A 56442-nucleotide genomic window follows, 5' to 3' on the forward strand; every position below is an offset into this window, starting at 1 on the left:
ATCGGTGATATCGCGCCGGCGCACCGGCTGGCCGTTGATGTAATAGGTGGACGTGCCATCGCGCGTCAGCGTGCGCTTGACCGCGATTTCGGCGTACTGCCCCCATTGGCCCGACGCCTTGCCCTCGTTGTTGTCGAACACCAGCTCGACGGAAGCGCGGCCGGCCGGCTTGCGATGGGTGGAACCGTTGAAAATCACGTCCTGCATCGATTCGCCGCGCAGCTCGGAAGCCTTCGACTCACCCAGGACCCAGCGCACCGCGTCGATAATATTGGACTTGCCGCAACCGTTAGGACCAACCACGCCGACCAGCTGCCCGGGTACCTGGAAATTGGTGGGATCGACGAACGACTTAAATCCCGACAATTTAATGGAAGATAGACGCACGTTTTATCTGTACTTCGCCCGCTGGGACGTGTTAAAAAAGTGGCTAATCATACCATTTTCCCTGTATAGCAAGAACAAAATGAAGACCAGAACCGCCATCCTGTTTGTATGCATGGGTAACATTTGTCGCTCCCCGACCGCAGAGGGTGTATTCCGGGCCCGCGCCCAGGCTGCCGGACTCGATTTGCACATCGATTCGGCAGGCACCCACGCATACCATATTGGCAACCCGCCAGACCCGCGCTCGACCCGGCATGCCGCTGCCCGGGGCTATGACCTGAGCGCACAACGCGCCCGCAAGGTGGCCGCTCAGGACTTCGAGCGCTTCGATTACGTGCTGGCCATGGACCACGACAACCTGGAGATGCTGCAGCGCGCCTGCCCTGCACAATATCGCCACAAGGTCAGGCTGTTCATGGAGTTCGCCTCGCGCTCCGGCTCGGACGTGGTGCCCGATCCGTATTACGGGGGCGCGAATGGCTTCGATACGGTGCTGGATTACATCGAGGACGCATCGGACGGCCTACTGGCCGCCCTGCGCAAAACCTAGGCAGAAGTGCCGTTGGCCGGCAAATCGTGGTGATCGTCGTTGACGGCGGCGACACCGCCCATTGCCACCGACAGAGCTGCAGCCACCACGCCTTCGGTACGGATCAGGCGCACAGTGCCCTTGCGGAACTGCTCCGCCATTGCCTCGCCCGTGATCGAGAACGCCTCCTGGCGGCCCGTGGTGGAGAAGATGTAAAGCGTCTTGAGTGGACTGATCCAGGCCAGCTTGACCTTGCGCTGGCTGCCATCTTCCTGGTCGAATTCAAGCCACATGCCGCGCGTCAGGCTATCCACCTCGATCGCCGCATCGTCGTCCGGAGGCGGCGCCTCTTCCGCTTTTACTTCGGCTACAGCCTGCAGCTGCATGCGGCGCTCGGCATCCTTCTTCGCCACTTCCATTGCAAGTTCAACCTGGCGCTCGGGCGACATTTCAATCGGCGCACGAACGATCGAGGCATGGCACTCAGCCAGTTCGGCGAAGAATTGCAGGCGATCCGCATCCTGCCACTTGATCACGTCCAGCCATTTGTTCAGGGTGGACAGCAAGGTAGGCAGCTTGGCAATCAGGGTCTTGCGCTCTTCCTGGGTGATCTTCGGACGCACGCTCCAGATCAGGTCATCCATGGTCTGGGTAGCGTTGTTGACCGCGCCCGGCTTTTCGCCTTCGACGCTATAGGCAATGGTCAACACGGACACCCACTTGTTCTCCAGGAAGGCCTCGACGATCGCCACCACTTCGCCAGTGCCGATGCGCAGTGCCACGGCATCCTTGGCCGACTTGGCGGCCACCGACATCTTTTCCTGCTTCAGCGCCTTGGCGATCGGCTCCGCCATGGCGGCTGCAGCTGCCGCCTCCTCAGCCTTGATGGAGGCTTCCAGTTCATTGACCGCCTCGGTGAAGACGGTCATTTCCTCCTCGTGGTCCTCGCTTACCTTCTCCACGCTGCGCTGCATGGCCTTGTAGAGAGGATCGTCCGGGTCCTTGCGATTCTCCCAGCCCATGCGCGACAGCAGGTCGATCATGCGGCGTGCAGGATGCGCTTCCTGGAAGAAGAAATTCTTGTCAACCAGCGCCGCCTTCAGCACCGGGATCTGCAGGAAGCGGATCAGGTTGCGAATCTCGGGCGAAATGCTTTCGTCGCGGAACACCGTCTCGAACACTGCCGACAGCAGGTCGATCGTGCCTTCGTCGGCGCGAGTCAGGCTGCCGGCAGGCGCCTGCTCTTTAATCTGCGGCAGCAAGAACACATTGCTCATCGAGCCGCCACCAGTAACAAAGCCGGGGGCCGGCATCGCGCCGCCGCCGGCCTGCACGGGCCCCATAGCGAATCCTGGAGCCAGGCCCGCCGGCATGCCCGGCGCCGGCATCGCACTGCTATCGGCGCTGGCAAACACGGCGCCCTGCGGCACGCCGCGCTGCAACTGCGCCAGGAAATTCATCAGCGGCTCTTTGGCGCTGATCAGCGATGCGCGCTGGGCCGCTTCGTTATTGGCCCCGCCGTGGAAGCCCTGGGCCGGCCCCTGAACCCAGCCTCCCGCAGGCACTGCCACGCCACCCGGCACGCCCGGCACGGCGACGCCGCCCAGCATTCCGCCTGGGACGGCCGCTCCCGCACCCGCAACTGCTGGGCCGCTCGCCAGCGGCATGCCCGGCAGGCCACCACCGGGTACAACACCGCCGGCAGGAATCATCATGCCGCCCACGGCCGGCACGCCAGGGACGCCGGCCATCATTGGCGCGGCACCAGTTGCAACGCCCGGCGCCATGCCAACGCCACCAGGCATTGCCATGCCAGGCGCCGCGCCGGCCACATAGCCTGGCGCAGGCATTGGCTGCCCCGGCGCTGCCATTGGCGCTGCTGTCCCGGCACTTGCTGGCGCGGCAGCTGCCAGCGCCTCCGCTGTATGCGCAGGCGTACCATACAGCCCCGGCGTCACGCTCAGAGTGGGCAGGGACAGGTCGAGGTCGCCCAGTTGGTCAAATCCGGTCGGCGCTGCCTTGCCGCCCGGCGCATCGCCCGCACCAGAGAAGAATTGGCGCAATTGCTCCGCCAGCGCGGCCTGCTGGTTTTTCTTGCGAGATGACGCTTGCGACGCATCGTGCGAGTCAGCGCGGCGTGACTTGTGTTTTTCGACCGAGCCCGGCCCCACGCCCTTGCGCTCGAGCGCTGAACTCAGCTCCTGCAGCATGGCGCCAAAATCGAAGAACTCTTCCGGACGCAGGAATGGCTTCATCAGCTCATTCGCCTCCTCATCCTTGATGAAATCGATCCACGCCTGCTGGAAGGCGCCGAGGAAGACTTCCGGCCGGAAGGGGTTCTGGTTAATGCGCAGGATATCGCGGTCCAACAGGAAGGCCAGGCGCACATTCAGGGTGGCGAGGCCATCGGAATACTTGGCTTCAAACGGCTTGCTGAAGCTGCCCAAGGTCACCTTGGTATCCATTTCCTCCATGGACACCAGGGACAGGGACTCAGCCACCTTGCGCACCGGCGCCTTCTGCCCTGGCGCCAGTTGCGCGATTTCCAGCCGCAGGTCGTTTTCCAGTTGCCTGGCGAAGATGCCGAGGAAGGCGTAGTGATCGGTGCGCAGCCGGTTGCCGGCGCGCAAGCGCGCTTGCAGTGTCTTGACGTCGACTGCCTCGCCCGCGTCCACCAGGCTGCCCGCCCATTGGGTGGACAACTCATTGAACTGATCACTGATGTGCTTGTTGACCAGGCTAATCAGGTTTTCCAGCAAGGCATGCCGCGGCGTGACCGCTTTTTGGGGCGCCGAAGATGTGTGGTTTTCTGGAAGCATGGTCTGGCCTGACTTTGGTGGTTATTCACATTGTCGCAGATTCTTTCCACATGGCAATAGGCAAATCAAAAGAATCTGCAAATATTTTCGGCGATGTGGTCAAACGGTTGGGTTTGCACCACAATGGTGCAAGGTCATGTCCTACACGCCGGTCAGTTGTATTCCGATTCACCTTTACTATTGCAGAAAGCATGATGAAGTTCCGATCCTTCAGAAAGGAACTGTCATGAAATCCAGGCAAAAATCCAGCAAGCAGAGTTCGAGCTCGGGCACACGCCAAAGCGCCGACCAGGGTTCACGTTCGGGAGCCCAGCCGGCCAGCCAGCAGTCCGATACCGGCCGTCAGAGCAAGACGGACAAGAAGACACCTGCCAGCCGTAGCGGCAATCGCTAGATGACGGGCGCGGCATAGGGGGCCTGGGAGTTCGCTTCCAGGCCCTGTCGTTTCAGATATTGCGCTTCAGATGTTCGTTACGCGCTTGCCCTTGGGCGGCTTGAAGTCGGCCACGTCGTTGACGAGACCGACCTTGGCAGCTTCCTGGGCAGTCAGGTGCAGGTCTGAATAGGCGTGGATATTCCAATGTTCGTCGGTCAGACGGACATGTTTGCGCAAGATCGATTCGGTGCGGGCGTCGTCCGCCTGCAAGCCTTCCACAATGATGCGCAGCGCATCTGGCCGCGCTCCGTGCGGCGCACTTGCATGCGACTTGTGCACCATGAAACGCGCGGTTTCGCTGGCAAAGCGTTCGTCGCCGGACAGGAACAGGATGACGGCAATGGAAGCCACCGCTCCGCCGTTATACGTGACGATCTTGATCGGCAAGTTGCGCAGGTAATTGTGCAGGCACAAGCCGTCGCTCACGTAGCCGCCGTTGGACTGGATCAGGATGTGGGCGGTTTCGATCCCATCCTCTGTCATGTCCGCCACCGCATCGAACATGCGGTGCACCATATCGCTGTTCACGTCGCCGGACAGGGTGAACCAGGCCTCGGTATCGCGTTTTTGCTTTTCTTCGCTCATGGTCGCTCCACTCTGTAAATGGATGTCCGGTCATTCTAACGCAGACCGCCATCCAGGCGTGCCCTCCTCAGTCATTAGCCAGCACATCCTCCAGGCATCGCGCCACCAGCAGCTTCGCCGAGCAGCGTGACAACTCGGGCTCAACTACCGCCTTGATCCGCTCCCGCAAAGGGCTCGACAGTAGCCCGAAGCGCTGCTCCAGCAACTCCAGCAACATTTGCCGTCGCCCCATCAATTGCCCTTGCTCCAAACCTTGCTCCAAACCTTGCTCCAGTCCTCGCGCCCGTCCTTGCGCCTCACCACGCTCGACAGCGTCCCTCACCATGGAATTAACGTACGGCATATTCAACCTCCTTTCCAGCTCACCTAACGCCGCCTCATAGCGAGCTTTCTGCGGCTCAGGCAAGTACATTCTTTCGGCGGCGGATCGAAGTCGAGCAATTTGATTGTTGTAAATTCAATCGACTGACGCGTTCCCCAAGCCTCACAAACGAAGGAATTCGGGCACCAACCCTGGCCTTGCGTCACGGCTTACTTTGCCCAATGCCTGGTCGTGAAACTGCGGGTTCACGGCCCAGTCGATTGCCGCCTCCAGCCAGGGGCAGAAGATGGCAAGAATTTCCCTGTAATAGCGTTCAACCGCGGCTTTCCAGGGATTGCCATAGTCGTCGTTTGGCGTTTTCATGACCATTGGACCAACGGCCCAGCGGCAAGTTCCCCAGGGCCGCAAGATTGACTTTATTGCCCTCCTGTCATATAGTCGCAAGTCTTGATCGGGAGAGACCAGCTGCCGCTGGCGCCGAAGGGGCATTACCCAGAAACTCTCAGGCAAAAGGACCGAACAAGGGCCCCATGGGCTAAAACTCTGGAGAGCGGCCCGCCATGGCGCAGGGCCCACCGAAGGGGCGTGCGGGATTACCTTCCCGTTATCTCTCAGGTACCAAGGACAGAGGGGTAGGCGTATTCATGTTTACGTTTATTAACCCCTATTCTCTGCCCCGAGGTATCAATGACGCTCAAAGCAACCCCACTCAACAACGCTCATCGTGCCCTCGGCGCCCGCATGGTCGACTTTGGCGGCTGGGACATGCCGGTCAACTACGGCTCCCAGATTGAAGAGCACCATGCCGTGCGCACCGACGTCGGCATGTTCGACGTGGCGCACATGTGCGTGGTTGACATCAAGGGCGCCAACGTACGTTCCTTCCTGCGCGGACTGGTCGCCAACAACGTCGACAAGCTGCAGGTATCGGGCAAGGCCCTGTACTCCTGCATGCTGACCCCGGAAGGCACCGTCATCGACGACCTGATCATCTACTTCATCAACGAAGAGTGGTTCCGCCTGGTGGTCAACGCCGGTACCGCGGAAAAAGACATCGCGTGGATGAACAAGCAGAACGAAGCCACCAATGCCGGCCTGACCATCACCCAACGCCGCGACGGCGCCAACGCCATGGCCCTGATCGCCGTGCAAGGCCCGAACGCCCGCGCAAAAGTGTGGGAAGTGATCCCGCAAGCCAAGGAAGCCACCGCTGAAATGAAGCCATTCAACGTGGCGCTGGTGCCAGGCACCGCCTTTGGCGAAGCCATGGTGGCCCGCACCGGCTACACCGGTGAAGATGGCTTCGAAATCGGCGTCGCCGCGGAACAAGCTGAAAACCTGTGGAATGCCCTGAACGCAGCAGGCGTGAAGCCAGCCGGCCTGGGCGCGCGCGACACCCTGCGCCTGGAAGCCGGCATGAACCTGTACGGCCAGGACATGGACGAAACCGTGAACCCGCTGGACGCCGGCCTGGCATGGACCATCGACCTGGTCTCCGAGCGCGACTTCATCGGCAAGGCAGCCCTGCAAGCGAAAGGCCAGAACGCACAATTCGTCGGCCTGATCCTGCGCGAAAAAGGCGGCGTGCTGCGCGCCCACCAGAAAGTCATCGCCTCCAACGGCGACACTGGCGAAATCACCTCCGGCACCTTCTCCCCTACCATGCAGCAGGCCATCGCGCTGGCGCGCGTGCCGATGGGCGTGAACGTGGGCGACACCGTGCACGTGGAAATCCGCGACAAGAAGCTGGCCGCCACCGTGGTGAAGCTGCCTTTCGTCCGTAACGGTAAAATCCTGGTTGCTTGAGCCAGAATTCAGCAGAAACAAACAATAACCTTAGCCTTGGAGCCAACATGAGCAACATTCCAGCAGACCTGAAGTACACCGAGTCCCACGAGTGGGTACGCGCTGAAGCGGACGGCACCGTGACCGTCGGCATCACCGAATTCGCGCAAGACGCCTTGGGCGACATCGTGTTCGTCGAGCTGCCAAAAGTAGGCGCCACCTTCACCGCCGGCGACGACGCCGCCGTGGTGGAATCGGTAAAAGCCGCCTCCGACATCTACGCGCCGGTTTCGGGCGAAGTGGTTGCCGTGAACGACGCCGTAGTCGGCGCGCCTGAATCGATCAACGCCGACGCCTACGCGAACTGGCTGTTCAAGATCAAGCCAAGCGACGCCAACGCCATCAACGGCCTGCTGGACGCCGCTGCTTACGGCAACGTAGCGCACTAATTACCGCATTACCGGGCCCGCTGCGTGCGGGCCTTTTCACATTCTGGCCAAGAGATTTCCCACCATGACCCGCACCAGCCTGACCCAACTTGAAGCCCGCGATGCCTTCATCGCCCGCCACATCGGCCCGGAAGCCGCAGAACAGCAGCAAATGCTGGACGTGCTCGGCTACGCAACCCGCGCCGCCCTGATCGATGCCATCGTCCCGCCGGGCATCCGCAACACGAATGACCTGCCGCTGGGCCAGTTCTTCCAGCCGCTGCCGGAGAACGAAGCACTGGCCAAGCTGAAAGGCATCGCTTCCAAGAACAAGGTGCTGAAATCCCTGATCGGCCAGGGTTACTACAACGCCCACACCCCGGGCGTTATCCTGCGTAACATCTTCGAAAACCCAGCCTGGTACACCGCTTACACCCCGTACCAGCCGGAGATCTCCCAGGGCCGCCTGGAAGCGATCCTGAACTTCCAGCAGGTGCTGATCGACCTGACCGGCATGGCCATCGCCAACTCGTCCATGCTGGACGAAGGCACCGCCGCTGCCGAAGCCATGACCCTGATCCAGCGCGTCGGCAAGTCCAAGTCGAACACCTTCTACGTCGCCAACGACGTGCTGCCGCAGACCCTGGAAGTGGTGCAGACCCGCGCCGAGCCGCTGGGCATCACCGTCAAGACCTTCGACCCGTCCGAGCTGGCCGGCGTGACCGACGCCTTCGGCGTCCTGCTGCAATACCCGGGCGTGAACGGCGTTGTGCGCGACTACCGCGCTGCCGTTGAAACTGTCAAAGCTTCCGGCGCCATGGTGATCGTTGCCGCCGACCTGCTGGCCTTGACCATGCTGACCCCTCCGGGCGAATGGGGCGCCGACGTTGTGGTCGGTAACTCGCAGCGCTTCGGCGTGCCGCTAGGCTTCGGCGGCCCGCACGCCGGCTACATGGCCACCCGCGACGAATACAAACGCTCCATGCCAGGCCGCCTGGTTGGCGTGACCGTCGACCAGAACGGCAACAAGGCTTACCGCCTGGCCCTGCAGACCCGCGAACAACACATCCGCCGCGAAAAAGCGACCTCCAATATCTGTACCGCACAGGTGCTGCTGGCCGTGATGGCTTCGATGTACGCCGTCTACCACGGCCCGAAAGGCCTGAAGCAGATCGCCGAGCGCACCCACCGCTACACCGGCATCCTGGCCGCCAACCTGAAGTCCCTGGGCTACTCGGTCAACGACACCTTCTTCGACACCCTGACCGTCGCCACCGACAAAGCCAACGAACTGCACGCAGCCGCTGTTGCCGCCGGCATCAACCTGCGCAAGGTCGACGCCAAGCACGTTGGCGTGTCGCTGGACGAAACCTGCGACCGCGACACCCTGGCAGCGCTGTGGAACGTGTTCAGCGACGGCAAGGCTGCGCCGGACTTCGACGCAGTTGAAGCATCGGTCGGCGCCAGCTTCCCTGAAGCGCTGGCACGTACCTCCGCTTACCTGGAGCACCCAACCTTCAACCGCTACCACAGCGAAACCGAAATGCTGCGCTACCTGCGCTCCCTGGCCGACAAGGACCTGGCGCTGGACCGCACTATGATCCCGCTGGGCTCCTGCACCATGAAGCTGAACGCCACCAGCGAAATGATCCCGGTGACCTGGCCTGAGTTCTCGTCGATCCACCCGTTCGCACCGAACGACCAGACCGTCGGCTACCGCGAAATGATCGCCCAGCTGGAAGAAATGCTGTGCGCCGTGACCGGCTACGCCGCTGTCTCGCTGCAGCCTAACGCCGGCTCGCAGGGCGAATACGCCGGCCTGCTGGTGATCAAGAAGTACCACGAATCGCGCGGCGAAGGCCACCGCAACATCTGCCTGATTCCATCGTCGGCACACGGCACCAACCCTGCTTCCGCCGCCATGGTGGGCATGCAGGTTGTGGTGACCGCCTGCGACGACAAGGGCAACGTTGACCTGGTGGACCTGAAAGCCAAGGCCGAGCAGCACTCCAAGAACCTGGCCTGCGTGATGGTGACCTACCCATCCACCCACGGCGTATTCGAAGACGGCATCACCGAACTGTGCGAAATCATCCACTCGCACGGCGGCCAGGTTTACGTGGACGGCGCCAACATGAATGCACTGGTTGGCGTGGCCGGCCCAGGCGCGTTCGGCGGCGACGTATCGCACCTGAACCTGCACAAGACCTTCTGCATCCCTCACGGCGGTGGCGGCCCAGGCGTCGGCCCGATCGGCGTTGGCGCACACCTGGCCAAGTTCCTGCCGAACCAGCGCTCCAACGGCTACGTGCGCAGCGAAGACGGCATCGGCTCGATTTCGGCCGCACCGTTCGGCTCCGCATCGATCCTGCCGATCTCCTGGATGTACATCGCCATGATGGGCGGCGAAGGCCTGACCGCAGCCACCGAAACCGCGATCCTGAACGCCAACTACGTCGCACGCCGCCTGGCGCCGCACTTCCCCGTGCTGTACTCGGGTCACGACGGCCTGGTGGCGCACGAGTGCATCCTGGACCTGCGTCCATTGACCGACGCCACCGGCATCAGCAACGAAGACGTGGCCAAGCGCCTGATGGACTTCGGCTTCCACGCACCGACCATGAGTTTCCCGGTTCCGGGCACGCTGATGATCGAGCCGACCGAATCCGAGTCCAAGGTTGAACTGGACCGCTTCATCGACGCCATGATCGCCATCCGCGCCGAAATCGCCAAGGTGGAATCGGGCGAATTCGACAAGCTAGATAATCCGCTGAAGTTTGCCCCGCACACCGCTGAAGTGCTGCTGGCAGACAAGTGGGACCGCAAGTACAGCCGCGAAGTGGCCGCCTACCCTGTGCCGTCGCTGCGCAAGCAGAAGTACTGGCCGCCGGTTGGCCGCGCCGACAACGTATACGGCGACCGCAACCTGTTCTGCGCCTGCATTCCAGTCAGCGATTACGCATAAGCGCGCTTGCCGGAAACCGGTGAATCCGGGTCAGACCCAAGGGTCTGACCCTGGTTTACCGGTCTTGAAGGAAACTGAATGAAGCAATCTACCAAAGCAGCCCTGATTTCCGGCCTCGGCTTCCCCGGCCTTGGCCAAATGCTGGTACTGAAGCGCACAGTGCGCGGCCTGGCTTTCATGCTGCCGGCGCTGGCGGTCTTCGGCTGGCTGATGTACGGCGTCTGGAAAGCCACCGCGGTCCTGATGGACCAGGCCCTGAGCGGCACCCTGCCGCCCGACCCGATCCTCATCGCCCAGCGCCTGACCAAGGCCAGCATCATGCCCGGCACCTCCATCGCAGGCTGGATCCTGCTGGCCTGCTGGGTCGCCAGCATCGTCGACGCGCTGCTGACGCGCGACAAGCCTTAAGCCACGCTGCGCGCCACCCGGACAGCGCGCTGCACATCCTGTGCTTCGTCATCCCACACCGCCGCCTGGGTAATTTCCTCCGCCCCCACCTGGGCGCCATCGGCGTTAAAGCGCAGCCATGCCAACGCTCCGCCTGGCGTCACGCCGATCGCATGCACGCCGCCGTGATTCGGCGCCGCCATCAGCGCCGCCATCACCAGCGTCGTTGCGATGGGCACAGGCATGCCCCAATGCCCGCCCTGCTTCCGGCACACCAGCCACAAGCCGCCCGCACCGTCGCCATAAGCGAGGTGCTCGCCCACCGGGCTCGACTCGCTCCACACCACGCATGCTCCGCCGATATTGGCGACCGGTTGCGGCACGGACTGCCCGCCGCGATAGACGACGATGCTCTCGCCAGCCACAAACACGTCAGGCACGTTCGGCACGTTGGACGGCGCCAGGTGCAGGCTGGACGCTCGGCGCGGCAGGCCCTGGTAGTCGATCGCGATCCCCCAGGAGGCCGCGCGGGAAAAGCTGTTGAAACGCAGGGTGCGGCCGCAAGGCGTATCACTCAGGCGCCAGGCACCCGGCACCCTGTAGCTGCCGATTGCCGACGCCAGCGAATCAACGCCCTCCTGTTCTTCCCAGGCACTCAACGGGCCTTCCATCGCTGCGTTGAAATACCATGTCTTCGCCGCAGTCACCAGCACCATCGGCACGGCGCCCGACTGCAGCAGGCCAAAGGAGATACGCGTGACATCATCCTGCACTTCCGGCACATGGCGCGGCGCCAGGCCGCGCATGGCCTCCACCCATGCTGCCTCGTCGAGGTGATTGGGAATGCCGACTGCCACATGCAAGGTCGGCCCGCCGCCGCTGGCCCATGGAGCAACCGCAAGCGCCAGCGCAATGGTGCCATCCGGCGCCTGCTGGACGTCGAGTGCCTGCACCTTGCCGGGCTGGTTCAAAGGCAGCATGCCGCTCAGGTCCGTCTGCGACCAACGGCCGAACGGCGTGCGGCGGAACATATATAGCGAACGATTGGCGCCAACCGTAAATACCAGCGGCAAGCCTGATGCGTCACGCACCACGAACAGGGGCGAACGGGCCAGGGCCGGTGCTGCGCAAGGGCTTGAACGGTAGCCCGTTTCATACAGCGGCAACAGTTCCTGCCGCACCAGCGCAGGCAGTTCGCGGCCAGCCGTCACCTGGCTGCGCCAATAAGGCATGTCGGCCGGCTGCGACGTGTCGTAGCGGTCGAACACCGCGTTGTAGGCGCGCAGCAGGCGCTCTTTCACGTCCAGTTCCGCCAGTTCAGGGCGCGCCAGCAAATGCAGCGCCAGCTCCGCGCGGCCGCGCACAGCCTCGCCCTGGCAGCTATACAGGGTAGTCCACGACAGCGCCTCGCTCGCCATCGGTTCACGTTGCAGCACAATGCGCGCCACGCGCGCTGCGGCATAACTCAAGGCGCCCGACGCACTGGCGCCGCCCCACTTCCGTACCTGCGCCACCGGCACAGATGTCATCAGCACAGACATGCTTCACTCCCCCAGTTCAATTTCTATGTCACCAGACTCATTGATGCGCAAGTCACGGCACCCCAGCTTGCGCCCTGGGGCCAGCCCCTCGGCAACGGCGGCGAACATGTCGCCGGTAGCCGTTGCCAGGAAACCGGCAATATCCTGTTGAACCGAGGCCAGGCTGGCAGCGTTGCCTTCCCACCACAGGTTGATGCGCTGCACATTCAGCAGGTGCGGCAGCGGGTCGGACACCACGTAAATTCCGGTAGTCCCAGCGTCGGTGGCCGGCACACTCTTGCGTGCGAGCGACGCCACGCCCACCCGGCCGTTTTCGACCTGCCACTGCAGTCGCAGCGACCATTGCAGCGTCGCGCGCGCCCAGGCCTTGCCCATATAGCTTCGTTGGCGCGACAGCGGCAGTTCCTGCTTCACGCTGTCCCACTCATAACGGCCCAGCACACTGCTGATGTCGATGGTCGGACGCGGCACGCCATCTGGCCCGGCCTGGCGGCCCATGGTTACCATGCATTGCAGGTCCTGCTCCGACTCGCGGTCGTGCAAGGTACGGTTGGCTTCCTGCCAGTTCAGCAGAACGTGGTCGCGATAGGTCCAGCCACTGCTGTTGCGGATAAAGCGCGCGCGCTCGCCATTGCAGAGCGTCGCCTCGACGCCCGACTTTTCGTTCTGGCATTCCTGCGGATTGACCTGGGCCACGCCATCGCGCGACGCCACATAGTCGGGCAGCGAATCCAGGCGGCGTTGCAGCTTCTCCACCACCATTGGGTAGATGTACTGGCGCAGGAAGCTCTCGCGCCCGATCACAGCGCGGCGCATTGCTGTCTTATTGAGCACCGCCGGAGCCAGGCTGCGCAGCCAGTTTCCAACCGCAGTGATAAAGAATTCCTTCAAGGGGCCGTTGTCACACGGCAAATGGGATTTATCCACGTCACATAAAGCCGCCTGGAGCACCAGGCCGCCATATTCGTTGACCGCGGCCGTGAACTCAAGGCGCCAGCCGGCGACCGGCTGACGCAGGATGTCGCGCCGGCCGTAAGCGTTGTAAAAGCGCAAATTCCCTGACGCAAGCGTCAATGTCAGTTGGGCAGTAGTTGGTGCCGCGGAGTCATAACGGATCTCGACAGGACGCAACTCGGCACGATCCTCGCCTTCGCCGCCGAGGGCCAGGCTGCCCACTTCCATGCTCCCGTAACGGATGTCATTAGGAAACTCTCCGGCCGCCCGCATGGCGTCGATCGTACTCTCCAGCAACTTTCCGGAAGTAAACCAGCTGGCGGACAGCTGTTGCACCGAAGTCGTGGTGTCGGAACCGATTTCGAAAAATACCGCTTTAGTTGTGACCATTTTTGCTTTTAAGAATGTTAAGATTTGGCCGTTTGGCAATGACTACACTGTAAGAAAAAAAGTCTTCCCTCGCCTTCCGGCAACCTTCCGGAGGCCGGAAGAAAACCTTCCGGACCGGAAGAAATGCTCCGGAAGGTTTCTAAGTCATTGATTTATAAGAGACAGATAAAAAGAAGGTTCAACAGGCCATGGAGTTTCAATTCGGCGACTGGTTGGTCAGTCCAGAAGCCAATGTCGTCACCAACGGGGAAGCGAAAACGCAGCTCGAGCCGCGCGTAATGGCGGTTCTGCGCTATCTTTGCCGCCACCCCGGGGCGGTAATTCCAGCGGAAGAGATCCTGCAGGCTTGTTGGGGAAGCAACGAGTTGGGCGACAATCCGGTCCACAAAGCCATCACCCAGCTGCGCCGCGCCTTCGGTGATTCGAGCAGCGAACCGCGGTATATCGAGACCATCCGCAAGCGCGGCTATCGCGCAATTGCCCCGGTCTTGCCCCTGGCCGCGCCACCCGCGACCACGTGGGAGGGTGGATCGCCGTTCAGGGGTCTGGAAGCATTCCAGGAAAATCACGCCGCCATCTTCTTCGGTCGCGTGCAAGCGACTGCCCAGCTGCGCGAACTGGTCTTGACCCAAGCTGCCCATGGCTGCCCAATGGGGTTGGTGCTCGGCCCTTCCGGGTCCGGCAAGACTTCCCTGGTCCGTGCTGGCCTGCTGCCACAATTAATGGCAGGCGCCATTCGATCAGATGAACCGATCGGCCTATCCAGCACGGTCTACCTCGACTGCGCCGACCTCGGCAGCGGCACCTTGTTCCAGGCCTTGGCCTGCGTCCTGATCGATGCCGAGATCAACGGTGAGCCACTATTCCCCGGTGCCAGCGCTGACGGCCTCGGCAGTCGCTTGGCTTCCGAGCCTGAGGCCGTCGCAGCAGAACTGCGCGAACGCGCCTGTCAGCGCACGGCCGTTGGCGTGTTTGTCGACCGCCTCGAGGCCATTTTCCGTGCGCAACCAGGCGAAGCTGACCGCTTTATGGAAGTGATTGAATCGTTAGCGAAATCAAATTGTCTGCTGTTGCTAATGGCTTGCCGCAATGACTTCTATCCGGAAGTGATGGCCCAGCCAGTACTGCTTGCGTTGAAATCGCGCGGAGGCCACTTTGACGTTTTGCCGCCTGAAGGTGCCGACATCGCGCAGATCGTCCGCCAACCCGCCCTGGCGGCGAATCTGACCTTTGAAAAAGACCTGTCGACAGGGGCGAGCCTTGATGACGTGCTTTGTGATGCCGCGCGCGGCAACCCCGATACGCTCCCTTTGCTCCAATACTGTTTGAATGAGCTATATCGTCAAAGAAGCGAAGAAGCACAACTAAGGTTTGCAGTCTACCAAGAATTAGGAGGGATCGATGGGGCCGTTGGCGTACGTGCGGAGCAAGTTGTTGGCCGCCTTTCAGAAGCGCAACTCGATGCACTGCCACGCGTTTTATCGTTGTTGGTAAGTATCGGCGAAGATCAAACTACTGTCACCTCACGCCGTAGCCCACTTTCCATGCTTCGGACTGAGGATGAGCGCGAATTGGTACGGGTTATGGTTGAGGCCCGACTTTTTGTCAGCGAATTGGCTGGCCAAGTTCCGAGCTTTGGCGTTGCCCATGAAGCGCTTCTGCGGCGCTGGCCACGTGTATCTATGTGGATCGATGGACATCGCCAGGCATTGCAGTTGCGCACTCGCTTGCGCGGCCAGGCGGAGCGCTGGCTGCAAGGGGGCCACCGGACCGATCTGCTAATTCCACAAGGGATTCAAACACACCAGGCGGCAGAATTGCTGCGCTTGCCGGACTTCGCCCTCGCACCACTTGAGCTTGAATTTATCCGGCAATCGATCTCGCGCGCGAAGATCCGCGAGCGCATCAACGTCACAGTGCTTACTGTCATTGCATTACTGGCTATCCTCTCCGCAGTCCTGGGTGTTAGTGCTCGAAATTCACAACGCGAGTCGGAAGAGCATCGAATTGAAGCCGAAGGGCTAATGGGCTACATGCTGGGTGAATTTGTCGAAAAAGTTCGGCCGCTAGGGCGACTTGAACTCTTAGATGACGTTAGCGGTCGGGCACTTCAGTATTTGACCACAACCAAACATTCAGCGGCAACATCTGAATCTGTAGTTCAAAGAGTCAAGGCCTTGCAAGTTATCGCTGAAGTTAATCTAGCTCGGGCCAATCCGGCAAAAGCGAAAGAAGCTTTGCTGACAGCACGGGAGCTCTTGCATTCGCGGGGAATGGCTGGGAGCGACGACAAATTGCACCTTAAGAATATCGGTGCCAATGCCTACTGGCTCGGCTTGGTGCACCTCAGGCAGCGGGAATTTGAGGCTGCAGAACGTTATTTCCATGAATACAAAGCTGCCAGCGAAAAATGGCAGGCAATCGCGCCGGAAGACTTGGATGCTATCACTGAACTAGCCTATAGCCATAGCAACCTAGGTACTGTCGCGCTGCGACAAGGCAATCTCGAGCGTGCCTCCTTATTTTTCACCACGTCGGTCCGACTTAAAGAGAAGGCGCTAGTCAACCACAGAACCGCGGAGCTTTCGGCAGGCCTCGCCAACAGTATTGTTGGGCTTGCTGCGGTGAAGGTTCGCCTTGGCCACCTTTCGGAAGCTTATGACTTGTACAAACAATCAGAACAATTGCTTCAGGAGCTCCTCCTCCAAACCCCTAATAACGCCACGTGGCAATTTAGGTTGAGCAATACACTGCGCTATCAGGGCGAACTAAATATTGCTATGGGGCAATCAGCTATTGGCACAGACAAGTACCGTCAAGCAAATGTCATTCTTACTCGACTCGTTGAACAAGACTCGAGTAACCAAGATTGGTTCTACACGTTAGCGGAAAACCAATTCCGCATAATTCGTGAAGAGTCGGCATCGAAAGATTTGGCTTCAACAATAACTAGACTCGACATCCTGCTTAAGGGTATCGCCAGCACCCGTACTGCTGCACCACAGTTGTCGGTCGCAGGCGCGCTTAAGGGTCGCATCGACAATATGAAGGGCGAGGTATTTTTGGCTGCTAAACAACCACATGCAGCGAAAGAGCGCTTTGACGCAGCGGCCCTTGAATTAGGAGGTTTGCTCGACAAGAACAAGTCCGATCCTTTGCTGCTTGAAAACTATACTCTCGCGTTGCTCGGACGTGCACGGGCTCGGGGCTGGAACTCTCCAGACTCGCAGGAGGATTGTGCTCGAGCCCTGAATGTTCTAAAGACGTCGAACGGCGACCTCCGCGATTTCCATTTCATTATTCCAACTGCACTGGCAAATCGTTGCCTCGGAAATAGCGCCAAACTCGCAGAGGAAAAAGGAAAATTAAGCCAAATAGCGTATCGTGACGAGCGCTACCTTCGTATGATTTCGTCACAATAATGATAGAAAAGAGGACTCCCATGTCAAAACTTCAAAACGCGCCTGAAACTTCACCAGTAATTCAAGTTCAAGTAACTGCAATTCCATCCATTGATCCAGCTACAAAGAAGGTGAAGTACGACACCACCTTTACACCAGAATCGATCAAGGTGACTAAACCTGACACTATCCTTAGTTACGAGTTGGTAGCACCAACGCCTGCTGGAGTGCAATTCAAATCAGTGAAGGTAAAAGGCAAAAAGCCTGAACAGATCAGCGCGCCTACCATCAGCCAAAGCGGAAAAGTGATGGTAATGACTGACGCTAACTCATTTAAGGAAGTATTAAATCTCACAATCCGCTTCAAGGATTCTGACGCCCTTGAATTTGATGTCGATCCTGAGGTAGAAAACGATCCAGGACATGACATGTCGGATGCGCCAATCGCCATGGTGATGTTAGAGCCGGAAGAAGGCAACGACCCCGGGCACTGAGACTGCCCGAGCGCAAACATTTCAGCGGGACTATGATCTAGAAAGTCCCGCCGCATCTGCGCATTTTTCCCGACCACGATGGCCCCATTGAGGAGATCACTCGCCAGCATCGCCGGCAAGATGATCCACCTACCGCAACAACAACTGTGTAGAAACAAATTGGGGATAACTCGCCATGATTCCACCTGTCACTTTTTTGCCAACTATCAGCGATCTTGCCGATGGTGTCCTTGAAATGTATGTCGACGGTGAGTCTCCAGGTAACCAATCCAACATCTAAGCCAGCGTGCATGGATCGGCCATCGACAACAATTCGGAAGGCAAAGGGTCAGCGCATATTGTCCAAAGCACCACGAACACTGCCAGTCCGGGGCGCCGCATCGCTTGCGTTTTTGGCTGCACAGCGTCGAATTACAGCCCAATAGGATGGGGCCAAGCAGTCATTGTCTTCAAAGTAGCCGCGCTCACGTAACAGTTTGTGCAACGCTGGCAGTTTATAGCCAGGCACAGTTGCAGCCATGTGGTGTTCAACGTGGTAATTGACGAAGTTGGGGGCGACCAGCAAACGCGCGAGCGGGCCGGCCAACGTGGTCGCTGTGTTGCGGCGCGGGTCTCGGTCCATATGATCGGGCACGCCGCCATGCTCGCCCATCACGCGCAAGCGCAGCAACAGCGGAAAGACGAAGAGCTGGCCAAGCCACCAGCATGCGTAAACCTCTGGCACACCCAATGCCCACAGCACGGCGATGATCAGCCCATGCATAACGAATACCGGATACAGCGCACCGCGATCGCTCGGCTGGAATTGGTAGACGATCCCCTTCACGCCGTTCACGCCGGAGATGTCGCGCAATAGTTTTCGGAGCAGGCTGGCGCGCGTAGCGGGGTAACCGGCGACAAAAGCAAGGTCCGGATCAGCGCCCGTGCCTGCAGCACGATGGTGTTCCAAATGCCCGCGACGATATGCCGCATAAGGCACGTTTGGCAGGGCGCCGAAAACCCACTTTCCCATCCATTGGTTCACTTTGCGAGAAGTGAAGAAATTCAGATGCGCGGCATCGTGCGTAAGAATCGCGAAGCCGAGCGCTCGGCCGGCGAGCAGCACACTAGCGATTATCCAGGCGATCGGGTGATGCCAAGCGGCGGGTAGCGCGAATCCGGCTGCGACCAGCGCCACGTTGACAAGCATGACGTAGGAAGCTCGCCAGTTGTCGGCAGTAGTGAAGGCCCGAAGCTCTTGCTTATCGATGTAGGAGAGGATGTTCATGTGGCCATCCTAGCGCTGCACGCAGCAGATCATGGTACATTATTCGTCATGCACCGCACTTTTTCCGCCACACCGACAAGCATCTACATCGACCACAACTGCTGGGCTGGCGGCGTCATGCTAATTCGCGAGTTGCTCGCGGTCGCAGGGACGTTGAACGCGCGTCAGGTCGATTTGCATGCCGCCGCGATGTTCGATGTGGCTCTCGTCGGTCCTACCTTGCAGCCAGTCCGTTCCTTCACGGGGCCGCCACTGCTACCGGAGCGCAGCTTGCGCAATGCCAAAATAGCCGGCGTTCTGGTGCTGCCCTCCTTCTACGGCGACGTGCCAACCAGCCCTTCCCTACTGCGCTGGATCGTCAGGCACTACGAAGCAGGCGGCTGCGTCCTCGCTTCGGCCAGTGGCGTGCGATTGCTGGCGGCAACTGGCTTGCTCGATGGGCGTGATGCCACGTGCAACCTGGCGGACCGGCGCCTGATCGCTGCCTCGCGGCCGGCGGTGCGCCTGACGCCGCAATCGCCGCTCGTGGTCGACGGCAGACTGATTACAGCGGCCAGCATCACGCCAACCATCGACGCTTGCGCCCACTTGGTAAAGCGTTTCCATGGCGAGAAAGCTGCGCTGAAGTTTGCCCGCTATGCCAACTCGGCGCGCCAGTTGGCAGATGTCGGCCTGGCTAGCGGGCACCATGAACACGGCGATGTCCGCATCCAGGCCGCGCAACGGTATATTGAACAACATAGCTGCGCTGGCATCACACCCGACGACGTGGCGCGCCATATCGCCATGAGCCAGCGCAACCTGGCGCGGCGTTTCGGCGCGGCGCTCGGCGTCACGCCGGTGCAGTACATTCTTCGATGCCGAATCGAGCAGGCCAAGCGCCTGTTGGCAAAACCAAGCGCTGGTTTGCGACGCGTTGCGATTGAAACCGGTTTCAGCGACGAGGCCGTTTTCCGCCGCGCGTTCAAGCAGGTGACGGGCCAGGCGCCCAGTGCCTGGCGAACGTTGCTCGGCAATTAACGGATGTTGTTTATCAGTGCTGATGGTGCCCGTTGCACTGTACATTCCCGCAGGGCAATGCCACCATGTGAACACACCTAGAAAACAAACCATCGGGATGAGAATCACAGCACTGCAAGGCCTGCGCACCAGGCCGCTGGCAGTCTTGCTGCTCGCGGCGGCAAACGCATGCGCGCAAGATGCCGACTTGACCACCTTGCCGCTTGAGCAATTGATGTCGATGGAGGTCTTTAGCGCCTCCCGCTTTAACCAAAAAGCGACGCAAGCTCCTTCGAATGTAACCGTCCTTACTTCGGCCGACATCCGTGCCTACGGCTGGCGCACGCTCGCCGATGCGTTGCGCAGTATTCGCGGGCTGTACACCAGCAACGACCGCAGCTACAGCTATCTCGGGGCGCGTGGCTTCTTGCGGCCGGGCGACCTGAATACGCGCTTCCTTCTGCAAATTGATGGCACGCGCATCAACGATCCGGTTTTCGACCAGGCGCAGCTTGGCGCTGAATTCCCGCTTGATCTTGAACTGGTCGATCGCATCGAATTTGTGCCGGGGCCGGGATCGTCGATCTACGGCACCAACGCATTCTTCGGCGTGATCAATGTGATCACCCGCCGCGCGCCCGACATCGAGGGGACGCGCGCCACGCTGGAAGCTGGCCAGGCCGGCACTCGCTCCGGCAGCGCAAGCTACGGCTGGCGCAACGGCGATGCCGAATTGCTGCTGGCAGCAAACCGTGGCCTCAGTGATGGCCGTGACCTCTACTTCCCCGAATTCGGCGGTACCGCGCACGGGCTGGATTGGGAACGTTACTCGCGCTTCTTTGCGCGCGGCCAGGTTGGTGCATGGTCCCTGACCCTGATCGACGGCAAGCGGACCAAGGGCATGCCTACGGCTTCTTACGGCCAGCCATTCGACGTCGCGGGCGGACTGACGGTCGACGAATTGCGGATGGCGGAAGTCGGCTATCGCACTACGATGCTGCCGATGCACGGTGAGCTTTCGGCCCGCCTTTACCATTCCGAGTATCTTTATGACGGGCACTTCGTCAACCAAGAACCCTTCGGCACCATCAACATGGACCGGACCCGCGCCAAGTGGTGGGGAGCGGACGTCAACCTTTTCCTGCAGCTGCTCGAATCCCACAAGCTGGTCGTCGGTGCGGATTACCAGTACAACCACGATGTGCTGCAGCAGAACTTCGACACCGAGCCTTTCGTCAGCTACCTGAATGACCGCTCACAAAGCAAGCGTTTCGGCATCTATATGCAGGATGAAATCACGCTGGCCAAAGGCATCCTGCTCAACGCCGGCCTGCGCTACGACCGTGAAACCAGCACTGGCGGCGTATTCAATCCGCGCCTGGCCCTGATTGCCGAACTGTCGCCGGAAACAACGGTCAAAGCCATCTATGGCAGCGCATTCCGCACGCCTAACAGCTATGAACTGTTCTACGGTATCGACACCGAAGGCGGTCAATTGGCAAACCCCGATCTTGGCCGCGAGCGCATTCGCAGCCATGAACTCTCCTTGGTCCGGCAATTGGGCGCCAACGCGCGCTTCACGCTGAGCGCTTATGCCAATGAGGCTTCCGGCCTGGTAACCGAAGTCGAGGACGAGGAATTCGGCTTGCCGATCTTCCGCAACCTGGGCCGGGCGCGTGCGCGCGGTATCGAACTTGAATATGAACGCTCCTTCAGGAACGGTGCGAGGCTGCGAAGCAGTATTTCGCGCCAGACCGTCACGGGCGGCATCAGCGAGGTCAATTCACCGCGCTGGCTGGCCAAGTTCAATGCCACTGGGCGGCTGGCCGGCGTCTGGCATGTCGGTGTCGAGGGCCAGTACATGGGCGCGCGCAGGCTGCTCGATGGCGGCGAGACGGCAGGCTTCGTGCTTGCCAACATCAACTTCTTCACCATCGGGCTGACCCGCCACTTCGACGCCTCGCTTGGCGTACAAAACCTGTTCGACCGGCGCTATGCGGATCCGTCTTCGCTGGGACTGCTGCAGCACTCCATCGAGCAAGACGGCCGCCGCGTCTATCTCAGGCTGAAGGCGGCCTACTGATGATGCGCCAACTCTTCGCCCTGCTGCTTCTGCTGGTCACCGCGAGCGAATACGCGCGCGCCCAGCTTCCTGCGGGCGCAGACGAGGCGGAACTGAAGGCGGCCATCCTGTACAATTTCGCCCTGTTTACCGAATGGCCTGCGGACACCCTGCCCGCCAGCGCGCCGTTGCGCCTGTGCGTCTTCCAGGGCAACGCCTTGCTGGCCGCGTTGACCGGGCTGCAGGAAAAGCAGGTCAACGGGCACCGTGTTTCAGTGCGCACGCTGCCTGCATCGCCGGGCGGCGCGCAGCTGGCGGCCTGCCACCTTCTGGTGCTGGATGCACGGGACCGCGAACGGTGGTCCCTGCTCAAGAATGACCTGGCGACCAGCAGCGTGCTGACGGTTGCGGATGACAGGATCATTGGCGCCAACGGCGCCATGATTTCTTTTGGTATCGACAATCGCCGCGTGGGCTTCGACGTGGACCTGGTGCCTGTGCGCCAGGCGCGCCTGACCCTCAGTTCCAAGCTATTGCGGCTGGCAAGGAGTGTGCAATGAAGTCGCGCGCCAAAACCGCGCTGCTGCCGATTGGCAGCAAGGTAGTGCGTTCCACCATGCTGGCGGCGGGTGCCGCCCTGTGCCTGGCCGGCATGCTGATGGTGGTATTCCAGTTCATGGCCTTGCGCAGTACCCTCCTGCGCGATATGCAGGTGCAGGCCCGCATCGTTGGCAACAACAGCACGGCCGCCCTCCTCTTCAGCGATGCCCGTGCGGCGGAAGAGATCCTCAGCGGCCTGTCGGCATCACCCGACGTACAAAGCGCGAATATCATCGTCGGCAGCACGCCGCTGGCCCAGTTCCGCCGTAATAACGCACCGGTGCCCGAACTTGCGATCAGCGAGACCGGCCAGTCGCTGCACGAATACGGCATGGACTATATTGAGGTGCAGGAACCGATCAGCGTCGACCATAAGCTGATTGGCAGCGTCTCCATCCGGGCCACCCTGCTGCCGCTTTACCGGCGTTCGCTGGCTTTTGCCACCTTTACAGCGTTCGCGACCCTGGGTTCGTTTGCACTGGCGTGGTTGCTGGTGCGGCGTATGCGCGCGGCGGTGGCACTGGCCGAGCAGAACCTGCACTTGCTGGCGCACGTCGATCCGGTCACTTGCCTGCCCAACCGAAACGCCTTCAACGACCGGCTGGCACACGCGCTGAAGCGAGCGGACCGCCAGGAGACCAGCGTCAGCATGCTGCTGCTCGATCTCGACAACTTCAAGATCGTCAACGATACGCTGGGCCACGACATCGGCGACATGCTGTTGCGCCAGGTGGCGGAGCGCCTGGGGCAAACCCTGCGCAGCACGGATGTCATCTGCCGTATCGGCGGCGATGAGTTCGTGGTGATCGTCGAGCCGGCAGAGGATGACGCGGAACCGGACCAGGTGGCGCGCAAGATCCTGCGTGCACTGGCCGACCCGTTCATGGTCGAAACCCACCAGCTCTTCGTCAGCGCGAGTATTGGCGTCAGCGTCTATCCGCAGGATGCTCCCGACGCGGCGGCCGTGGTGCGCTGCGCCGACATTGCCATGTACCACGCCAAGAACAAGGGCAAGAATGCCTATGAAGTCTTCCATGCGGAGATGGCGCAGCGGGCCAGCAAGCGCCTGGCGCTGGAAGCCAACCTGCGCAAGGCTTTGCAAAATCATGAGCTGTCCTTGCACTACCAGCCGCAGATAGACACGCGCACCGGGCGCATGCGCGGCATGGAGGTGCTGGTACGCTGGCACTGCGAAGCATTGGGCGGCATGGTAAGCCCGGCGGAGTTCATTCCGGTGGCGGAGGAAAGCGGCGTGATCGTGCCGTTGGGCCGCTGGGTGCTGCAGACCGCGATCCGCCAGGCGGCGACCTGGCGCAAGGCGGGACTGATGGAGGACATCGAGCACGTGGCGGTGAATGTTTCGGCGTGCCAGACCAAGGATGCGCAGCTGATGTACGAGGTGCAGGGATTGCTGATGGAGACGGGTTTGCCGCCCCGCCTGCTGGAACTGGAGATTACCGAGGGCGTGCTGATGGAGAACGTGAATGCCAATATCGCCTTGCTGCACAAGATACAGGCGGCAGGCATCCATCTTTCCATCGACGACTTCGGGACCGGGTATTCCTCGATGGCCTATTTGAAGCGCTTCCCGATCGACCAGCTCAAGATCGACCGCAGCTTTATCCATGCGGTGCCTGGTGATGGCGCGGCGATCGCGAAGGCGATCATTGCGATGGCGCATTCGCTGAACATGACCGTGGTGGCGGAAGGCGTGGAAACCGAGGAGCAGGTGGCGTTCCTGTCGGATGCCGGGTGCGATGTGATGCAGGGGTATTACTTTGCGCGGCCAATGCCGGCGGAGCAGTTGGAGGCTTTGCTGCGGGAGCGGCGGCTGTGGGCTGCCTGAAAAACCGGTAAACCTGGGTCCGACCCATAGGGTCAGACCCTTGGGTCTGACCCTGGTTTGCCGGTTTAATCCAGCTTGGTCGCGTGCTCGCGCGTCGCGTGGAAGGTCAGCTTCGGCCAGCGCTCCTGGGTCAGGCGCAGGTTGACGCCGGAAGTAGCCAGGTAAGCCAGGTTGCCCGCCGCGTCATACGCCACGTTATGACCGAGCGCCGCTTCGAAATCGGCCAGCGCCTTCTTGTCATCGCTGGAAACCCAGCGCGCAGTCGAAATCGAGGTGCTCTCGAACACCGCATCCACGCCGTACTCATTCATCAGGCGCGAAGCCACCACTTCGAACTGCAGCACGCCGACCGCGCCCAGTACCACCTCACCGCCCTGCACCGGCTTGAACACCTGCACAGCGCCCTCTTCACCCAGCTGCTGCAAGCCTTTCTGCAGCTGCTTGATCTTCAGCGGGTTACGGATGCGCACCTGGCGGAAGAAGTCCGGCGCAAAGTACGGAATGCCGGTGAACTGCAGCATCTCGCCTTCAGAGAAGGAATCCCCGATCTGCATATTGCCGTGGTTCGGCAAGCCGATGATGTCGCCGGCGTAAGCCTCTTCCACCTGCTCGCGCGACGAGGCCATGAACGTGACCACGGACGACACCTTCACCTCGCGGTTCAGGCGCAGGTGCTTGACCTTCATGCCGCGCTCGAATCGGCCGGAGCAAACGCGCAGGAAGGCGATACGGTCGCGGTGCGCCGGGTCCATATTAGCCTGGATCTTGAACACGAAGCCGGAAAACTTCTCCTCGGTCGGCTGCACGGTACGCACCGACGCATCGCGCGATTCCGGCGCAGGCGCCCAGTCGACCAGCGCGGACAGGATCTCGCGCACGCCGAAGTTGTTGATCGCGGAGCCGAAGAAGACCGGGGTCTGCTTGCCAGCCAGGAAATCTTGCAGGCTGAACGGGTGCGAGGCGCCGTGCACCAGCTCCACTTCCATGCGCAGCTGGTCCATCTCCAGGGGGAACATCTCCTGCAGGCGCGGATTGTCGATACCCTTGATCACCTCGAAGCTTTGCACGCTCTCTTCGCCGGCGCGGAACAGCAGGATCTCGTCGTTGATCAGGTGGTAGACACCGCGGAAGTTCTTGCCCATGCCGATCGGCCAGGTCACCGGCGCGCACTGGATCTTCAGCACCGATTCCACTTCATCGAGCAACTCGAGCGGATCGCGGCATTCGCGATCCAGCTTGTTCATGAAGGTGACGATCGGCGTATTGCGCATGCGGCAAACGTCAAGCAGCTTGATGGTCTGCGCTTCCACGCCCTTGGCCGCGTCGATCACCATCAGGCCCGAGTCGACCGCGGTCAGCACGCGATAGGTATCTTCGGAAAAGTCCTGGTGGCCCGGCGTGTCGAGCAAGTTGATGATGTGGTCGCGGAACTCGAACTGCATCACCGAGGACGCCACGGAAATGCCGCGCTGCTTCTCGATTTCCATCCAGTCGGAGGTGGCATGGCGGCCGCTCTTGCGGGCCTTGACGGTACCGGCCATCTGGATCGCGCCCGAGAACAGCAGCAGCTTCTCGGTCAAGGTGGTTTTACCCGCGTCGGGGTGGGAAATAATGCCGAAAGTACGGCGGCGGGCAACCTCGCGTGCAATCAGCGCAGGGGTCTTGCTCGAGCTTTGAATTTGGATATCGTCAGACATGATGGCAGCCAGGGGTTGGCGCAGACGGAAAACCCGCTATTTTACCACCACTCCCCTCACAGCCGGACGGCATAATCGAGCATGACTTCCAGCGCCAGGTGGCTACGTACGGCGATGCGGCCGATCCGGCCCGGCTGGAACCTGACGCTGGCGAAAGCCGCCAGCAGCAGTTGCTCTTCTTTCTCCGACATCGGCGAATCGAGGGCGACGCGTTCGACCGCGCCGTCATCGCTGATCCAGACCTGCAAGGCCACGGACTGGGGGGTAATCCCCGGCACCACCAGCAACCTGCCCGCCACCAGCCCCTCGGCTACTTCCGGTTGGCAGGTCATCGCGTCGGCGCCGAAGTAGTGCCGTTCGGCCGCCCCGGCGACGCCGTCCGTGCCCGCCGCAGCCTGCGCCTGCACCGGCTGCATGGGAAGCATCGGCACCGCGGCCGGTGGCTGCGCAACGGGCAGCGGAGCCTTGTCCGGCGCCGGCAGTGCCGCACCGACCAGGCGCACCATCATGGCTGGCCCAGGCGAAGCCGAACTGCCGCCTTCGCCGGCGACGCGGCTGGCCTGGCCGACCAGGAACAGGGCGAGGGCCACATGCGCCAGCGCCGATATTGCCAGCGCCAGCCAGGGCCGCAGACGGGCTTCCATTACAGTTCCGTCAGTCCGAAATCTCGCGCCACAGGACGCGGATCTTCGCGTCGCTCGGATCGCCAGGACCGACACGCAATACCTGCGGCACGCCCATGCCGTTCGACGCACCAACCGGATAGATCATCGGGGTGCCGTTCGGCAGCTTGACCACGCTGTTACCGACAATCGGCGAGGCATACTTCAAGCCGCCCGCCACGTTCACCTGGACGTTGCCGCCGGTCTTGTAATCGAGCTGGTACAGCCAGCTGTAGCCGCCTGGCTGGCAGGCCGACACCGATGGCACCGTGGACGCGAAAATCAGCGTGCCAAGGAACAATTGCGGCGAGAGCGTGATGCGCTCACCGGTATCCGGCAAGTCCACATACCAGCCCATCTTGCTGGACCATTCAACCGCATCGCGGCTGATGTTGCGCGCTGTGCCGCTGGTCGTGACCGTTTGCGCCACCAGCGGGCTGCCGGCATTTACCGTGGTAACGCCATCGTCCTTGATGCCGTAGATGGTCTGGGTGTCAACATCGTCCAGGTCGCTCTGCCCCAGGTAGCGGCCGGTACCATAGAAGATCGCCAGCTTGTCCTGGATCTGGCCGATAACCGGTGCAACCATGATCGGCTTGCCCGGGAAATCGGCCAGCTTGCTGGCCGTGCCCTTTTCCAGGTCGAAGCGCCACATGGCGCCAGTCAGGTCGCCGCCGTAGGCGCCGACTGCCGTGTTATTGGTCGTGAAGTCAGGCGAGCGCACGTTGATGCGACCCAGGCCGCTTGGGTTTACGTTGCTGCCAACGCCGGTCGCAATGGTTTTCAACAGCGAGCCACTGGCGAGGTCGAGCACGAATACGTAGCCGCCGCCGTCGCCGCCGGCATACTTGGTACCTTCCGGCACGTTGTTGTAGCCCGATGGCAGCACGGCCACCCAGCGGCCATCGGCCATCTTGGTGATGAAGGCCGTGCCGAAGCTGTAACCCATTTTCGGATTATCGTCTGCCGTGTAGTTCCACAGCGGGCGCGGATCGGTAGGGTCAGTCACATCCAGCGCGAAGTAGCCGCGGCCGCCCTTGCCCATGGCGCCTATCAGCACCGTTTTCCAGCTGCCGTTGATCTTCGCATCGCTCATGGCCAGCGGGCCGTCCAGGTAGTAGCGGTGCTGGCTGCCATAATTGGCATCGGCCAGGCGCCACATATTCGGCAAGACCATCGGCGGCACGTAGGCCCAGCGTTCCTGGCCGGATTCGCCGTCGAAGGCATGCAGCATGCCATCGTTGGCCGAGGTGTATAGCGTCGGCAGGCGGTCTGCCTTGGCAGCCTTGAATTCCTGATAGCCATCGTCATCGAAATTGAACGGCGGCGCTTTCACATAGATCGGCTGCGCATGGACGATATCGCCCAGCGCTTTCTCGCGGTCGCGGTACAGGCGCTCGTAAGCGCCGTACGTCAGCACGCGCTCCTGGTCTTCATTGCGGTCTTGCCCGCGCAGGTAGTTCACCAGCGAGGCTGCGGTGGCAGCGGTCTTCTGCGTGCTGGACCAGGTGCTGGCCTGGCTCAGCCTGTTGGTGTCGAACAGCGCCAGCTGGGCTGCCGTCAGGCCGCCCTTGCCCGTGCTAAACAAGGTACGGGTGGTGCCGTCGGCGGTGTAGATCACGCGCGTATCGCTATCGCCGGTCGCGGCGATCTTGTTGCGCAGCAGCGGCTCCGCTTGCCAGAAGGGATCCTTCGACACTGCACCGGTCGACAGGTCAAGGGAATAGCCGCTCACGTCGCCGTCCCACTTCACGGTGCGGTACGTCGCCACATAGATGAAATTGTCGCCGGCAGTTGGCTGCAGCGCGCTGGTCGCCGCCGCCGCACCGTTGCCGGTCACGCTGTCAATGCTGCGCAGCGCCTTGCGCAAGCCGCCTTCCAGCGCCGCCGGGTCCTTGGTGCTGAAATAGGTGCCGCGGCCATTGACGGCAGCGTGCCACAGATCATCAATGGTTTCGGGTGCATTGCCGCTCGGGGCTGGCCATTTGGTCACGCCCTGCTTGATATTGAAGTAATCCCCGCTGTTGCTGGTCTTGTAGTTGGGATCGTAAGTCAGGGTGCCGTCGACCCCGAGGCCGATGGTGAACGTGGTCATGTGCTGGTGTTGCGCCACGTCATCCACATCCGCATTTGCGCCCGATGGCGCAACGTTATTGGTGCAGACATCGCTCGAGCTGCAGGATGTGCGCAGGTCGTTATGGTAGTAGTAATAGGCCACGTCCGCCAGCGTATTGGGTGTTTGCAGGGCGTCGCGCGATGGCAGCGTCACCCCCGCAGCGCCGTCGGTGTCGGCCACGCCGTTATAGCTGTCGTTCCAGTAACCGTCCGTCGCCAGGATAGTAAAGTTCTTCTGGCAGGAATACTGCACCGGGTCCTTGTAACGCGTGCTGGTGCCCTTGTACATCTTGCCCAGCGAATCAAGCGAATTGCGCAATGGCGTGCCGCCAAGCGGATCGAAGCTGTACAGATCGGTATAGAACTTCTCCTTCTGTGCAGCGTCGAAGTTGGCGATATCCAGTGCGATGGGATTGTTAATGGTGGTCAAGCCAATGCGTGCGTGCAGGTAGGCCGAATCGTCGGGGTCGGTGGCAACCGGGGTGCCGCGCACATCCTTGAATGCCTGGCCGATCGCGCTCTTGGTCATCTGGGTACGCGTGCGGTACCAGGCGTACCAGGTCGCGAAGTTCGCCATCTCCTCCTGATAGGTGCAGATGTTTCCTGCGCAATCGGTGCGTCCTGCTGCCTTGGCCGGGAACTTCGTGGACGGCGTAATGTCGACGCGCGACCAGTTGGAGTAGCGCACGTACTTGTAGGTGTCCGTCTTCTTGGCCTGGCAGCTGCCTGCCTTGCCGAAATTCTGGTTGGGCGCGCTATCCGCAGTCTTGCACCACTCAACGCTCACGTTGTAGTAGAAAGGCGCGCCGTCCTTCGCATACAGGTACTTGTAGGTGTTATCCGGATACGAATAGCTGCCGTTCTCCACTGCCTGCTTGCAATTCGCGCTCGGCGGCACATCATAGGTGTGACTGCACCACATGCGCTCCGGGTAGCCGGTCACCAGGTTGGTCACGGCAGTATTTGACAGGCGCGGACAGTTACCACCGGACACCACCCCCTTGCACGGCGTAGTGTCAGGCTGCTCGGCGCTGGTATCGTCGATCAACTGCACGCCATAGCCGTCGCTCGGCACGGCAGTCCACGACGCCGCATAGGAGGTATTCCCCTTGTGGTCGGCCAGGCGTGTGCCGTCGGCCTTGGTCGGCCACATGTAGCGGATCGCCGGGTTGTAATACAGCCCGTTAAAGGCGCTGGCAAAGAATGGCGGGTCGCCAGGCTCGCACACCACCAGGGTGTTGTTCTTGTTAGGCCCACGGCACATGGTGCCGAAGTTGCCCAGCGAAGTGTAGCGCACGTAGTCGGGCATATAGCTCCACGCCATGCTGCCGGAATTGTCGAGGTCCAACATAATGTTGGGTAAGATCGGGGCGGTCGACGCGTTGGCCAGCGGGATATCGGCCAGCTCGGTCGGGGCGGCGGACACTGGCTGGGCAGCCAGCGCCAGGCTCAGGCCGAGCGATGCGAGCAAGGCACGCAGGCCCGGCGGTGGGACATTGGTCCAGTCCATCTGAATTCTCCTGCGTTAGATTGAGACCACAGCCTGAACGTAGCTGGTGGTGTTCTTCGGCCCGGATACCCGTGCCGTAATACGGTAGAAAGCCCGGGTGGCCGAGCTGTCGAATTTGGGTGGGCGGTAGCCCTCCATCGCGCCCTGCGCACCTTCGTCATAGCCCTTACTGAAGGTCTGCTGCGTGGAGCAGGTGCGCGCGTCCAGCGGGCCGGCGTTATCGCACATGCGGTGGATGACATAAGCCACCTGGTTGCCGGCCGCATCGGCGCCCAGCTTGACCACGGCTGCGGCATTGTCCCAATTCAGGTCGTCATCCGCTGTGCCAGCACCTTCGGAATCACGCTTGTTGCCGGTCAGGTCGAGAGCATCCTGGCGGGTGGCGTAATAGCCGCTGCCCGGCATGTCCTGGTCGAGGGAGCCGCTTGGTGCGGTCTGGATCAGCCAGGCGATGCCCGCTTCCACGCCGGCATCGCCGCTGGCGGTGGCGCTTTGCTTGAAGGCCAGGTTGCCCGCGATCACGGCCGAGGTATCAACCGAACGCAGCAGCGCGATGCCGGCCAGCGTCATGGCCACCAGCACGATCAGGGTGATGGGCAGGATGACGCCCTGCTGCCAGGCTTGCCGGACTGCGCCGGCTCGTTTGCTGTGTTTCATCGTCTTATCCCCAAATGACATTGCGCAATGGCACAATCGTCTCGAACACTTTGTAGCGGTAGCACTTCCAGTCGGCCGGATAGCCGCTGGTATTGAACGTTGCCCAGCTCGACCACTTGCTGACCATGTCGCTGGTCGTGGTTGCGCATTGCTGGTTGGGTTCCGGTTTCTCGTACTGCACGCTGCGCGCGACCAGGGCGATGCGCACCGCCTTGACCAGCTTGATATCAGCGGCCGAGGGGTTGGCCCAGGTGCCGGTAGCAGGGGTCCAGGCGCTGACCCACGACTCGGTGGCCGTCGAGATCCCGTACTCCAGCTGCATGTCGACGATCTCGGGCGCCACGACGTCGTTGACGATCGCCGGGCTGGCCGAATTGTCCGAACGCAGCAGCTGGTGCAGGTTGTTCACGCTATAGGAACGCTGGAACAGGGCGCCGCCCGGTGGGGCCGTGAAACAGGACAGCTTCGCAGGCTTGGTATAAGCGGGCCAGTTGTTGGCGTTCTGGTAATTGGCCGGCGGGTTGTAATGACCGCTGGCGCCAGGGTTATGCTGGATCTTCAAGGCCTGGTCCTGGATCTGGGTCGCCTGCATCAGCGTGCACTTGCCCGCCTGCTGCACCAGGATCAGGTCGCCTTCCCGGCAGCCGGCCGTGTTGCCGACATTCAGCTCCGACGATGGCTGCGGCATATTGCTGCGCAGTTCCGTATTGGATGGATAGCGGAACGAACCTTCGCGCGGGTTGGCGAAATACTGCACCAGGAAGCTGTCGGGCCCGTTGCCGCCGTCGGTGATGGCCACCGGCGCCATCGACAGCCCGGTGATCGGCCCAGCCGAGCCACCACAGCTCAGGTCGCCGTCGCAATAGGAGTAGGTGGTATTGCAGTCGGAGAACATCGAATTGGCCATGCCCCAGCCTGCCATCTTGCCATCGCGTTCGATCATGGACAGGGCGATCGCGCCGTTGCTCTGCGCATCGGCGCCGCCGGTGGTGGTGCGCTTCTGTCCTTCCGCCTGGCTGAACACCTGCATCACGACCACCATGGCCAGCATGCCGACGCCCAGGCCCACCATGATCTCGACCAGGCCGAAACCGTTTTGCTTGTCGTGCATTGGATTATTCCTTTTCTAACCAGCGATGAATTGCACGCTGGTCTGTGTATGAACGGCGCTCTCGCCCGGCACTTGCCAAGTCACGGTCACCGTGACCGTGACACCGACTTCCGCAGTCCACGGGCCGGGCACCACGACCGTCAGTTTCCCGTTCGGCAAAGAGCTGACGGCCTGGTCCCTGACGGCATGCAGCTGGATGCGCTCGCGGTCGGCCCACATCGCACCCAGCGACTGGCTGATCACATTGGCAGCGTCGATGCGGTACTTGGCGTCGCTCACCTGGCGCACCGAAGCGGCCTGCAAGCCGACGATGGCCAGCACGCCGAACGCAAAAATCACGATGGCGACCAAGGCCTCCACCAGCGCTATGCCCCCCTGTTTCCGCAATGTGCGTTGAGACTTCATGGGATTCTCCTTAGCTGCAGCCACGCGGATCGGTGGCATAGGACATTTTCGGATCGCACATGCGGATCTGGCCGCCGCTCGATACCACCACCACATAGCGGCGCGCGCTGGCACTGGCCGTGCTGGTCACGTCGGCGCGGTTGAACAAGGTGCCGGCCGGTGGCGTATACACGCGGCCCAAGCCGTCGAAATTGATCTCGGCCGGCAGTGCCCCCGCATCGCTGATCTGCGCCGTGAAATAGCCGGCCGGAGCCGGCACCGGGATCGGATCGGCGCTGACCGTCACCTTGACCAGCTTGCTGCTTTCACCCGCCGAACGGGTCTGGATATCTGCCGGGCAGGTGGTGGTCACGGTCGGGCAGCCGACAGTCCAGCCCACCTGGCCTTCCGCGCCGGTCAGGGTGAAACGCACGACCGAATTGCGCCGCACCGCCTCGGCACGCGCGGTCTGCAAGCCGTTCACGATCGATTCGGCGGCGGCGCGGTTCTGGGCATCCTGCATCCAGGCTGAAAACGCCGGCACGCCCATGGCCAGCAGCACCGCCAGGACGGTCACGCCGACCATCAGCTCGATCAGGGTCGCGCCCTGTTGGCGGCGCGCTAGCATGTGCCACCCTTTTTGCGCACCCAGCAGGTAATCGGCGCAGATTCCGACGCCGAGCCCCAGCCGCTTGGCAGCGCCGTCGTCTTCTTGTTGTTCGACTGGTCGATCGTGAAGGTGAAGCCGGCCATCTTGCCCTGGCCTTCGGCCTTGACCACGTAGGTCGTCGCCGTCAGCGTCGGACAGGTGTAGACAAAGTCGTCGGCAGGAGGCAGCGCGGCGATGGTGCCGGCGACGCAGGCGCCGTCATAGCTGCGATTGTCCTGGAAATACTGCTCCAGCTTGGCGCGCATGCTGGCCAGGTTATTGGACGCCTGCGGCAGGCGGCCGGTCTTGATGTAATCGCCGTAGGCTGGGATCGCCACCGCGGCGAGGATGGCGATAATTGCCACGGTCACCATCATTTCAATCAGCGTGAAGCCCGCCTGGCGGGATGCACCGGACTGCTGCTGTTCCATGTATTTCTCCAAAGCTGGTATTTGATAGTGCAAGTCTAGACAAGCAAGCTTGCATTTCCCTGAGGAAAACCTGACAAATACCTGACAGCAGCGGTTTTAGGAGGGAAAATACACGGAAAACAGTGCACCCTGCCCGCTGGCGGGGGTGTCGATGGCAACACTGGCGCCATGGGCAGTGGCAATATCGCGGACGATGGCCAGGCCGATACCGCTGCCATTGGTCTTTTCATCCAGGCGCTGGAAGCGCTGGAAGACTGCGGCGCGCTTGGCCTGCGGAATGCCCGGACCGGAGTCTTCCACCGTCAGCATGCCGCCGCCCAGGTGCGGGAAGCAGCTCACCGTGACGGCCCCCTTGGGCGGCGTGTAGCGGATGGCATTGTCGACCAGGTTGTCGACCAGGTCCCGCAACATGAAGCGGTCGCCGGTCACCCTGGTTGGCTGCAAGTCGAAGCCGAGGTCGATCTCCTTGCGCAGCGCCTGCTCGACAAAATGCTGGATCGATTCTTCCAGTAACTGGTCGAGCGACAGGCGCTCCATGCGCGTCTTGCGCAAGGGGCCAGGTTCCGCGCGCGCCAGCGCCAGCAACTGGTTGACCTGGCGGATCATGCGCTCGGTCGAGGCCTGCATCATTGCCAGCGACGACGCCGCGGCCGGCGTGCGCTCCTGCGCCGCCAGCAGTTCGATCTGGGTGCGCATGCCGGCCAGCGGGGTCCGCAGCTGGTGCGCCACATTGGCCAGGAAGTCTTGCTGCGCCTGGGCGCCTTCGCGCACGCGCTCCAGCAAGCCATTAAAAGAGTGCACCATCGGCATCACTTCCAGCGGCACGCTGCCGGCCGGGATAGGCGACAAGTCTTCGGCGCTGCGCGCCTGGATGCCGGCCTTGACCTTGTGCAAGGGCGCCAGGCCATTGGTGACCGAAAACCAGACCAGGCCGACCGAAGCCAGCGTAAACACGGCCGCCAGCGGCAGCAAGGCGCGCACGATGGCGGTGCGTGCCTGGCCGCGCTTGCGCAGCGTCTTGGCCACCACCACGATGCCCTGCTGCTGCCCGGTCAGCACCGGCAGCGCCACCAGGCGCACCGGGTTGTTCTCGACCACGCCGTCAACCGCAGGGGCACCGGCACGCGCCGGGAGGACAGGCAGCACGGCATCGCCGGCCACCAGGCGGCCCTGGCCATCGCGCAAGGCAAAATAGACCTTGTCGAGCTCATCCTCGCGCAAGACGCGCTCGGCGGCCTCCGGCAAGTCGAGCACCAGCCGCCCTTCACGTTCGCTGATGCGGGCGCCCAACATGGCGGCGGCGTCGCCGAGCGACTGGTCGAAGGCGATCTGGGCCGGGATCCAGGCCAGCGCATAGCTCAATGCAACGCCGGCCAGGTTCAGCAGGAGAACCGGGCCGATCAGCCATTTGAGCAGGCGCAGGCGGATGCTATCCAAGAGTCTTATCCATTGGCCGGTTCCAGCATGTAGCCGAAGCCGCGGATGGTGCGGATGCTGATGCCGGCATCGGCCGTCTTCTGGCGGATGCGCGAGATATAGACTTCCACCGCGTTCGGCGTCACGTCTTCCCCCCAGGGCAGGATGGCGTCGATGATCTGCTGCTTGCTGACCACGCGCGCGCTGTGCTGCAACAGATACTCCAGCACCGCCCATTCGCGCACCGACAGGTCGATCACCGTATCGCGCACGCGGGCACGCTTGGCGCCCAGGTCCAGCACTAGCGAGCCCATTTGCAGCACGCTGGGCTTCGGCGCATGGCGCCGCGCCAGCGCGCGCAGGCGCGCCACCAGTTCCGGCGTGGCGAAAGGCTTGACCAGGTAATCGTCGGCGCCCAGCTCCAGGCCGCGCACGCGGTCTTCCACCGCATCGCGCGCCGTCAGCAACAGCACCGGCAGCTGGCTGCCGCGCGCGCGCAGGCGGCGCACCACTTCAAAGCCGTCCAGGCCCGGCAGGCCGATATCAAGGACCAGCACGTCGGCCTGGCCGGGACGCTGCAGCATGGCATCGGCTTCGCTGCCGTTTTGCAGCAGTTCCACTTTCATGCCATGGCCGGACAACACCCGGACTACGCCGTCGGCCAATACTGCGTCGTCTTCTACCAGGATTACATGCATGGGGAGTGGAATAAGTTGATTACCGCGCATTATGCCCCGATTCATCACGAGGTAACAATTGCCTTGCATCATTATCGCGCCGCAAAAATCCTCGCCCAAAGCCCGCTCATGATCTTGGTCCGCCCCGCCATCGCCCTCATGCAGAGGCTGCGACTATTGCCCAAGTTCGCCCTCGTCTCCCTGGTTTTCCTGCTGCCGCTGCTGCTTGCCTCGGGCCTGCTGGTGGCCGAATTGCACAAATCGGTGTCCTTCACCATCCAGGAGCGCCAGGGCCTGGCCTATGTCCGCCAATTGCACGAGCTGCGCCGCCGCCTGCAGGAAAAGCGCAACCTGGAACACCTGCGCCTGGCCGCCAGGCAGCAAGACGGCGCGCGCGCGATAGCCGCCGCAGGACAGGCTGCCACGTCCGCGCTGCAGGGCCTGCGCCCGCTTGCCATCGGCACGCTGTCCGGCCTGCCCGCGCAGCCTGAGCTGGAACAGGGCTGGCAGCAACTGCAGCAGCGCCAGGCCGGCCTGGATGCACGCGCCAGCTTTGCCGCGCACAGCAGGCTGATCGCGCTGGCCGATGCCCTTGCCGCCCAGGCTGCCGACCGTTCACGCCTGTCGCTCGACCCGGAAGTACGTAGCGCCTACCTGATTGCCTCCTTCCTCAAGAGCCTGCCGGACCTGGAGGAAAACCTGTCCGTGATGACCGGCCGCGGCGCCGCCTACATCGACAGCGGCCTGTTCGAAGCCAATGAAGACCAGATGCTGAATGCCACCGCCATGCTGGCGCGCCATGAACTGGAGCGCCTGCCGGGCCAATACAAGGGCATCCTGGCCAACCACCCTGGGCTGGCGCCGGCCCTGCAGCCGCGCCTGGCCGCCGTGCCGGTCGCCCTTGCCTTCCTCGAACGCGCCCGCAACGAGGTGCTGAACTCCTACAACCAGAGCAGCGGCAAGGACTTCAATGCCGCCGGCCAACAAGCGGCCGCGGCTTTGCACGCGCTGTCCGGCAGCAGCGCCGATGCGCTGCAACATTTGCTGGCCGAACGCGCTGCGCAAGACCGCCTGCGCCGCAACGCCGTCGGCGCCGTGGTCCTGCTCTCCATCGCACTCGCTGCCTGGCTGGGCGCCGGCTTCTATGCCTCCTTCACGCGCGACATTCGCCAACTCAACCATGCCGTGCGCGCCGCCGCGGCGGGCGACCTGAGCGTTCGCATCAGCTCCCCGGCGCATGATGAAATCGGCGCGCTGGCAAACGCCTTCAGCGGCATGACGGCAGCACTGGAAAGCCTGGTCGCCGATATCCGCAGCGGCGCCGCGCGCATTGCCAGCGCCGCCGACGAACTGGCCAGCGGCAGCACGGCACTGCACGGATCTACCAGCACCCAGGCAGAAGCCCTGCACGTCACCGTCATTCGCCGTGCGCCGCAACAGCGCCCGCCGACGACGGCCGCCAACTGGTGCGGCAGGCGGCCGTCGTGGCCCTGCGCGGCGGCGCCAGCGTCGGAGCCGTAGTCGACACAATAGCAGCAATTCGCAGCAGTTCGGATCGCATTGCCGACATTATCGGGGTTATCGACGGCATAGCGTTCCAGACCAATATCCTGGCGCTGAACGCCGCCATGGAAGCGGCCCGGGCCGGAAACCATGGGCGCGGCTTCGCCGTGGTGGCCACCGAAGTGCGCAGCCTGGCCCAACATTCGGCGGCCGCTGCGCTGGAGATCAAGCAACTGATCGGCGATTCGGTCAGCAAGGTCGAAAGCGGCAACGTCCAGGTCGATGCCGCCGGTGCCACCATGAGCCAGGTTGTGGCTTCCGTGCGCAGCATGGAGCACGTTATTACCCGGATTACAGAAGCCGAAGCGGGTCAGCGCAGCGAGATCGCGCGCATCAATGGCGCGCTCCACCGTATTGACGACATGACCCGGCAGAATGCCGCCCTGGTGGTCCAGGCCTCGGAAAGCGCCAGCCGTGTCCACGCGGAAACTGCCATCCTGCACGAAGCCCTTGGACAGTTCCGCCTCGGCCCTGCAAGCAGGATTTTCAACAGTGCGCCAGCCAAAATTACAATGTTGTAGGACTAGCCTGACAAACTGCCATGTTGCCAGCCTACATGACGGAGGTAACAGGTCTTATGTTCATCTCTCACATAGAAAATTAAAGTATTACCAACGCGATCGGCAAGCAGCACCCCTAAGAATGCCGACTGCAATACCGTGTACTTTAGTTCTGTGAGGATAAAATGAACAACACTCAACTTAGCGTCTCTGCCAAGAACTCGCTGTCGCAAGCAATGCCTATTGGTTCGTCGGAGTTCAAAGTTGCGTCCCGGCCGGTTGTCAGCTACAGCGGCGCCCAGCAAAATGAATTGCTGGCAGCCCTCCCTCGTGAAGCACTGGAGTCCCTGTTCGAGCACCTGGAGCTGGTGCAGCTGCCCTTCGGCAAAGAATTGTTTGAATTCGGCAGCAAGCTGGAATACGTCTACTTCCCGACGACTGCCATCCTGTCCCTGCTGTACGTGATGGAAGACGGCGCGACCACCGAGATCGCCGTGGTCGGCCACGAAGGCGTGGTGGGCGTGTCGATGTTTGCCGGTGAGCGCGCCATGAGCACCGCCGTGGTGCAAAGCGCCGGCTACGGCTACCGCCTGAAAGCGCAAGCCCTGCGCGACGCCTTCAACCAGGGCGGCGCCCTGCCCCAGCTGCTGATGCGCTACAACGCAGCACTGTTCGCACAGATGGCGCAGAACGCCGTCGGCGGCCGCCACAGCTCGATCGAGCAGAAGCTGTGCCGCTGGCTGCTGGACCGCCTGGACCGCTCCCCAAGCAACGAATTGAAGGTGACCCAGGAAATGATTTCGATCATGCTGGGTGTGCGCCGCGAATCGATCACCGCCGCCGCCGGCAAGCTGCAGGAGGACGGCATGATCACCTACCGCCGCGGCAACATCACCGTCATTGATCGTGAAGGTCTGGAACGTTATGCGGGCGAGTGCTATAAGGTGGCGAAGATTGAATATGATCGCCTGCTCGCTGATGTAGCGTGCTGCTAGGATGCAGCATTGCCGGGGGCACGGCGCCAACAGGACGCCTGCCCCGGCCCTTCAGGGGAATATAGACCTCGATGCAGGTTCCCCGGTCACCCCGCCCACGGCGGATATTCAAGATCCCGCCCAGCAACAAAGCCCGCTCCCGCATCCCCAGCAAGCCGTGCGACATTGGCTTGGCCAGCGTTGGAGCGGCAATCCCGATACCGTCGTCGATGATGCGCAGCACCAGCATGTCGTCGCGCTGCAGCTTGAGCGAGACGCTGACATGGCCGGCCTTGGCGTATTTGCGGATATTGGTCAGCGACTCCTGCACGATACGGAACAAGGCAATCGACAGGCTGCTGTCGCCGGCCTTGGCAACGGCGTCAATATCGGGGCCGATCTCGGTCTCACACGGGATATTGGTCATGCGCGTGAAGTCTTCGCAGTAGCTGTCGATCGCCGCGCACAGGCCAAGGTTGTCGAGCAGGCTCGGGCGCAGGTCTTCGATGATGCGACGCTTCAGTTCCACCGTATCCACCAGGGTGCCGCGCGCACGGCGCAGCTGGGCCGCCAGCTCAGGATTAGTCTTTTGCAGCTGGTGCGCGACCGCCGCGATATCCATGCTGATCGAGGTCAGGTTGGCGCCCATCTCATCATGCAGCTCGCGCGACAGCCGCATCTTCTCTTCTTCGCTGATCGAGATCAGGTGACGCGACAGCACCGATAGCTGCTCGGTACGCTGCTGCACCATCGATTCCAGGCTTTCGTTCGACAATTGCAGCGCGTGCTCCACCGCTGCCCGGTGCACGAAACTGCGCCGCACCAGCTGGTAGAACATGACCAGCACCACGATGGCAATGGCATTGATGCCGGCGCCCATCACAACGGCCTTCTGGTATTCCTGGTAGAAGCTGGCGGCGCGGGCCGACATGGCTTCGCCCTGCTCGCGCACCATGATCACCACTTGCAGGCGGATTTCATCCATGCCGCTGCGCTCGTCGCTGACCTTGGCAATATTGACGATATCGTCGAGCCCGCCGTGCTTGTAGACCTCAATGGCCTGGGTCAGGATGGCGATGCGCTTGCGCACCAATACCTGCAATTGCTGCAGGTTTTTCAACTGGATCGGATTATTCGCGAGCAGTTTCTCCAGCTCGCGGAACTGCTGCTCCGATTCGGTGACTACCGAGCGCGTCGGCCCCAGGTAGGTTTCCTTGCCGGAGATGAAATAGCCGCGCGCGCTGCTGTCGGCATCGAGCACCAGCACGTTCAGGTACTGCAGCCGTTCGGCAACGCGCGAGCTGAGCGCCAACTGCTCATTGGCGCCCTTCAGCGATTGCAGATTGTGGAAAAGGCTGAAACCGTTGACGATGAGGATCAGCGCGCAGGTCACGCACAAGAGCGTTTTATACAGCGGCAGCCGGTGCCGGGGCGCTGGTTCGATGGTGAAGTACATTTTCCCCATTATAGACCCGCAGCAAGATGCTGCCGCACGGAAAGCTAATTGTGCGGCACCGCAAAAGTGTAACCAGACGTATCAATCCAGCAAATTGTTCTTCATTGCGTAGTACGTCAAGTCACTATTCGACTGCAAGCCCATCTTCTCCATAATGCGCGTGCGATACGTACTCACGGTCTTGATGCTCAGCGAAAGCGCCGTGCCGATGTCGGACACGGTGGCGCCGCGCGCCAGGCGCAGGAACACCTGGAATTCGCGGTCCGACAGCTCCGTATGCAGGGCCGTATTCGGATCGCGGTCGAAGCTTTGCGCCAGCAGTTCGCCCACTTGCGAGCTGACATAGCGGCGCCCCTGGTGCACGGTGCGCACGGCGTTGATCAACTCCTCCGCCTCGCATTCCTTGTTCAGGTACCCGTTGGCGCCCATCTTGAACAGGTTGAGCGCATATTGCTGGGCTGGATAGCCGGACAGGATCAGCACCGGCAAGTCCGGCTGGCCCTGGCGGATGGTACGCAGAGTATCGATACCGCTCTGGTCCGGCATGGCGATGTCAAGCAACAGCACGTCGCACACTTCCTTGCGTGCGATGTCGAGCGCTTCCCGCCCGGTGCTGCCTTCAGCGACTACGCTGAATTCGTCCGACGACGAAAAGATTTGCTTGAAACCCGCCCGTACAATCTGGTGGTCGTCACAGATGGCTACGCGAATCATTGTCTTCCCTCTTGAATTCCTAGCTTGGGAACGGAGCCAGCGTCTGCAATATCACTAGCAAAATCATAACGTTAATATTGTAGCACCAATGGTTTAACAGTTTAGCCGAGTCTAACCGAAAAAAAGGACGCCTAAGCGCCCTTGCTACAGCTGCTTACAACTTTAGTAGCTCGAGGATGCCTTGCAGCTCGCGGCGCAGCATCTCGCGGTCCAGCGGCGGCGCTTCGTGTGCCATGCCAGGAGTTTCATCATACTCGCCTTGCGCCGAATCGGCAGCGCGGCTATCGAGCTTGTTGCGGGCGCCGCTGATCGTAAAGCCCTGCTCGTACAGCAGCTCGCGGATGCGGCGGATCAGCAGCACTTCATGATGCTGGTAATAGCGGCGGTTGCCGCGCCGTTTGACCGGTTTCAGCTGGGTAAATTCCTGTTCCCAATAGCGCAGCACATGCGGCTTCACACCGCACAGTTCGCTGACCTCGCCAATGGTGAAGTAGCGTTTCGCCGGGATCGGCGGCAACACTACCAGGTCTGCCTTGCCAGGTCGGTCGTTCATTCACGCACCTATGCAGCTCAGGATGCGCGCGCCGTACCGGCGCTGTCTTCGACCATGCCTTTCAGCTTCTGGCTGGCGTGGAAGGTCACTACACGGCGTGCCGTGATCGGGATCTCCTCGCCGGTTTTCGGGTTACGGCCCGGACGCTGCGGCTTGTCGCGCAGCTGGAAGTTGCCGAAACCGGACAGCTTCACCGCTTCGCCGCGTTCCAGCGCATTGCGGATCTCGTCAAAGAAGGTTTCGACCATGTCCTTGGCCTCGCGCTTGTTCAGGCCCACCTGTTCGAACAAAAGTTCGGCCAGTTCTGCCTTGGTCAGCGTCGGCAAATCTTTTTCAGCTTCCTGGCGTACCTTGGCGTTCTGCATCGCGCTGTGCAACTCGGCGTCCAATGCGGATTCAAGTACGGCGGAATCGACGTCGTTGTTGTTAATTTTGCTGCCCTGCCTTTTAAAGTACATGAGTCCGGCAGTGCCGGACTCGCTGGTCATCCTGAATTGTTAAATCAAGCCCGCAGTTTTGCACCGTGTGCCAGGACGACATGGGCGGTCAGCGTCTTCATCAGCTCGTCCACGACATCATCCTGCAGGGTGTTTTGAGTATCTTGCAAGCTAAAGCGGAAAGCAAGCGATTTTTCGTCGCTTTCCAGGCCTTGGCCGCGATATTCATCAAACAAAACAATGGCTTGCACAATGCGCCCTTGAGCATGGGCCGTCACGGCACCATGGAAGGCGTCGAGCAGGTCCTGCACGGGAACGGCCTGTTTCACCACCAGGGCGACGTCGCGCGTGGTGCCAGGGAATTTCGAAATCTCTTCATATTCTGGCACGCGGCGTTGCTGCAACGCAACGGCATCGACTTCGAACAACACTGGCGCCTTCGGCAGGTCGTACTTTTGCAGCCAGCGCGGATGCAGTTCGCCGATAAAGCCGATCACCTTGCCATCCAGTTCCACCGAAGCGGCGCGGCCCGGGTGCAGGGCCGGGTGAGCCAGCTTCGCAAAGCGCAGCTGGCGCGGGGCGAACAGGGCTTCCAGGTCAGCCTTGACGTCGAAGAAGTCAACGTCGCGGGCTTTCTGTCCCCACTGCTCGTCGGCTACCGGGCCGTAAGCCATGGCAGCGACGCGCTGCGGCTGGTCATAGCCGGCCACGGTCAAAGGGCCGTCCTGCACGGAAGCGTCGCGCTTGAAAATGGCGCCAACCTCGAACAGGCGCACGCGCGGCTGCTTGCGGTTGACGTTGTAGCGCACGTTCGCCACCAGGCTGCCGATCAGCGACGAACGCATGACGGACATCTGGGAGGCGATCGGATTCTGCAGCTTGATCGGGCTGTCGTTGCCGTTGAAGTCCAGCTCCCACTGCGCTTCCACGAAGCTCATGTTGACCACTTCCTGGAAGCCCAGGTCAGCCAGCTGGTGGCGCACAGCGAAGATCGAACGGGTGTCTTCCGGTGCGATGCGCATCTCGTTTGCGGCGATTGGCGGCAGGGTCGGGATGTTCTCGAAGCCGTACACGCGGGCCACTTCTTCGATCAGGTCCTCTTCGATTTCGATGTCGAAACGGTAGGACGGCGAAGTGACGCTGAATACACCGTCTGCCAGCGTGAACGCGAGGCCCAGGCGCGTGAAAATATCGGCAACCATCTCATCGTTCAACGCTACGCCAATTACCTTCGCGGCGCGGGCGGTGCGCATTTGCACCGGAGCGCGCTGCGGCAGGTTGACGACCTGGTCGTCGATGGCGCCGACCTTGGTGTCAGGCGTGCCGCAGATTTCCACCAGCAGCGCGGTAATGCGCTCCAGGTGCTCGGGGATCGATGCGAAGTCCACGCCGCGCTCGAAGCGGTGTGCCGCATCGGTCGAGAAGTTGTATTTGCGGGCGCGGCCCTGGATGGCGTTCGGCCACCAGAAAGCCGCTTCCAGGTAGATGTTGCTTGTATCGTCCGACACGGCGGTAGCGTCGCCGCCCATGATGCCGGCCAGCGATTCCAGTTCCTTGTCGTCGGCGATCACGCCCACCCACTCATCGACTTCAATGGTGTTGCCGTTCAGGAGCTTGATCTGTTCGCCCTTCTTGCCCCAGCGGACGTCCAGCGAACCATGGATCTTGTCCAGGTCGAACACGTGCGAAGGACGGCCCATTTCCAGCATCACGTAGTTGGAAATGTCGACCAGTGCCGACACCGGACGCTGGCCGCTGCGCTCCAGGCGCTGCTTCATCCAGGCCGGGGTTTCGGCTTTGGCGTTCAGGCCGCGGATCACGCGGCCGGCAAAGCGCCCGCACAGGTCTGGAGCGCTCACCTTCACCGCCAGCTTTTCGTCCAGCGTGACCGGCACGATGCGGTTCTGCGGCAGGTTCAGTTGCGAGCCGGTCAGCGCCGCCACTTCACGCGCCACGCCCAGCACGGACAGGCAGTCTGCCTTGTTCGGGGTCAGCTTGATGGTGAATTTCAGATCGTTCAGCGCGAAGTAGTCACGGATGTTCTGGCCGATCGGCGCGTCGTCCGGCAGTTCGATCAGGCCACCGTGGTCTTCCGACAGCTTCAGTTCGCGCGCGGAACACAGCATGCCTTGCGACTCGACGCCGCGCAGCTGGCCAACCTTGATTTCGAACGGCTTGCCGTCGGCGCCAGGCGGCAGCACGGCGCCGGCCATGGCGCACGCGACCTTCAGGCCTGGACGCACGTTCGGCGCGCCGCAGACGATGTTCAGCAGCGTGCCGGTGCCCACGTCGACCTGGCAGACGTTCAGGCGGTCGGCGTTCGGGTGCTTGGCGGTTTCGCGCACATGGCCCACCACAACGTTGGTGAACGGCGGCGCTACTGGATCGATGTCTTCCACTTCGAGGCCGGACATGGTCAGCATGTGTGCCAGCTCATCCGAAGTCATCTTCGGATCGACCATGGTGCGCAGCCAGTTTTCAGAGAATTGCATAGTCAGCTTTCGTATCTTTTAGAACCGGTAAACCAGTGTCTGACCCACAGGGTCAGACACTTGGCCCGTAGCTTCGGCAGACTGGTGTCTGACCCTGCGGGTCAGACACCGCTTTACCGGTTTTAGTTGAACTGCTTCAGGAAGCGCAGATCGCCTTCATAGAACAAGCGCAGGTCATTGACCCCATAGCGCAGCATGGTCAAGCGCTCAAGGCCGGAGCCGAACGCAAAGCCGATGTACTTTTCCGGATCAAGGCCGAAGTTGCGCACCACATTCGGATGCACCTGCCCCGAGCCCGAAACCTCCAGCCAGCGCCCTTTCAGTGGGCCGCTACCGAAAGCGATATCGATCTCCGCCGACGGCTCCGTGAACGGGAAATACGAAGGACGGAAGCGCACTTGCAGGTCATCCGTCTCAAAGAAAGCCTTAACGAAATTCAGGTACACGCCCTTCAGGTCAGCGAAGGAAATGTCCTCCGCAATCCACAGGCCCTCGACCTGGTGGAACATCGGCGAGTGGGTCGCATCCGAGTCCACGCGATAGGTGCGGCCAGGCGCGATCACCTTGATCGGCGGCTTGTTGTTGCGGGCGTAGCGCACCTGCATCGGCGAGGTGTGGGTACGCAGCAGCAGCGGCTTGCCGGTGCTGTCGTTGCCTTCAACGTAGAAGGTATCCTGCATCGAACGCGCCGGATGGTTCTCAGGCGAATTCAGGGCGGTGAAGTTGGTCCAGTCGGTTTCGATTTCAGGGCCCGCAGCGACGTCGAAGCCGATCGAGCGGAAGATTTCTTCCACGCGTTCCCAGGTGCGCATCACAGGATGGATGCCGCCTTTGGAACGGCCGCGGCCTGGCAGCGATACGTCGATCGCTTCGGCATTCAGGCGCAGTTGCAACTGCGCTTCCGCCAGCGCGTCACGGCGCGCGGTCAGCGCGGCCTCGATCTGCACTTTCGCAGCGTTGATCAGGGCGCCCTGCGCCTTTTTCTCTTCAGGGTCCAGCTTGCCCAGGCCCTTCATCATTTCGGTGATCTGGCCAGTCTTGCCAAGGTACTTGGCTTTGGCGTTTTCAAGTGCGGCAGCGTCTACGGCGGCGAGGAAATCAGCCTGCGCGGAGACGACGAGTTGTTCGAGCGAGTTCATCCGACGTTTTTCCTGTTTTGGAAATTAAAAACGGGACATAGCTAAGCCATGTCCCGCTTCTTATGAGCGCTGCCCGAAGACAGCGCGCATCACTGGCAATTAAGCAGCGATCTTGGCTTTGACGACGTTGACAATCGCTGCAAATGCAGGCTTGTCCATCACAGCCATATCAGCCAGGACCTTACGGTCCAGTTCAATAGCGGCCTTCTTCAGACCGTTCATGAACACGCTGTAGGTAACGCCGTGTTCGCGGGCAGCCGCGTTGATACGGGTGATCCACAGGGCGCGGAAGACGCGCTTCTTGTTACGACGGTCGCGGTATGCGTACTGGCCAGCGCGCATCACTGCTTGCTTGGCAATACGGAATACTTTGCTGCGACGACCGCGGTAACCCTTGGCCAGGTTCAGTACTTTCTTATGACGGGCACGCGCGGTAACCCCACGTTTTACTCGAGGCATAGTAGCTCCTTAAATAACGAGTGAGATTAAGCGGACGGCATCATACGCAGAACGCTAGTCACGTCCGACGCATTGATGTTACGGGTGCCACGCAGTTGACGCTTGTTTTTGGTGGTCTTCTTGGTCAGGATGTGGCGTTTGAAAGCCATGCCCGACTTAACGGTGCCACCTGGGCGCACGCGAAAACGTTTTTTCGCGGAGCTCTTGGTTTTCATTTTTGGCATGTGAATGCTCCAATAATGACCGGATTGTAGGTGGCAGCCCTTCGCTGCACTTTTGGTGCCTACTCTCACGGGAACCCGGGAGTATAGCACAACATTCTTCAAAACCGGTAAACCTGGGTCTGACCCGCAGGGTCAGACCCTGTATAAGCAACGGCCGCGGGTCAAAGACACGCGGCCGTTGCTCAGACAGTGCCCGACCCTGTGGGTCAGGCACTGGTTTACCGGTTTTACTTCTTCTTCTTCGGCGCCAGCACCATGATCATCTGGCGGCCTTCCATCTTGGGGAACTGCTCGACCTGGCCATGCGGCTCCAGGTCAGCCTTCAGACGCTCGAGCATGCGCATGCCGATATCCTGGTGGGCCATTTCACGGCCACGGAAACGCAGGGTGATCTTGGTCTTGTCACCGTCTTCCAGGAACTTGATCAGGTTGCGCAGCTTGATGTTGTAGTCGCCATCATCGGTGCCGGGGCGGAATTTGACTTCCTTCACCGAGATCACCTTCTGCTTCAACTTGGCTTCGTGCGCCTTCTTCTGTTCCGAATACTTGAACTTACCGTAATCCATCAGCCGGCAGACTGGAGGATTCGCGTTCGGCGCGATCTCGACCAGGTCGACATCGGCCTCTTCCGCCAGGCGGAAGGCTTCGGCCAGGCTTACGATGCCCAGCGGTTCATTATCCACACCCGATAGACGCATTTCAGGGTGGGTGATCTCGCCATTGATGCGATGGGAAGACTTGTCAGTAGCTATGGTGTTTCCTTCAATTTTGGTTAGTAGGCCGGTTGCGGGGCTCCCCCGCATTTAGGCTTTGGTCTCGACGTCGTTCTGAAGTCGCTCCACCAGGGCTTCGATCGACATGACGCCCAGATCGACATTGCCCCGCGCACGCACGGCCACGGTGTTGGCATCCCGTTCTTTGTCGCCCACCACGAGAATGAAAGGCACTTTTTGGACGGAATGTTCGCGGATTTTATACGTAATCTTCTCGTTGCGCAAATCAGCAGCAACGCGGAAGCCCAGCTTGCGCAGCCTGGATTCAAGCGCCTTGCAGTAATCCGCCTGGGCGTCGCTGATGTTCAGAATCGATACTTGCTGAGGAGCAAGCCACATCGGCAGCGCGCCGGCGTAGTTCTCGATCAGGATACCGATGAAGCGCTCCAGCGAACCCACGATCGCACGGTGCAGCATGACCGGAGTCTTGCGGGTGTTATCATCCGCGACATATTCGGCACCCAGGCGGCCCGGCATGAAGAAGTCGACCTGCATGGTGCCCACCTGCCATGGGCGGCCCAGCGAATCCTTCAGGTGATACTCGATTTTCGGACCGTAGAATGCACCCTCGCCCGGCAGTTCGGTCCAGGTCACGCCGCAAGCGCGCAGGCCCGAGCGCAGCGCTTCTTCCGCTTTATCCCACACCTCGTCGTCGCCGATGCGGTTGTCCGGACGCAGCGCCAGCTTCACGTCGATGTTCTCGAAATGGAAATCTTTATAGACTTCCATCGCCTGCTGGTGGAAGGCCACCACTTCCGGCTCGATCTGCTCGTTGGTGCAGAAGATGTGGCCGTCGTCCTGGGTGAAGCCGCGCACGCGCATGATGCCGTGCAGCGCGCCGGATGGCTCGTTGCGGTGGCACTGGCCGAATTCACCGTAGCGCAGCGGCAGGTCGCGGTAGGAACGCAGGTCGCTGTTGAAGATCTGCACGTGACCCGGGCAGTTCATCGGCTTCAGCGCGTAGGAACGGTTTTCGGACTCGGTCACGAACATGTTTTCGCGGTAGTTTTCCCAGTGGCCGGTCTTGCCCCACAGCGAAGCGTCCAGGATCTGCGGCGCCTTCACTTCCTGGTAGCCGTTTTCCTGGTACTTGCGGCGCATGTATTGTTCCACTTGCTGCCAGATGGTCCAGCCTTTCGGGTGCCAGAACACCAGGCCCGGAGCCTCATCCTGGAAGTGGAAGAAGTCCAGCTGCTTGCCCAGCTTGCGATGGTCGCGCTTTTCCGCTTCTTCCAGCTGGAACAGGTACTGCTCCTGGTCTTCCTTCTTGGTCCAGGCGGTGCCATACACACGCTGCAGCATTTCGTTCTTGCTGTCGCCGCGCCAGTAGGCGCCGGCCAGCTTCATCAGCTTGAAGACCTTCAGCTTGCCGGTCGATGGCACGTGCGGGCCGCGGCACAGGTCGGTGAAATTGCCTTCGGTGTACAGCGACACGTCTTCATTGGACGGGATCGAAGCGATGATCTCGGCCTTGTAGTGCTCATTGATGGACTTGAAATAAGCCACGGCCTCGTCGCGCGGCAGGACCTTGCGGGTCACCTGCTCGTCCTTCTTCGCCAATTCCGCCATTTTCTTCTCGATTGCCACCAGGTCGTCCGGGGTGAACGGACGCTTGTAGGAGAAGTCGTAATAGAAGCCGTTTTCAATGACCGGCCCGATGGTCACTTGCGCATCAGGGAACAGTTCCTTGACGGCGTACGCCAGCAAGTGGGCGGTCGAGTGGCGAATCACGTCCAGGCCTTCCGGATCCTTGTCGGTCACTATGGCGACATCGGAGTCCTTCTCGATCAGGAAGGAAGTATCAACGACCTTGCCATCAACTTTGCCGGCCAGGGCTGCTTTGCCCAGGCTGGTGCTGATGTTGGACGCAACCTGCGCCACGGTCAGGGGTGCATCGAATTGGCGGACGGAACCGTCGGGCAGTCGGATTGAAACCATCATGGATCTCCGGAAGAAAAAGGTAATGCTGGAAAAAATGGACGAAAAAAAAACGCGGGCTAGCCGCGTTTTTCTTCAATTGAACAAGCAAAAGAAAGCCGATCGACTAGCGTCACTCACCAACCTTGATGGTAGTTCGCGGTGTCATAACCGGTGTGCCTTTCTCGCTCTTACAAAATGTCTGGTGGGCGGTGAGGAATTCGAATCCCCGACCCCTTGGATGTCGACCAAGTATTCTAACCAGCTGAACTAACCGCCCGTGTCTTTTGCAATGGTACTACATAACAATGTTCTGGTGGGCGGTGAGGAATTCGAATCCCCGACCCCTTGGATGTCGACCAAGTATTCTAACCAGCTGAACTAACCGCCCGAGAGCCAGCATTATAGAGAGCACTTCCCTCTGTGACAAGTGTTTTCCGAAGAAAACATTGCTGATATATTCAGGGGACCATGCAAAACCACGATTCAACCCATCTTCACGCCCATCTGGACGGCGACGCGCAACACGCTCACTTCAACGAACACCGCAGCCAGGCTGCCCTGGCAGCCGCACTGGCACTCACTTTGGGCTTCGCTGTAGTTGAGGTAGTAGCTGGTTTCATGGCCAATTCGCTGGCCCTGATTTCCGACGCCGGCCATATGGTGACCGATGCCGCAGCACTCGGCCTGGCACTGCTGGCGCAACTGATTGCCAAGCGGCGCCCTTCTGCGCGCTACTCCTTTGGCTTTGGCCGTGCCGAAGCGCTGGCAGCTTTCGTCAACGGGCTGGCAATGCTGGTCGTCGTCGGCTGGATCGTATTTGAGGCGGTGCAACGCTTCGCTTCACCCGAGCCGGTGCAAGGTGGCACGGTACTGGTCGTAGCCGGCATCGGCCTGGCTGTGAACTTGCTGGTCGCCTGGAGCCTGTCGCGCGACAAGGAAAGCATGAATACCCGCGCCGCCCTTGTGCACGTGCTGGGCGACCTGCTTGGATCCGTCGCGGCGTTGATTGCCGGCGGCGTGATCATGGCAACCGGCTGGATGCAAATCGACCCCATTCTCTCGCTGCTGGTATCGCTGCTGATCCTCAAATCGACCATCGGCGTCCTGCGCGAATCCTTCCACCATCTGATGGAGGGCGTGCCCGACAACACGGACTACGCCCAGATCGGCGCCGACCTGGCTGAAGTGCAAGGCGTCCTGTCGGTGCACGATCTGCACGTATGGGAAATGTCGCCGGGGCAGCCGGCTTTGATCGGCCATCTTGAAGTCGCGGACTTGCACGAATGGCCGGCCATTCTGGCCCGGGTAAAAACAATGCTGCGCACCCGACACGGAATCGATCACATCACATTGCAAGCCGAGCCCGCAACCCATTCCCGCCCATCCTGAAATCATGACGACCAGCTATTCTTCAATGTTGGACTCACATGCGGTCCCAACAAGCAAGCTGCGATAGATCTCTTCAACAAAACCATGGCCGAAAGGCTTCGTGTGAAATTGCCGTAAGCCCAGCAGCTATCGAAGCCGGCGCCAAACCGAAATCGGCACGTCCCCATCAGGCCGAGGCGGGACACGCCATTCGAGAACATCTCCCTCCATCGAATATGCGCGGCGCTGCACGGCCCCGTCCCATTGCGGATTCGATGCGGCGGCGATATGGAATACCAGGCGTCCATCCTCCACCGTAATCTTGCCAAAATGCGCGCTCATGGCGAGCAACAGCCGCTTGTATTCATGCAATTCGGCCGAGCGAAAATCACCTGCAAATGGCGGCCTGTCGGCATGATAGATCTGAAGCGCGTAGTGGCCGTCGCTTGCCACGTTCAGGGTGCCGCGCGGCTTGGCCCCATAGTCGTCGCTTCGACTGCCGTCGCGATGTTCACGGTAGGCGCCGATCAATTCCCAGGCCCCGGCCAGGCTGGCCCCGCTGGCTGACACCTCGGCGGCAGTTGCTGCGCCACTCAGCACTAGTGCTGTCAAAACAAGCTTCCGCATTTCAAACCTCCATCAGTCGAACACGCAACAGAGGATAGCCAGCTTGACGTCAACGCAAAATTGCAAAAACTTCGCGTGACCTGTGCATAATTGCACCGATGGACACCCCTGACTGGAACGATCTTCGCTATTTCCTCGCCGTCGCCGCAGCTGGCTCCCTGTCGGCTGCTGCACGCTCGCTTGGCGTCGAGCACACCACCGTGTCGCGCCGCATCGAGGCACTGGAGGGAATATTGGGCCTGAGGCTCTTTGACCGCTTTGCGCGTGGCTGGTCCCTGACGGATGCCGGTCGCGCCTTGCTGCCCCAGGCACAACGGATCGAGGAAGAGATTCATACCCTGCTGCGCCAGGCAAGTGGCGCGGGATCCGAATTCGGCACAGTACGCATCTCGGCGCCGCCCGCCATCGCCGCCCACTGGATCACGCCGCGCCTGCCCGCTTTGCGCGCGCAACTGACGGGAATTCAGATCGAATTGGGCGCCGAACCGGCCCGCGTCGATTTATCGCGGCGCGAGGCGGATATCGCGATCCGTTTTCGCCGGCCGCAAGCGCCCGACCTGGCAGTGCGCATAGTCGCGACAGTCCAATATTATCTGTGCGCGGCGCCCCAATATCTCGCCTCGCGCAAATCTGAAGAATGGGAATTTATCGGCTACGACGAAAGCCTGGCCACGACCCCGCAGCAAGAGTGGTTGAACGCATTTGCGGCGGGCCGCCCGTTTGCTTTTAGCAGCAACGATTTGAATTCAATTGCGGCAGCGGTGCGATTTAGCGCTGGGATTGCGGTCCTGCCCGATTACCTCGCCGCTGGGCTGATAATCCCAGGCATTAACTGCCCGGTGCAGCGCGACCTCTGGATGGTCATTCATGACGACGTCCGCAAATCGCCAAGAGTTCGCCGTACCGCAGACCTCCTCGCAGAACTGTTCAGTACTGCGGCGCGCTAGCTCCTGGCAGCAACACGCCAAGACCTGGCACGCTTCGGGCGAAGCTCTAGAGGGAGATGAGCCGCCCTCCCTCAAGCACGGCGAGCTTCCAGGATGCCGGTGACTTCGCAAATCGCGGCGAGCGCTTTTTGCAGCTGGCTGGTGGCGCCGATTTCGACCGTAAAGGTCATGCGGGCCTGCCCTTTGGCTGATTGGGTGTTCACGCCGGTAACATTGATTTTCTCGCGCGAGAAAATCTCGGAAATATCGCGCAGCAATCCCTGGCGGTCGGTCGCCAATACAAATAGATCGACGGGAAATACCGTGTCGGAACGCGCAGCGCCCCAGGCAGTGACAATTACCCGCTCCGGCGCTTTAGCGCGCATTTCAGCGAAGTTTTTGCACGAGGCGCGATGAATTGAAACGCCTTTTCCGCGCGTAACAAAACCCACAATTGGATCGGGTGGCGCCGGTTTGCAGCATTTCGCCAATTGCGTCATCAAGCCATCGGTTCCCACCACCAGCACGCCCGATTTGGCGCCGGATTCAACGCTGGAATTGCGGCTCTTATTAACTGCGACCTGGTCGCTCGCATCTTCTTCAGCCTCGGCAGGATCGCGCAACGCTGCCTCGACATGGCGCAGTGAAAACTCATCCTTGCCCACGGCGAGGAACAGATCGTCCACTTTGCCAAAGCCCAGCTTTTGTGCCAGGGTCTCCAGGTTGACGGCGGTCTTGCCTTCGCGTTGCAGCGATTTCTCAACCAGGGAGCGGCCGTTGGCGACCGTTTCCTGGATGTCGATCGCGTGGAACCATGCCCGCACCTTGGTGCGGGTGCGGTTCGAGACCGTATAGCCTGGGCTCAGCCAGTCGCGCGACGGTCCAGCCGTACCGGGTGCGCCCTTGGCGGTAATGACTTCGCAAGTTTGCCCGCTTTTCAACGGCGTATTCAGCGGCACCATCTGGCCGTCGACGCGGGCGCCGCGGCAGCGGTGGCCCACGTCGCTGTGCAAGTGGTAGGCGAAGTCGATTGGGGTGGCGCCCACTGGCAACTCGATCACGCGCGCCTGCGGGGTCAACACGAAGATGCGGTCGTCCAGCGTGGTGGACTTCAGTTTTTCCACCCACTCGCGCTGCTGGTCCTCATTGTTGACCACAGCATCGGCAACTTCGGTTTTCCAGGCCAGCAGTTGGCGCAGCCAGGCGATCTTTTCGTCGTACTGCTGCCCTTTGAAGTTGGAACCACCCTCCTCCTTGTAGCGCCAGTGCGCTGCCACGCCGTATTCGGCGAAGCTGTGCATCTCCTGCGTGCGGATCTGCACTTCGAGGGGGCGGCCGTCGTCCGCCGTCACCACGGTGTGCAGCGACTGGTAGCCGTTCGGCTTGGGACGGGAAATGTAATCGTCGAATTCTTTCGGGATCGGGGTCCAGATATTATGGACTACGCCGAGCACCGTATAGCAGGTCTTCACGTCGTCGACGATTACGCGGAAGGCGCGCACATCGTACAGCTCGGAGAAGTCCAGGTCCTTGCCCTTCATCTTGTTCCAGATGGAGTAGATGTGCTTGGGCCGGCCGAATACCTCGGCCTTGATGCCGGCAGATGCCAGCTCGGACTGCAGGCGCGCAATGGAAGACGTGACGAAGCTCTCGCGCGCCATGCGCTTCTCTTCCAGCATCTTCGCAATGCGCTTGTAGGTCTCCGGCTCGATGAAGCGGAACGACAGGTCCTCCAGCTCCCACTTGATCTGCCAGATGCCGAGGCGGTTTGCCAGCGGCGCGTAAAGGTCCAGGGTCTCGCGGCCGTAAGCGCGCGTTACTTCGTCGAAGCGCTTGATGTCGGAGAAATAGCGCAAGGTGGTGCAGCAGGAAGCCAGCCGCACTAGCACCACGCGCATATCGGTGGCCATGGCCAGCAGCATCTTGCGCAGCGACTCGACCTGGGCTACAGCCTGCTGCGCCGCAGTCTTGGTGCGCGCGGCACTGCCGGAAGACGCCAGCGTCAGCTCGCGCAGGCGGATCAGCTGGCGTACGCCGGCCACCAGGTCATTGACTTCCTTGCCGTAGCGCGGCTCGATGGAGGGGGCGGTATCGGCGTCGAGCAGGGTCAGCTCGAACATCAGTGCCGCGATGCGGGTTTCCGCATCGGTGCGCAGGATGGCCAGTGTGCTGGCCACCCCGATGGCGAATTCCAGGGCATCTTGCCCATGGCCTGTGATACGGCCGCTGTACGCCTGGCTGGCGTGGTCGAGCGCAGCCAGCACGCGCGCTCCATCGTCGGCGGACAAGCCTTGTACCAACTGATCCGTCGTTGCGCTGTTGAGAGCCGCGATTGAAACCATTACGAAAACCTTTGCAACTTTACTTTTGGGCGGCGGTCACCACGATTTCGACCAGCCAGTCGGGATTTGCCAGTTGCGCCTGGACAGTCGCACGCGGCGGGGTATTGCCTTCCACCACCCAGGCTTCCCACACTTCGTTCATGGCGGCGAAGTTGGCCAGGTCGGTGATGTAGATCTGCGCGCGCAGGATGTGCGCCTTGTCGCTGCCGGCTTCGCCCAGCAGGCGGTCGATATGGCCCAGCACTTCGGCGGTCTGCGCCTTGATGTCGCCGCCCTTCTCGGCAATCTGGCCGGCCAGGTAGACAGTGCCGTTGTGGACGGCGATTTCGGACATGCGCTTACCTACGTGAAAACGTTTGATTTCCATGCTTCTCTCTTAGTGGTTCAACAAAAAATCTTTCGCAATCGCGATCTGGTCGTCGTGCAGGAAGGTCGGCGCATGGCCAACGTTCGGGATCTCCACCAGTTTGGCCTTCGGGCCGCGCTGCGTCATCGCTTGCGCCGTTTCGCGCGACAGCAAGTCGGAGTTGGCGCCGCGCACCAGCAAGGTCGGGCAGCGGATCGCATCGTAGGCAGCCCACAGCATCGCTTCGTCAGCCTTGGCCGACTCCGGCGTCACCGACTGGAAAGGCAAGGCCAGGCCCATATCGTAGTGGCGTACCCACGAGCCGTCCTTGTCCTGGCGCAGCACGTCGGCGGCCAGCTTGTGCCATTCCGCATCGGTGTGCTCGCCGAAGGTAGCCGACACCATCTTCACGAATTCGGCGCCGGCCTTGAAAGTCGGGAAGCGCACTTCCTGGGCAATGTAATCGCCGATGCGCTGGATCGCCACCGCATCCAATGTGGGGCCGATATCGTTCAATACCAGCTTGCTGACCGGGCTGTCCGGCAGCGAAGCCAGGCCCATGCCGATCAGGCCGCCCATCGAGGTGCCGAACCAGTCCACGCTCTGCCGCTCGCCATTGGCCAGCACGCGCGCCAGCAAGGTCACCATATCGCTGACATATTGGGGAAGGCGGTAAAGCTGGGGGTTCACCAGGCTGCCGGAACGGCCGCGGCCCACCACGTCGGGGCAAACCACACGGTATTCCTTGCACAGTGACTGTGCAAGATTGTCGAAATCGTCCGAAACCCGGGTCACGCCGTGCACGCAAACCAGCACATTCGGGTTATCTTCCTCGCCCCATTCCTTGTATGCCATCTGGTGCAGGCCAGACATGGAGAAACACTGAACGGACTTGATTTTCGCTTCTGGCATTCGGTTCCTCGCTCCCCGCGCTGTTGTTTCGCTATTGGTTTTTGCGCTACATTCTACATTGGCTAACTAATTATAGGGGACCAAATGGTCAGCACGACTTTGCGCGGCAAAACTGCGCTCGTAACCGGCTCCACCTCCGGCATCGGCCTGGGCATCGCACGCAGCCTGGCAGCCGAAGGCGCCAACATCGTATTGAACGGCTTTGGCGATGCAGGCGAGATCGCGAAGCTGCAGGAATCGCTGGCCGCCGAATTCGGCGTGCAGGCAGGCTACCATGGCGCGGACATGAGCAAGCCGGCCGATATCGAGGCCATGATGGCCTATGCCGCCCAGAAGTTCGGCGGCGTCGACGTCCTGGTGAACAACGCCGGCATCCAGCACGTGGCCAATGTCGAGGACTTTCCGGCCGAGCGCTGGGACGCCATCATTGCCATCAACCTGACTTCGGCCTTCCACACCACCCGCCTGGCGCTGCCGCATATGAAGGCGCGCAACTGGGGACGCATCATCAACCTCGCTTCGGTGCACGGGCTGGTTGCTTCGGCCGGCAAGTCGGCCTATGTCGCGGCCAAGCACGGCCTGGTGGGCTTTACCAAAGCCACCGCTCTGGAAACTGCCAAGACCGGCATCACCTGCAACGCGATCTGTCCGGGCTGGGTCCTGACTCCGCTGGTGCAGAAACAGGTCGATGCGCGCGCCGAGAAGGAAGGCCTGTCCAACGAGGCAGCCAAAGCGGCACTGCTGGCGGAGAAGCAGCCGTCCGGCGAATTCGTCACGCCTGAGGAGCTCGGGGCCATGGCCGTCTTCCTGTGCTCCGATGCGGCCCGGCAGATGCGCGGCGTGGCGTGGAATATGGACGGCGGCTGGGTCGCCCAGTAATCAGGCTTTTTGCGCCAGGTAGTTGTTCTTCAGGCGCATATAGTGCTCGGCCGAGTATTTGAAGTGCGCAATCTCCTGTTCGGTCAGCTCGCGGATGCGCATCGCGGGCCGGCCGACATACAGCCCGCCGCTCTTCAGCACCTTGCCGGGAGCCACCAGGCTGCCCGCCCCCACCATCACATGCTTTTCGATCAGCACGTCGTCCATGATGATCGAGCCCATGCCAACCAGGCATTCGTCGCCGATGGTGCAGCCGTGCAACAGCACCGAATGGGCAATGGTGACGTACTTGCCGATCGTCAGGGCGGCGCCTTCCGGCTTGGCGGCCGAGC

At 61.3% G+C, this 56442-nt stretch carries 51 protein-coding genes, 2 tRNA genes and 2 riboswitches (2 of these 55 cut by a window edge); of the genes, 18 read left to right on the forward strand and 35 right to left on the reverse strand.

Features of this window, described 5'->3' with window-relative positions:
- Window positions 1-387, reverse strand: partial view of a chromosome segregation protein SMC gene (gene smc / locus ACN9MU_RS18980; protein WP_426318247.1) — the start only. 3144 nt of this gene lie to the left of the window's left edge; only the first 387 of its 3531 coding nucleotides appear in the window; the start codon lies at window positions 385-387; the stop codon falls past the left edge of the window.
- Between the two features lie 79 nt (window positions 388-466).
- Here smc and ACN9MU_RS18985 point away from each other — a divergent pair, with 79 nt between their 5' ends.
- A complete protein-coding gene (locus tag ACN9MU_RS18985) occupies window positions 467-937 on the forward strand; it encodes a low molecular weight protein-tyrosine-phosphatase (protein WP_426343284.1) in 471 nt (156 codons plus the stop codon).
- On the opposite strand, the gene ACN9MU_RS18990 is transcribed toward ACN9MU_RS18985, so the two are convergent.
- Entirely contained in the window at window positions 934-3735 is a 2802-nt protein-coding gene (locus tag ACN9MU_RS18990; protein ID WP_426343285.1) for a DUF1631 family protein, read from the reverse strand. The genes ACN9MU_RS18985 and ACN9MU_RS18990 overlap by 4 nt on opposite strands.
- 226 nt (window positions 3736-3961) lie before the next feature.
- Between ACN9MU_RS18990 and ACN9MU_RS18995 the strand changes: the two genes are divergently transcribed.
- Window positions 3962-4129, forward strand: a complete 168-nt coding sequence (locus tag ACN9MU_RS18995; RefSeq protein WP_165402207.1) for a hypothetical protein — start codon at window positions 3962-3964, stop codon at window positions 4127-4129.
- 66 nt (window positions 4130-4195) lie between these two features.
- On the opposite strand, the gene ACN9MU_RS19000 is transcribed toward ACN9MU_RS18995, so the two are convergent.
- From ACN9MU_RS19000 to ACN9MU_RS19010, 3 genes are all read right to left on the reverse strand, one after another.
- The gene (locus tag ACN9MU_RS19000) at window positions 4196-4756 is read right to left on the reverse strand and encodes an ATP-dependent Clp protease proteolytic subunit (RefSeq protein WP_426161953.1); all 561 of its coding nucleotides are present in this window, start codon (window positions 4754-4756) and stop codon (window positions 4196-4198) included.
- A gap of 67 nt (window positions 4757-4823) precedes the next feature.
- Window positions 4824-5168 carry a hypothetical protein gene (locus ACN9MU_RS19005; protein WP_426343286.1) on the reverse strand — a complete coding sequence of 115 codons (345 nt, stop codon included), beginning with the start codon at window positions 5166-5168 and terminating at the stop codon, window positions 4824-4826.
- 72 nt (window positions 5169-5240) lie between these two features.
- Complete coding sequence (locus tag ACN9MU_RS19010) at window positions 5241-5441, reverse strand: hypothetical protein (protein WP_426343287.1); 201 nt, start codon at window positions 5439-5441, stop codon at window positions 5241-5243.
- A gap of 79 nt (window positions 5442-5520) precedes the next feature.
- Window positions 5521-5606, forward strand: a riboswitch (glycine riboswitch).
- 5 nt (window positions 5607-5611) lie between these two features.
- Window positions 5612-5716, forward strand: a riboswitch (glycine riboswitch).
- A gap of 49 nt (window positions 5717-5765) precedes the next feature.
- Here ACN9MU_RS19010 and gcvT point away from each other — a divergent pair.
- The 4 genes from gcvT to ACN9MU_RS19030 all read left to right on the forward strand — a co-directional run bounded on the left by gcvT (window position 5766) and on the right by ACN9MU_RS19030 (window position 10664).
- On the forward strand, window positions 5766-6884 hold the full coding sequence (gcvT, locus tag ACN9MU_RS19015) for a glycine cleavage system aminomethyltransferase GcvT (RefSeq protein WP_426343288.1): 1119 nt from the start codon (window positions 5766-5768) through the stop codon (window positions 6882-6884).
- A gap of 47 nt (window positions 6885-6931) precedes the next feature.
- Complete coding sequence (gene gcvH / locus ACN9MU_RS19020; protein ID WP_426343289.1) at window positions 6932-7312, forward strand: glycine cleavage system protein GcvH; 381 nt, start codon at window positions 6932-6934, stop codon at window positions 7310-7312.
- Window positions 7313-7376: 64 nt separating this feature from the next.
- On the forward strand, window positions 7377-10256 hold the full coding sequence (gene gcvP / locus ACN9MU_RS19025) for an aminomethyl-transferring glycine dehydrogenase (RefSeq protein WP_426343290.1): 2880 nt from the start codon (window positions 7377-7379) through the stop codon (window positions 10254-10256).
- Between the two features lie 78 nt (window positions 10257-10334).
- Complete coding sequence (locus ACN9MU_RS19030) at window positions 10335-10664, forward strand: hypothetical protein (protein WP_426343291.1); 330 nt, start codon at window positions 10335-10337, stop codon at window positions 10662-10664.
- Here ACN9MU_RS19030 and ACN9MU_RS19035 read toward each other — a convergent pair.
- Both ACN9MU_RS19035 and ACN9MU_RS19040 read right to left on the reverse strand, forming a co-directional pair.
- Window positions 10661-12184 (reverse strand): hypothetical protein, encoded by a 1524-nt coding sequence (locus ACN9MU_RS19035; protein WP_426343292.1) that lies wholly within the window; start codon window positions 12182-12184, stop codon window positions 10661-10663. The two genes, ACN9MU_RS19030 and ACN9MU_RS19035, sit on opposite strands and share 4 nt — an antisense overlap.
- 3 nt (window positions 12185-12187) lie before the next feature.
- Window positions 12188-13528 carry a hypothetical protein gene (locus ACN9MU_RS19040; protein WP_426343293.1) on the reverse strand — a complete coding sequence of 447 codons (1341 nt, stop codon included), beginning with the start codon at window positions 13526-13528 and terminating at the stop codon, window positions 12188-12190.
- A 188-nt stretch (window positions 13529-13716) separates the two neighbouring features.
- Between ACN9MU_RS19040 and ACN9MU_RS19045 the strand changes: the two genes are divergently transcribed.
- Both ACN9MU_RS19045 and ACN9MU_RS19050 read left to right on the forward strand, forming a co-directional pair.
- Complete coding sequence (locus ACN9MU_RS19045) at window positions 13717-16950, forward strand: winged helix-turn-helix domain-containing protein (protein WP_426343294.1); 3234 nt, start codon at window positions 13717-13719, stop codon at window positions 16948-16950.
- A 20-nt stretch (window positions 16951-16970) separates the two neighbouring features.
- Window positions 16971-17423, forward strand: coding sequence for a hypothetical protein (locus tag ACN9MU_RS19050; protein ID WP_426318251.1), 453 nt, complete (start codon window positions 16971-16973; stop codon window positions 17421-17423).
- Window positions 17424-17751: 328 nt separating this feature from the next.
- Here the strand turns inward: ACN9MU_RS19050 and ACN9MU_RS19055 are convergent, their stop codons facing one another.
- On the reverse strand, window positions 17752-18690 hold the full coding sequence (locus ACN9MU_RS19055) for a fatty acid desaturase family protein (protein WP_426318252.1): 939 nt from the start codon (window positions 18688-18690) through the stop codon (window positions 17752-17754).
- Between the two features lie 117 nt (window positions 18691-18807).
- Between ACN9MU_RS19055 and ACN9MU_RS19060 the strand changes: the two genes are divergently transcribed.
- The 4 genes from ACN9MU_RS19060 (at window position 18808) to ACN9MU_RS19075 (ending at window position 24197) form a co-directional block, all read left to right on the forward strand.
- Window positions 18808-19710 carry a GlxA family transcriptional regulator gene (locus ACN9MU_RS19060; protein ID WP_426343295.1) on the forward strand — a complete coding sequence of 301 codons (903 nt, stop codon included), beginning with the start codon at window positions 18808-18810 and terminating at the stop codon, window positions 19708-19710.
- Between the two features lie 97 nt (window positions 19711-19807).
- Window positions 19808-21772, forward strand: coding sequence for a TonB-dependent receptor plug domain-containing protein (locus ACN9MU_RS19065; RefSeq protein ID WP_426318254.1), 1965 nt, complete (start codon window positions 19808-19810; stop codon window positions 21770-21772).
- Window positions 21772-22311 carry a YfiR family protein gene (locus ACN9MU_RS19070; RefSeq protein WP_426318255.1) on the forward strand — a complete coding sequence of 180 codons (540 nt, stop codon included), beginning with the start codon at window positions 21772-21774 and terminating at the stop codon, window positions 22309-22311. The genes ACN9MU_RS19065 and ACN9MU_RS19070 overlap by 1 nt, the downstream gene beginning before the upstream one ends.
- Window positions 22308-24197, forward strand: a complete 1890-nt coding sequence (locus ACN9MU_RS19075) for a putative bifunctional diguanylate cyclase/phosphodiesterase (RefSeq protein ID WP_426161971.1) — start codon at window positions 22308-22310, stop codon at window positions 24195-24197. Before ACN9MU_RS19070 ends, ACN9MU_RS19075 begins: the two co-directional genes overlap by 4 nt.
- A gap of 65 nt (window positions 24198-24262) precedes the next feature.
- On the opposite strand, the gene ACN9MU_RS19080 is transcribed toward ACN9MU_RS19075, so the two are convergent.
- The 10 genes from ACN9MU_RS19080 to ACN9MU_RS19125 form a co-directional block, all read right to left on the reverse strand.
- A complete protein-coding gene (locus ACN9MU_RS19080) occupies window positions 24263-25894 on the reverse strand; it encodes a peptide chain release factor 3 (protein WP_426318256.1) in 1632 nt (543 codons plus the stop codon).
- A 56-nt stretch (window positions 25895-25950) separates the two neighbouring features.
- On the reverse strand, window positions 25951-26538 hold the full coding sequence (locus tag ACN9MU_RS19085) for a hypothetical protein (protein WP_426343296.1): 588 nt from the start codon (window positions 26536-26538) through the stop codon (window positions 25951-25953).
- 10 nt (window positions 26539-26548) lie between these two features.
- On the reverse strand, window positions 26549-30181 hold the full coding sequence (locus ACN9MU_RS19090) for a pilus assembly protein (RefSeq protein WP_426161975.1): 3633 nt from the start codon (window positions 30179-30181) through the stop codon (window positions 26549-26551).
- 15 nt (window positions 30182-30196) lie between these two features.
- A complete protein-coding gene (locus ACN9MU_RS19095; protein WP_426343297.1) occupies window positions 30197-30838 on the reverse strand; it encodes a pilus assembly PilX family protein in 642 nt (213 codons plus the stop codon).
- A 4-nt stretch (window positions 30839-30842) separates the two neighbouring features.
- Window positions 30843-31949 carry a PilW family protein gene (locus ACN9MU_RS19100; RefSeq protein ID WP_426161977.1) on the reverse strand — a complete coding sequence of 369 codons (1107 nt, stop codon included), beginning with the start codon at window positions 31947-31949 and terminating at the stop codon, window positions 30843-30845.
- 15 nt (window positions 31950-31964) lie between these two features.
- Complete coding sequence (locus ACN9MU_RS19105; protein WP_426318260.1) at window positions 31965-32354, reverse strand: type IV pilus modification PilV family protein; 390 nt, start codon at window positions 32352-32354, stop codon at window positions 31965-31967.
- Between the two features lie 10 nt (window positions 32355-32364).
- Complete coding sequence (locus ACN9MU_RS19110; protein ID WP_426161979.1) at window positions 32365-32961, reverse strand: GspH/FimT family pseudopilin; 597 nt, start codon at window positions 32959-32961, stop codon at window positions 32365-32367.
- On the reverse strand, window positions 32955-33413 hold the full coding sequence (locus ACN9MU_RS19115; RefSeq protein WP_426161980.1) for a type IV pilin protein: 459 nt from the start codon (window positions 33411-33413) through the stop codon (window positions 32955-32957). The genes ACN9MU_RS19110 and ACN9MU_RS19115 overlap by 7 nt, the downstream gene beginning before the upstream one ends.
- A gap of 96 nt (window positions 33414-33509) precedes the next feature.
- The gene (locus ACN9MU_RS19120; RefSeq protein ID WP_426161981.1) at window positions 33510-34850 is read right to left on the reverse strand and encodes a sensor histidine kinase; all 1341 of its coding nucleotides are present in this window, start codon (window positions 34848-34850) and stop codon (window positions 33510-33512) included.
- Window positions 34851-34855: 5 nt separating this feature from the next.
- Complete coding sequence (locus tag ACN9MU_RS19125; RefSeq protein WP_426161982.1) at window positions 34856-35527, reverse strand: response regulator transcription factor; 672 nt, start codon at window positions 35525-35527, stop codon at window positions 34856-34858.
- A 108-nt stretch (window positions 35528-35635) separates the two neighbouring features.
- On the opposite strand from ACN9MU_RS19125, the gene ACN9MU_RS19130 reads away from it, so the two are divergent.
- The 3 genes from ACN9MU_RS19130 to ACN9MU_RS19140 all read left to right on the forward strand — a co-directional run bounded on the left by ACN9MU_RS19130 (window position 35636) and on the right by ACN9MU_RS19140 (window position 38564).
- Complete coding sequence (locus tag ACN9MU_RS19130; protein WP_426343298.1) at window positions 35636-37027, forward strand: HAMP domain-containing protein; 1392 nt, start codon at window positions 35636-35638, stop codon at window positions 37025-37027.
- Window positions 36991-37590 (forward strand): methyl-accepting chemotaxis protein, encoded by a 600-nt coding sequence (locus tag ACN9MU_RS19135; protein WP_426318263.1) that lies wholly within the window; start codon window positions 36991-36993, stop codon window positions 37588-37590. The genes ACN9MU_RS19130 and ACN9MU_RS19135 overlap by 37 nt, the downstream gene beginning before the upstream one ends.
- 164 nt (window positions 37591-37754) lie before the next feature.
- Window positions 37755-38564, forward strand: coding sequence for a Crp/Fnr family transcriptional regulator (locus tag ACN9MU_RS19140; protein ID WP_426318264.1), 810 nt, complete (start codon window positions 37755-37757; stop codon window positions 38562-38564).
- Here the strand turns inward: ACN9MU_RS19140 and ACN9MU_RS19145 are convergent.
- The 12 genes from ACN9MU_RS19145 to ACN9MU_RS19200 all read right to left on the reverse strand — a co-directional run bounded on the left by ACN9MU_RS19145 (window position 38467) and on the right by ACN9MU_RS19200 (window position 49098).
- Window positions 38467-39999, reverse strand: coding sequence for a CHASE3 domain-containing protein (locus tag ACN9MU_RS19145; protein WP_426318265.1), 1533 nt, complete (start codon window positions 39997-39999; stop codon window positions 38467-38469). The two genes, ACN9MU_RS19140 and ACN9MU_RS19145, sit on opposite strands and share 98 nt — an antisense overlap.
- A gap of 81 nt (window positions 40000-40080) precedes the next feature.
- The gene (locus ACN9MU_RS19150; RefSeq protein WP_028101218.1) at window positions 40081-40713 is read right to left on the reverse strand and encodes a response regulator; all 633 of its coding nucleotides are present in this window, start codon (window positions 40711-40713) and stop codon (window positions 40081-40083) included.
- 154 nt (window positions 40714-40867) lie between these two features.
- A complete protein-coding gene (locus ACN9MU_RS19155) occupies window positions 40868-41266 on the reverse strand; it encodes a MerR family transcriptional regulator (RefSeq protein WP_426318267.1) in 399 nt (132 codons plus the stop codon).
- Window positions 41267-41283: 17 nt separating this feature from the next.
- Entirely contained in the window at window positions 41284-41631 is a 348-nt protein-coding gene (locus ACN9MU_RS19160) for an integration host factor subunit alpha (RefSeq protein ID WP_055925271.1), read from the reverse strand.
- Window positions 41632-41768: 137 nt separating this feature from the next.
- On the reverse strand, window positions 41769-44195 hold the full coding sequence (gene pheT, locus ACN9MU_RS19165; RefSeq protein WP_426318268.1) for a phenylalanine--tRNA ligase subunit beta: 2427 nt from the start codon (window positions 44193-44195) through the stop codon (window positions 41769-41771).
- 122 nt (window positions 44196-44317) lie between these two features.
- A complete protein-coding gene (gene pheS / locus ACN9MU_RS19170; RefSeq protein ID WP_426161988.1) occupies window positions 44318-45334 on the reverse strand; it encodes a phenylalanine--tRNA ligase subunit alpha in 1017 nt (338 codons plus the stop codon).
- 99 nt (window positions 45335-45433) lie between these two features.
- Window positions 45434-45793 carry a 50S ribosomal protein L20 gene (gene rplT / locus ACN9MU_RS19175; protein WP_028101213.1) on the reverse strand — a complete coding sequence of 120 codons (360 nt, stop codon included), beginning with the start codon at window positions 45791-45793 and terminating at the stop codon, window positions 45434-45436.
- 26 nt (window positions 45794-45819) lie between these two features.
- The gene (gene rpmI, locus ACN9MU_RS19180) at window positions 45820-46017 is read right to left on the reverse strand and encodes a 50S ribosomal protein L35 (RefSeq protein WP_057262756.1); all 198 of its coding nucleotides are present in this window, start codon (window positions 46015-46017) and stop codon (window positions 45820-45822) included.
- A 227-nt stretch (window positions 46018-46244) separates the two neighbouring features.
- Window positions 46245-46820, reverse strand: a complete 576-nt coding sequence (infC, locus tag ACN9MU_RS19185) for a translation initiation factor IF-3 (protein ID WP_426161989.1) — start codon at window positions 46818-46820, stop codon at window positions 46245-46247.
- A complete protein-coding gene (thrS, locus tag ACN9MU_RS19190; RefSeq protein ID WP_426323787.1) occupies window positions 46821-48728 on the reverse strand; it encodes a threonine--tRNA ligase in 1908 nt (635 codons plus the stop codon).
- Window positions 48729-48910: 182 nt separating this feature from the next.
- Window positions 48911-48987, reverse strand: a tRNA-Val gene (locus ACN9MU_RS19195).
- A gap of 34 nt (window positions 48988-49021) precedes the next feature.
- Window positions 49022-49098 (reverse strand) — tRNA-Val (locus tag ACN9MU_RS19200).
- A gap of 80 nt (window positions 49099-49178) precedes the next feature.
- Here ACN9MU_RS19200 and ACN9MU_RS19205 point away from each other — a divergent pair.
- Window positions 49179-50099, forward strand: a complete 921-nt coding sequence (locus ACN9MU_RS19205) for a cation diffusion facilitator family transporter (RefSeq protein ID WP_426161990.1) — start codon at window positions 49179-49181, stop codon at window positions 50097-50099.
- A 126-nt stretch (window positions 50100-50225) separates the two neighbouring features.
- Here the strand turns inward: ACN9MU_RS19205 and ACN9MU_RS19210 are convergent, their stop codons facing one another.
- Window positions 50226-50705, reverse strand: coding sequence for a lipocalin-like domain-containing protein (locus ACN9MU_RS19210; RefSeq protein ID WP_426318270.1), 480 nt, complete (start codon window positions 50703-50705; stop codon window positions 50226-50228).
- 98 nt (window positions 50706-50803) lie between these two features.
- Between ACN9MU_RS19210 and ACN9MU_RS19215 the strand changes: the two genes are divergently transcribed.
- Window positions 50804-51652 (forward strand): LysR family transcriptional regulator, encoded by an 849-nt coding sequence (locus ACN9MU_RS19215; protein WP_426343299.1) that lies wholly within the window; start codon window positions 50804-50806, stop codon window positions 51650-51652.
- Window positions 51653-51723: 71 nt separating this feature from the next.
- Here the strand turns inward: ACN9MU_RS19215 and ACN9MU_RS19220 are convergent, their stop codons facing one another.
- The 3 genes from ACN9MU_RS19220 to ACN9MU_RS19230 are packed head-to-tail and all read right to left on the reverse strand — an operon-like array spanning window position 51724 to window position 55231.
- Window positions 51724-53973, reverse strand: a complete 2250-nt coding sequence (locus ACN9MU_RS19220; RefSeq protein ID WP_426161993.1) for a RelA/SpoT family protein — start codon at window positions 53971-53973, stop codon at window positions 51724-51726.
- A gap of 19 nt (window positions 53974-53992) precedes the next feature.
- Window positions 53993-54340, reverse strand: a complete 348-nt coding sequence (locus ACN9MU_RS19225; protein ID WP_426161994.1) for a RidA family protein — start codon at window positions 54338-54340, stop codon at window positions 53993-53995.
- A gap of 9 nt (window positions 54341-54349) precedes the next feature.
- The gene (locus tag ACN9MU_RS19230; protein ID WP_426161995.1) at window positions 54350-55231 is read right to left on the reverse strand and encodes an alpha/beta fold hydrolase; all 882 of its coding nucleotides are present in this window, start codon (window positions 55229-55231) and stop codon (window positions 54350-54352) included.
- Window positions 55232-55315: 84 nt separating this feature from the next.
- On the opposite strand from ACN9MU_RS19230, the gene ACN9MU_RS19235 reads away from it, so the two are divergent.
- Window positions 55316-56110: a 3-hydroxybutyrate dehydrogenase gene (locus ACN9MU_RS19235; RefSeq protein ID WP_426161996.1), complete on the forward strand. Its 795-nt coding sequence runs from the start codon at window positions 55316-55318 to the stop codon at window positions 56108-56110.
- On the opposite strand, the gene ACN9MU_RS19240 is transcribed toward ACN9MU_RS19235, so the two are convergent.
- Window positions 56111-56442: the 3' portion of a gamma carbonic anhydrase family protein gene (locus ACN9MU_RS19240; protein WP_426343300.1), read on the reverse strand. The gene runs 205 nt beyond the window's last position; only the last 332 of its 537 coding nucleotides appear in the window; its start codon lies beyond the right edge, outside the window; it ends in the stop codon at window positions 56111-56113.

It is taken from the genome of Pseudoduganella sp. R-32 (assembly GCF_049913245.1).
In the GTDB taxonomy this organism is placed as follows: domain Bacteria; phylum Pseudomonadota; class Gammaproteobacteria; order Burkholderiales; family Burkholderiaceae_D; genus Rugamonas.

Excerpts from the sequence above, each read along its gene's own strand:
- ACN9MU_RS18985 (WP_426343284.1), top strand. The coding sequence starts at position 467 with ATGAAGACCAGAACCGCCATCCTGTTTGTATGCATGGGTAACATTTGT.
- ACN9MU_RS18990 (WP_426343285.1), bottom strand. The coding sequence starts at position 3,735 with ATGCTTCCAGAAAACCACACATCTTCGGCGCCCCAAAAAGCGGTCACG.
- ACN9MU_RS18995 (WP_165402207.1), top strand. The coding sequence starts at position 3,962 with ATGAAATCCAGGCAAAAATCCAGCAAGCAGAGTTCGAGCTCGGGCACA.
- ACN9MU_RS19000 (WP_426161953.1), bottom strand. The coding sequence starts at position 4,756 with ATGAGCGAAGAAAAGCAAAAACGCGATACCGAGGCCTGGTTCACCCTG.
- ACN9MU_RS19005 (WP_426343286.1), bottom strand. The coding sequence starts at position 5,168 with ATGTACTTGCCTGAGCCGCAGAAAGCTCGCTATGAGGCGGCGTTAGGT.
- ACN9MU_RS19010 (WP_426343287.1), bottom strand. The coding sequence starts at position 5,441 with ATGAAAACGCCAAACGACGACTATGGCAATCCCTGGAAAGCCGCGGTT.
- gcvT (WP_426343288.1), top strand. The coding sequence starts at position 5,766 with ATGACGCTCAAAGCAACCCCACTCAACAACGCTCATCGTGCCCTCGGC.
- gcvH (WP_426343289.1), top strand. The coding sequence starts at position 6,932 with ATGAGCAACATTCCAGCAGACCTGAAGTACACCGAGTCCCACGAGTGG.
- gcvP (WP_426343290.1), top strand. The coding sequence starts at position 7,377 with ATGACCCGCACCAGCCTGACCCAACTTGAAGCCCGCGATGCCTTCATC.
- ACN9MU_RS19030 (WP_426343291.1), top strand. The coding sequence starts at position 10,335 with ATGAAGCAATCTACCAAAGCAGCCCTGATTTCCGGCCTCGGCTTCCCC.
- ACN9MU_RS19035 (WP_426343292.1), bottom strand. The coding sequence starts at position 12,184 with ATGTCTGTGCTGATGACATCTGTGCCGGTGGCGCAGGTACGGAAGTGG.
- ACN9MU_RS19040 (WP_426343293.1), bottom strand. The coding sequence starts at position 13,528 with ATGGTCACAACTAAAGCGGTATTTTTCGAAATCGGTTCCGACACCACG.
- ACN9MU_RS19045 (WP_426343294.1), top strand. The coding sequence starts at position 13,717 with ATGGAGTTTCAATTCGGCGACTGGTTGGTCAGTCCAGAAGCCAATGTC.
- ACN9MU_RS19050 (WP_426318251.1), top strand. The coding sequence starts at position 16,971 with ATGTCAAAACTTCAAAACGCGCCTGAAACTTCACCAGTAATTCAAGTT.
- ACN9MU_RS19055 (WP_426318252.1), bottom strand. The coding sequence starts at position 18,690 with ATGAACATCCTCTCCTACATCGATAAGCAAGAGCTTCGGGCCTTCACT.
- ACN9MU_RS19060 (WP_426343295.1), top strand. The coding sequence starts at position 18,808 with ATGCTAATTCGCGAGTTGCTCGCGGTCGCAGGGACGTTGAACGCGCGT.
- ACN9MU_RS19065 (WP_426318254.1), top strand. The coding sequence starts at position 19,808 with ATGAGAATCACAGCACTGCAAGGCCTGCGCACCAGGCCGCTGGCAGTC.
- ACN9MU_RS19070 (WP_426318255.1), top strand. The coding sequence starts at position 21,772 with ATGATGCGCCAACTCTTCGCCCTGCTGCTTCTGCTGGTCACCGCGAGC.
- ACN9MU_RS19075 (WP_426161971.1), top strand. The coding sequence starts at position 22,308 with ATGAAGTCGCGCGCCAAAACCGCGCTGCTGCCGATTGGCAGCAAGGTA.
- ACN9MU_RS19080 (WP_426318256.1), bottom strand. The coding sequence starts at position 25,894 with ATGTCTGACGATATCCAAATTCAAAGCTCGAGCAAGACCCCTGCGCTG.
- ACN9MU_RS19085 (WP_426343296.1), bottom strand. The coding sequence starts at position 26,538 with ATGGAAGCCCGTCTGCGGCCCTGGCTGGCGCTGGCAATATCGGCGCTG.
- ACN9MU_RS19090 (WP_426161975.1), bottom strand. The coding sequence starts at position 30,181 with ATGGACTGGACCAATGTCCCACCGCCGGGCCTGCGTGCCTTGCTCGCA.
- ACN9MU_RS19095 (WP_426343297.1), bottom strand. The coding sequence starts at position 30,838 with ATGAAACACAGCAAACGAGCCGGCGCAGTCCGGCAAGCCTGGCAGCAG.
- ACN9MU_RS19100 (WP_426161977.1), bottom strand. The coding sequence starts at position 31,949 with ATGCACGACAAGCAAAACGGTTTCGGCCTGGTCGAGATCATGGTGGGC.
- ACN9MU_RS19105 (WP_426318260.1), bottom strand. The coding sequence starts at position 32,354 with ATGAAGTCTCAACGCACATTGCGGAAACAGGGGGGCATAGCGCTGGTG.
- ACN9MU_RS19110 (WP_426161979.1), bottom strand. The coding sequence starts at position 32,961 with ATGCTAGCGCGCCGCCAACAGGGCGCGACCCTGATCGAGCTGATGGTC.
- ACN9MU_RS19115 (WP_426161980.1), bottom strand. The coding sequence starts at position 33,413 with ATGGAACAGCAGCAGTCCGGTGCATCCCGCCAGGCGGGCTTCACGCTG.
- ACN9MU_RS19125 (WP_426161982.1), bottom strand. The coding sequence starts at position 35,527 with ATGCATGTAATCCTGGTAGAAGACGACGCAGTATTGGCCGACGGCGTA.
- ACN9MU_RS19130 (WP_426343298.1), top strand. The coding sequence starts at position 35,636 with ATGATCTTGGTCCGCCCCGCCATCGCCCTCATGCAGAGGCTGCGACTA.
- ACN9MU_RS19140 (WP_426318264.1), top strand. The coding sequence starts at position 37,755 with ATGAACAACACTCAACTTAGCGTCTCTGCCAAGAACTCGCTGTCGCAA.
- ACN9MU_RS19145 (WP_426318265.1), bottom strand. The coding sequence starts at position 39,999 with ATGTACTTCACCATCGAACCAGCGCCCCGGCACCGGCTGCCGCTGTAT.
- ACN9MU_RS19150 (WP_028101218.1), bottom strand. The coding sequence starts at position 40,713 with ATGATTCGCGTAGCCATCTGTGACGACCACCAGATTGTACGGGCGGGT.
- ACN9MU_RS19155 (WP_426318267.1), bottom strand. The coding sequence starts at position 41,266 with ATGAACGACCGACCTGGCAAGGCAGACCTGGTAGTGTTGCCGCCGATC.
- ACN9MU_RS19160 (WP_055925271.1), bottom strand. The coding sequence starts at position 41,631 with ATGCAGAACGCCAAGGTACGCCAGGAAGCTGAAAAAGATTTGCCGACG.
- pheT (WP_426318268.1), bottom strand. The coding sequence starts at position 44,195 with ATGCAATTCTCTGAAAACTGGCTGCGCACCATGGTCGATCCGAAGATG.
- pheS (WP_426161988.1), bottom strand. The coding sequence starts at position 45,334 with ATGAACTCGCTCGAACAACTCGTCGTCTCCGCGCAGGCTGATTTCCTC.
- rplT (WP_028101213.1), bottom strand. The coding sequence starts at position 45,793 with ATGCCTCGAGTAAAACGTGGGGTTACCGCGCGTGCCCGTCATAAGAAA.
- rpmI (WP_057262756.1), bottom strand. The coding sequence starts at position 46,017 with ATGCCAAAAATGAAAACCAAGAGCTCCGCGAAAAAACGTTTTCGCGTG.
- infC (WP_426161989.1), bottom strand. The coding sequence starts at position 46,820 with ATGCGGGGGAGCCCCGCAACCGGCCTACTAACCAAAATTGAAGGAAAC.
- thrS (WP_426323787.1), bottom strand. The coding sequence starts at position 48,728 with ATGGTTTCAATCCGACTGCCCGACGGTTCCGTCCGCCAATTCGATGCA.
- ACN9MU_RS19205 (WP_426161990.1), top strand. The coding sequence starts at position 49,179 with ATGCAAAACCACGATTCAACCCATCTTCACGCCCATCTGGACGGCGAC.
- ACN9MU_RS19210 (WP_426318270.1), bottom strand. The coding sequence starts at position 50,705 with ATGCGGAAGCTTGTTTTGACAGCACTAGTGCTGAGTGGCGCAGCAACT.
- ACN9MU_RS19215 (WP_426343299.1), top strand. The coding sequence starts at position 50,804 with ATGGACACCCCTGACTGGAACGATCTTCGCTATTTCCTCGCCGTCGCC.
- ACN9MU_RS19220 (WP_426161993.1), bottom strand. The coding sequence starts at position 53,973 with ATGGTTTCAATCGCGGCTCTCAACAGCGCAACGACGGATCAGTTGGTA.
- ACN9MU_RS19225 (WP_426161994.1), bottom strand. The coding sequence starts at position 54,340 with ATGGAAATCAAACGTTTTCACGTAGGTAAGCGCATGTCCGAAATCGCC.
- ACN9MU_RS19230 (WP_426161995.1), bottom strand. The coding sequence starts at position 55,231 with ATGCCAGAAGCGAAAATCAAGTCCGTTCAGTGTTTCTCCATGTCTGGC.
- ACN9MU_RS19235 (WP_426161996.1), top strand. The coding sequence starts at position 55,316 with ATGGTCAGCACGACTTTGCGCGGCAAAACTGCGCTCGTAACCGGCTCC.